Source organism: Rhodoferax sp. ZS1R25, assembly GCF_056521335.1.
This window is the reverse complement of the sequence record NZ_JBWMAZ010000001.1, coordinates 450890-507322: the sequence shown is the minus strand read 5'-3', so window position 1 is coordinate 507322 and position 56433 is coordinate 450890. Positions and strand designations below refer to the sequence as shown.

Genomic DNA, 56433 nt, shown 5'->3' with positions numbered 1-56433 from the left:
CAGGTTGGGGTTGGGAAGATTGTTGCGTGCCTCGATTTCCGTATAGCGCTGGCTATTGCCCAGCAACGCCGCAGCAATCTTGGACAAGGTGTCCCCCACCTTCACGACATAGACGACTTCATTGCGATCGGCCCCTTTGACCTGGGCCAAATTGGCACTCATGAAGTATTTTTTGATCAGATCCAGGTACTCTGGGCTGGCCTTGACCTTGCGAATGGCAATGTTCAAGTTTTCCAGTAGTTGGGCATCGCCCTTGCGCACACCGATTTTGTATTTCAGGTCGGAACCCGGGAGCTTGGAAATAGCGAACTGAAGATCGGTGCCACGGATTTCTGCAACTGCAAACGGGTAGTCATAGATCACACCATCCACCTTGCCAGCCTTGATGAAATGCTGGATCCAGATGCGCTCACCGTTGATAGAGGCGTCGCTCAACTCGACAAGGCGGGCCTTCGGGAACTGTTGGGCAGCAAAGGCTTTCACATCAGGGTCGCCCTTCAGAATCCCGATGGTCAAACCATTCACGTCAGCAGCGCTCTTGATGGAAGAGGATTTGGGCGTAATCAAGGCATAGCCAAAGTCGTCCACATAGGGAATGGAATACACGACGCCCGGCAAATCTTCATCGGAGAAGGTAAGGCCATCAATCGCAATGTCGACCGTGGAGTTGCCACGGTTATCGGTCTTCAACAGAGCCTCTGGCACCGCTGGGTACGTGTCCACCACATGGTCTGTGTCAATGGCAATCTGCTTGTGCTTTTGCACGAATTCCGACTGTGCAAACAGCACTTTAAGGAATTCATAGTTGAAGCCTTGTGGGCGGCCATTCTCTACATAGAAAAACGGCTGGGAAGGCGATTGCACGCTGGCACGAACCACGCCCTTTTCCACAATCGCGCTGTAGGTGTCGTTCGCGACACTCGCCGCGGGTTGCGCCTGTGCCACTGGTTTGGCAGGTGCCGCTGGTACCACGCCCGCGACTGGCAACGGCACATCACCGGCTTCTTGCTTGCGCGATTCGTTGAACTTGATGAAACCGTACATTGCACCACCGACAGCTACTGCGATGAGCACCAGACGGGGAAAGGGTTTTAAAGCCATATTTCTTCTCTAAAAAGCGTTGTGATTACTTATTGCCGGACTGGGACTTGAACCAATCGATTCCGTCAGGGGATGGGCCTGTGTGGACGCCTTCGCGAGGTGCTTGGTTGAGCGAGCTGGGTAACGCATTCGACGCATTGTTTTCAATCAACAAGCGCTTCGTATCCCCCAGAACCAGTGACTCTGCATTTTTCTCCCACTCCGCCAACATTTGCATGGCATCTGCCTCGTAAATTCCATTGTTCAGATCCACCGAACGCATAAAGCTGTCGGACATGCGGGCAAAGTCTTCGATTTCACCGATCTTCATCGCGTAGTCTGCCGCCAGGTATTCGTTGGCCATATCAAACATTGCGCGCGTATCGGGATCGCCGTTGATAATGGCCTGCGCAGACTTGATGGCGGAATAGGCGTTGTCCATCATCTCCTTCTTGCGTTCCTTGACCTTGATCTCGCTCTTCATGTCCTTGATGAGAAAGCTGGAAACCTCTTGGTACTTGGTGAGCACGCGGTAGAGCAGCTCCAACTTGGCCAGCAAGTCCTGGTATGTCAAATTGGCATCGTTCATGCGCCCCACCTCACGCGAGGCCAGCGCCAAATCCATGGTCTTGTTTTGTTTCTTGGCCTCACTCATCAGCCGCATGGAGCCATCGCGCGATTTGTTGTTGCTGCTGATCTCCTCCTTGCATTGGCGGATCATTCCGGACAGCTTGGCAATGCGCGTATTCATGTTGGCGAGCTTGCTCTCCAACTCTTCCACATAGTTCTTCATGATGCCGATGGGATCGATCTCCACAAAGATCTGGGTGATCTTGCGCATCAAGCTCATGTACATGTACTTGCCCAAACGCCAAAAGCGTTTGTCAGAAATTACAAAGCCCAGCACCACGGCAACCACGCCCAGCAGTGCGGCGTAAATCGTGTTTTCAAGTAGCGTGATGATGTACGGCAAGGCCTTGTACAACAAGTAGCCGGCGCCAGCCACCATGGCAACGCCAACAACCTGCCCGGTAACACCCTCGGGGCGCTCCCAAAAACTTTTGGGTTTGAAGTTCTGCGGTATGAGATCGTTCATCGCTGGGTCTTTCTTGCTGTCAAACGTTGAGAGGGGCGCATCGCTCAGGCGCCCAAGTATTTCAGGACTTTAGCCTTAGCTTCCAGCATCCGCCCTTTGACGGATGTCAGAGCGTCTTCAAACTGCTGATTCACCTGCGCAATATCCCGCTTTTTCTGCGCTATTTCCTTTTCAATCTCACCAATCTTGGCGGTGGCATTGACCGCATCCTGTTTAAGTTGTTCTTGGCGGATTTCCAGTCGCTTCTGCTCTTGCTCAGTATCTGCAATGATCTTGCGCAAAGTTTCCATCTCTCGACCACGCACGTTGATTTGCTGGTCTTGCTGCGCTAATGCCTGGGTTTGAAAGCGCTGTGTTTCTGCATCCAAAGCAGGCAAATGCTGCATGTCAATCGACTGAATAATCTGCTCCAGACTGCGGGTCTTACCCACAATCCCGAAGGCCGCTTTGTAGCGTGAGGCCTCGTCTGCGATGTAGCTCTCCAGCGGAGTGATCGCCTCCATCAGCGCGGTGTACGCCGTTGTTCGATCCATCACGACGGCCATCATTCGCTCTGCCATGGGGTTGTTTGGTACTAACGGGGCTGGCTTAGTGGGGTTCTCGCCGGGGACCGCCACCCCCACCGGGGACGAGGCGGTTTTTTCAACCACGGCCTCTGGCTCAAACAACGCATTCTTGATTTTTGCTAACAGTCCGTGACTATCGTCTTTGCTATTTTCGTTCTCCGACATCTTGCCCCCTGTGTGTATTGCTTGGAAATAGAACCGGTTTATTTGTGCCCGCCGCCCGACGAGAACCCGCCGAACGAACCGCCCGAGGTGCGGCTGCTGCTGGAGCAGTTTTCCACATTCGGGTCGCAGTTGGACGAGCAGCGCGTCATCGCCAGGAAGATCAGCACCACCACGATGAAGATCCAGAACTCCTGGCGCATCAGCGGGTTGTTGGTAGACACCAGCGGCCCCACGTCCGTGCGCTTGAGCAGATCCTGCTTGTCCTTCAACTTGAAGGCCATCGCCACCGTCGCACTGTCGATGGTGCTGCCCACCGACCAGGTCAGCTCGTTGGGTGTTTGCTCCAGCGACAGCAGGTTTTTGCCACTGCTGTAGTCGCGGTTCTCCGTCACTTGGTCCCGCCGCACCTGCCAGTAGAACTCGCCCACCACGTAGTTGGTGCGCGCGGTGTAGCGCTCCTTGAGCTGGTAGTTCGCGCCCAGGTACTTGGCGGTGAGCTGGTTGCCGCTGACCTCGGGCGCTCCGGTGGCGGGGCGGACCACGCTCCATCCCTCGGTGGAGTCCACCAGAAAGATGAAGCCGCGCTTGGCGTTGTACAGCAGGTACTCTTCCCAGCCAAAGTGCTCGTCGGGGTCGCTGGGGTCGGTGCCCATGCGGTGCTGAAAGCCCACCACCTGCCACTGCGAGCCCTGCAGCGTGCCCGTGGTGCCCAGCGGGATCAGCGGCTGCACGGGCTCGTCTTGGATCGCGTGTTTGAGCTCGCCGCCGATACCCTGCGACAGGTCGATGATGCTGTTGCATGAGCCACAGCTCATGCTTTGGCTGCCGGCCAGCTTCACGGTCAGCGTGGCACCGCAGTTGGGGCAGGCAAACTGCCGACCCTTTTCGTCCTTGGCCGATTCGTCTTTCAGGCCCGTGAGCTTGAGGTCCTCCAGCAACACCGACTTGCCCATGCTCACGCTGGGCGGCTGGCTGCTGTAGTCCACGCTGAGCACCTCGCCCACACCCTTGGCGTCCACCGCCTGGCTGCGCAGCTCCACCATCGCAAAGCTGGTGCCCAGCGCGGGCAGGCGCGGCAGCTCGCCCTGCGCCGAAATCAGCGCAACCTGCTGGTTGGACGCGACGGTGAAGGACTTGCCATTGATGGCCGTGGTGGCCCCGACGCCAAAGCGCTCGGCCGGCGGCATCTCGCGCTGCACGGCCTGCGCCGTGGTGAAGACGTAGGCACCGTTGTCTTCGCTCAGGTACGCGCTACTGCCATCACCCAGCACCGCATGCCATTCGGTCCAGGTGCCTTCCCCGTATTTGTATTGCAGGCGCCCCAGCAGCGTGAAGCTTTGGCCATTCCAGGTGCCACTGGCCTGCAACTGCAGCGGGCTGTGGTCGTCAAACAGCTCGGCCATCTTGCCGATGCGCTGCAGCACGTCACCATTGCGCACCACCGTGCTCTGGCAAAACGCGCAGACCGCATGCGTGCTCTGCGCGCTCAGAAAGCTGACAGGCGCGCCACAGCCCGGGCAAGGGGCCCGGTAGGCACGTTGGGGAGCAACAGTCTCGTTAGCCAAGAAAGGTGGGGCGGTAGAGGGTTATGCGAAGGTCAAGGAGGAGCCCGAAGGGCGGGGGACACGCAGCAGAACCCTCTGCCGCTCCGCCCGCCTAGTCGGTGACTACACCAGCTTCTTCAACAACTCCGCCTTCTTGGCATCGAACTCTTCCTGCGTCAGGATGCCCTTGCCCTTGAGTTCTCCGAGTTTTTCCAGCGTAGCCATGACATCCTCAGGCTTCACGCCCGCCACTTGTGCCGCTGCAGCCGCCGCGGGTGCCGCGTTGCCCTGCAAGCCACTGGCCAGGTTCTGCGCCAACACCTGGCCCAGTGCCACACCAGCGCCCAGGCCCATGGCATCGCCCGCAATGCCGCCGCCAGAACCCGCACCCTCGGCAAATTTGGGAATCGCCTGCGCGGTTTGGTACTGCATGAACTTGCCCATGTCGTTGCCGACCATGCCCATGCCAATCTTCTGGTCCAGGATCTTCTGCAACTCTTCAGGCAACGAGACGTTTTGCACCGTCATGCCTTCGAGCTTCAGGCCAATCTTCTCGAACTCGGGCGCCAGTTGGCGCACCAGCGCCTGCGCAAAGCTCAGCTGGTTGGCCGCCAGGTCCAGAAACGCAATGCCGCTGCTGGCCACCGCATTGCTGATGTTCTGCAGCACCAGACCGCGCAGCTGGCCGTCGATGTCGGCCGTGGTGTAGCTCTCGCGCGTCCCCGAGATCTCGGTATGAAACAGCTTGGGGTCGGCAATGCGGAAGTTGTAGTTACCGAAGGCACGCAGGCGCACAGCACCAAAGTCGGCATCGCGGATGGTGATGGGCTGGGGCGTACCCCACTTCTGGTCGGTCTGCTGGCGCGTGCTGAAGAAGTACACGTCGCTCTTGAAGGGGGACTCGAATAACTTGTCCCAGTTCTTCAGGTAGGTCAGCACCGGCAGGGTTTGCGTGGTGAGCTTGTGGGTGCCGGGACCAAAGACATCGGCCACCTTGCCTTCGTTGACGAACACCGCCACCTGGGATTCGCGCACGATGAGCACACCACCATTCTGAATTTCCATGCCCGCCATGGGAAAGCGCCAGGCCAGCGTGCCATCGTCTTCCTCAGTCCATTGAATAACGTCAATAAACTGTTTCTTGATGAAGTCCATCAGTCCCATAGCCAGCTCCCGTTGGTGATTCAGAGCGGAAATGATACTTCCCGCGCATGGCAACGCCAAGCAGGCCCCAAGGCCCCTACATTCGGGGTGTCAATGCGTCAGCCAGGCCCGGGCAAATTCTTCCTGCGCCGCAGGAAAGTACTCGATCTGGAACGGCACCATGGTGTTGAACAGAAACAGCAGCGCGCTGTCGCGCCAGCGCAGGTCGCCCACCACGGCCAGGCGGATGATGTGGCGCTTGATGTAGTGGTCCACCTCAATGTCGTCCCAGCGCACAAACGCCTCCAGGTTGGAGAAGCCGGGCTCCAGCGTGATCGTCACCAGGCAGTTGCCGTGCAGCTGCATCAGGTCGTGCACCTGGTGCTTGCCGGCATCCACCTCGGCGCGGCGCATGGTGCCGCTAACGCGGATGGTGACCAGGTTGGGGGCTTCAAAATCCACAAGAACCGTCATCGCAACATTCCAACGTTATAGGGTTCGGCAAGACGCCATGCCGACATTTTCGCGCACAAGCAATCCCTTGGCGGGCATCACGATGGACGCCGTGTACCAAGCGTGGCATTATTTAGGTGACGGTCGGGCACCCCACCGTTATCAGGGAGTCACTGCCATGAAGAGCACACTTGAAAGCGCTTTGGTGCGCTTGGCCCAAAAACACCAGCACCTGCCGCGCGCCGGTGTGGCAGAAGCCTTGTCGCGCAGCCTCAATGCCATCCGTACCCATCTGGACATGGAGGTGGCATTTATCTCGGAATTTGTGGATGACCGCCGCTATTTCCGGTACGTGGATTCGGCGGACCAGGAAGCCATCATTCGGGTCGGCCAGTCCGACCCTCTGGAACAAAGCTACTGCCAGCGCATCGTGGACGGACGCTTGCCCGAACTCATGGCGGACGCCTGCCTGAATGCAGAAGCCCTTACGCTGCCCGCGACCCATGGACTGCCAGTCGGTGCCCACTTGAGCGTGCCCATCCGGCTCAAGAGTGGACGCGTCTTTGGCACCTTTTGCTGCTTCAGCTCGCAGGCCGACCACAGCCTCACCACCCGCGACCTGGCCATGATGCGGGTGCTGTCCGAGATGCTGGCAGACCAGATCGAAACGGATATGCATGACCAGCAGACGCAGAGCGACATCCAGGCCCGTCTGGCACGGGCCATTGAGCCTGCCCACATGCGCAGCGTCTACCAGCCCATCTGGGATCTGACCCACAACCGGCTGGTCGGGTTTGAAGCATTGACGCGCTTCAGCTGCGAGCCGCAACGCTCTCCCGACCAGTGGTTTGCCGAAGCGACCTCTGCGGGCCAGGGAACCGCCATGGAAATCTGCGCCATTGAATGCGCCCTGCGGACACTGTCCCAGATGCCCGATGGAATCTACGTCGCCGTCAACGCATCCCCTCACACCGTGGTCAGTCCCGAGCTGTCACGGGTACTGCTCGACCTCCCGCTGGAGCGCCTGGTACTGGAAATCACCGAACACGAGGAGGTAGACGTGGCGCTGTACAACGAGATCGCGCGCATCACCCGCCCCTTGCGCCAGGCCGGCTTGCGCGTGGCAGTGGACGACGCGGGAGCGGGTTATGCCTGCTTCAAGCACATCCTGCATCTGTCACCGGACATCATCAAGCTCGATGTCAGCATCACCCGGAATATCGACAGCGACCTCAGCCGCCAGGCCCTGGCGGTGGCGCTGGTGCGCTTTGCAGACTCCACTCGGGGTCGCCTGGTGGCAGAGGGCGTGGAAACCACCGCCGAAATTGAGACGCTGCGCCAACTTGGCGTGGGTCTGGCACAGGGCTATGCCTTGGGCAGGCCCATGCCGCTGGAGCAGGCATTGCAACTTACCCGCGCCCCTGCCCAGCGTTGTTAGATGCCACCGCCGGCGGCGGCTGAGTGGGGTGGCAGCACCGCAGTGTTGCTTGGGCTATGCTCGCTTGCACTTTCCACCGAGCATCCACGTGCCCCACACGCAACCCCTTTCCATTCCCGCCATCGTGCTGGCCGCTGGCCGCGGCGAGCGCATGCGCCCGCTGACCGACACCTGCCCCAAACCGCTTTTGGAAGTGCATGGCAAGCCGCTCATGCAGTACCACCTGGAGGCGCTGGCGCGGGGTGGCTTTGACCAGGCCGTCATCAACACCGCCTGGCTGGGCGAGCAGATTGAGGCGCACTTTGGAAACCAAATCGGCATCCAGCCCTCGTCAATATTGCGCGAACAGCTATCAAAAACAGAGCATTCTTCGGCTTCCATGGCACTGCACTACTCGCACGAGGGGCATGACTTTGGCGGTGCGCTGGAAACGGCAGGCGGCATCGCGCGCGCGCTGCCGCAGCTGGCGCCCGTGTTCTGGTCCATGGCGGGCGACGTGTTTGCGCCCGACTTTGTCTTCACCCAGGCCGCGGTGGACCGCTTTGCCGCCAGCGGCAAGCTGGCCCACCTGTGGCTGGTGCCCAACCCGGCGCACCACCGCAAGGGCGACTTTGGATTGGACACGCCCGACGCCCACGGCATAGGCCTGTGCACCGACCCGGCGGCCGACAGCACGGCACCGCGCTACACCTACAGCACCTTTGCGCTGTTCCATCACGCCCTGTTTGCGGCGCCCTGGTGCGACATTCCTGCGGGCAACCCGCAGGGCACCAAGGCACCGCTGGCACCGCTGCTGCGCAAAGCCATGGCGCAAGCACAGGTCAGCGCCGAGATTTACACTGGCCGCTGGACCGATGTCGGCACGCCCGAGCGGCTGGCAGAACTCAACCCACCCACACCATGACCTCATCCCTCCAAGCCGACTACGCCGCCCGCCGCGCCACGCTGGCCGCCCGCATTGGCAAGCACGGCGTGGCCGTGCTGCCCACCGCGCCCGAACAACAGCGCAACCGCGACGCGGACTTCCTGTTTCGCCACGACAGTTACTTCTGTTACCTGACCGGCTTCACCGAGCCCAAGGCCTGGCTGGTCATCACGGGCGACGGCAAGACCACGCTGTTTTGCCAGCCCAAAGACCTGGAGCGCGAGATCTGGGACGGCTTTCGCCTGGGGCCGGACGCCGCGCCCGCCGCGCTGGGCGTGGACGCCGCCTATTCGGTGGACGAGCTGGACCAGCGCATGCCCGCGCTGCTGGATGGGGCCGATGCGGTGTGGTACCCGTTTGCCACGCACAAGGGCCTGGAAACCCGGGTGGACGGCTGGCTCAGCGGCCTGCGCGCCCGTGTGCGCTACGGCGCGCTCACGCCCGAACAAGTGCGCGACCTCTGCGGCCCACTGGACGAGATGCGCCTGGTCAAGGACGCCTACGAGCAGGACACCATGCGCCGCGCCGCGCAGATCAGCGCAGGTGCCCACATCCGCGCCATGCAACTGTCAGCCCGTATGCTGCGCGCCGGCCAGGATGTGCGCGAATACCACCTGGACGCCGAACTGCTGCACGAATTCCGCCACCACGGTTCGCAGTACCCGGCCTACGGTTCCATCGTCGCCGCGGGTGCCAACGCCTGCGTATTGCACTACCGCGCGGATGCGGGCGCCGTGCGCGATGGCGAGCTGGTGCTGATCGACGCTGGCTGCGAACTCGACGGCTATGCCAGCGACATCACGCGCACCTTCCCCGCCAATGGCAAGTACAGCGGGCCGCAGCGCGCGCTGTACGACCTGGTGCTGGCCTCACAAATTGCCGCGGTAAACGCGACCAAGGCTGGTGCCCGCTTTACCGACCCGCACGAGGCCACCGTCAAGGTGCTGGCGCAGGGCATGCTGGACCTGGGCCTCTTGGACAAAAACAAGGTGGGCAGCCTGGACGATGTGATTGAGAACCGCGCCTACTTCCAGTTCTACATGCACCGCACCAGCCACTGGTTGGGCATGGATGTGCACGACTGCGGCAGCTACACCGAACCGGCCGAGCTAGGCCAGGGCAGTGTGCGCAAGGACGCGCTGAGCGGCGACACCATCGTTAACCGGCCTGCACGCGTTCTGCGCAGCGGCATGGTGCTGACGATTGAACCCGGCATCTATGTGCGCCCGGCAGATGGCGTGCCGGAGCAGTTCCACAACATCGGCATTCGCATCGAGGATGACGCCATCGTCACCGACACCGGCTGCGAACTCGTCAGCCGTGGCGTGCCGGTGGAGCCGGACGCGATTGAAGCGCTGATGCGTGGCTGACATGGCCGGCCGCAAGTTCACGCTGAGCAACCCTGCGCCTGCTGCGCAGCGAGCGCCTCTTGCGCTAAGGCTGGAGCGGCCACAGCTGACCGTTTCTTTGCGCCGCAACGGTGTAAAGGCCTTTGTCATTGCCAAAAACCACCAAGTGGTAATCGGCATCGTGCGCTGGGGACTGGAATATGGCCTGTTGGCTATCTCGGAGAAGGGTGACTACTTGCGCGTGAATGGCTCGTACGTAGAACTGCTGGAGCCGCAAGAGGTGCGCTCCGCCATCATCAAAGTCTTCATGAGTGGCGAACTGCCGCCTGGTCGCTCGAGGGGCGACGCCCCCCCGGTATGGGGCATGGAATTTCTCGAGGCCACGGCCCGCCGCCGCGCAACCTGAGCCACCGGGCTCAATCCGCCTGGATATAACCCGTCAGCGCCAGCACCCAAAGGGTGCCGAACACCAGGGGCAGGGCCTTGGCGGCCCAAGCGCCACGGTGGCTCATGGGGCTATTGGGTGTCAGGCTGCAGAGTGCATTCAGCCGCGCTGCCTCGTACTGGCGGCGGATCACCTCGGTGGCGTCCAACGCCGCCAGGATGCTGATACCAATGATGGCAGCCACGGCCATGCCAAACACCGGAAAGCCCATCACCAGCCAGCGGTGTTTGTCCGTAGTCAGCGTGCCGTAGGCCGTGAACAGCAGGCCCTGCGAGAGGATCAGCCACATCAGGCGGTGGTTCACCAGGTTGTCTTCGTGGGTCCACTGCTCGCGCAGGGCGCGGTACAGCTCCCAGTCGGCCACACGCGGTGTCTGCGCTTGCTCTGCCATCGCGAATATCTCCGTAATGTGAGGAGGCGCTAGCTTACTGCGCGGGCGCGTCGCCGGCCTCGGCCGCGCGGTGCACTTCTTCCCAGTGGCGCTTGGGCACGTGGCCCAGCAGGCGCTCCACCACGGTCTCCACTACCTCGGCGTTGATCTCGTGGCCCAGGAAAGGGATCACATCGGCGGTCACGTCCGCGCCCAGGCTGATCAGGTGTTCGGCGGCCGACACGGTATAGCCATAGTGCATGACCGCATCGCTCTTGCCATGCACCATGTGCAGGGTGGTGTGGGCATGGGGCAACTTCGGCAGTTGGGCAAAGCGACCCGACAACGCCACCACGCGGCCCGCCAGGTGTTTGTCCAGCTGGGCGGCTTCCAGCGACATGATGGCGCCCTGCGAAAAGCCCACCAGCGCGGTGGCCTCAGCGGCCACGCCGCTCTGGGCCTGCCAGCGCTCCACCATCTGCACAAATTCGGGCATGGCCTCGGCCACGCGGGCCGGGCGGTTGTCCTCGGTGATCTCACGCACCGAGAACCACTGGTAGCCCTGGCCGAAGTCGGACGCATGCGGCGCCTGGACGCTGACGATGAGCGCGTCAGGAAACGCCGCCGCCAGCTCCTGGCCCAGCGGCACCAGGCCCTGGGGGGTGGCGCCCACGCCATGGTTCAGCAGAAACAACTGCTTGGCAGGGCCCGCGGGTTGTTGAACGACGATGTCAGCCATGCTGTGCCTCCTGGGTGTGGCCGTGGCCGCGCAGGGTGACGCGCGAGAACACATACGCGACGATAGCCGAACCGGCAATGCCAGCGATCATGGGGCGGGCTGAGCCATCCGCCAGCACGCCGGTCACCGCCATCACTACCGCACCCGTCACAAACTGCAGGGTACCCATCAACGCGGAGGCAGTGCCTGCAATCTCGCCATGCTCCTCCAGCGCCAGTACGGCGGTGGTGGGCACCACCAGGCCCAGAAAGCCGTAGCCGATGAACAGCACCACGATCATCACGTCCAGCCGCTCCACACCGGCGAGGTTGATGGCCAACAAAAGCGTCATCATGACGGCGTAGCCCACCACCGCAAACTTCACCAACGGCACCAGGCCAAAGCGCGCGCTGAGCTTGCCGGTGAACTGGGAGATACCGATGAAGGACGCCGCATTGGCCGCGAACGCAAAGCTGTACTGGCGGGGCGTCAGCCCGTAGTGGTCGATCAGCACAAAGGACGAGTTGGCCAGGTAGGCGAAGAAACTGGAGATGCCAAAGGCACCAATGAACACCAGTCCCAGAAAGTGCTTGTCGCGCAGCAGCACGCCGTAGGCCGCCAGGGCGCTGCCCACGCTGCTGTTCACACGCTCTTCTGCAGGGCGGGTTTCGGGCAGGCTGGTGGCCAGCAAGATCAGGCCCAGCACGGCAGCCACGGTCACGGCCCAGAACACGCTGCGCCAGCCCACGGTTTCAATCAACACGCTGCCGGCTAGCGGCGCCAGGATGGGCGATACGCTGAACACCAGCATCAGCAGCGACATCAGGCGTGCGGCGTCATGGCCGGTGTGCAGGTCGCGCACCACGGCGCGTGGCACCACCATGCCGGCGCAAGCGCCCAGGCCCTGGATGAAACGCAGCACCACCAAGGTGTGGATATCGGGCGCCAGCGCACAGCCCACGCTGGCCACGGCAAACAGCACCAGGCCAAAGTACAGCGGCGCCTTGCGACCCACCATGTCGGACACCGGGCCGTAAATGATCTGGCCAATGCCCAGCGCGATGAAGAAGGCCATGAGGCTGGCCTGCACAGCGCCCATGGAGGCGCCCAGGCTCTGCCCAATGGAGGGCAAGGCGGGGAGGTACATGTCGATGGCGAAGGGGCCGATGGCGGACAGCAGGCCAAGCACCAGGGCGGTGCCGAAGAAGGAAGTTTTCATAGGGGCGGAAGCATACCCCCGGCCCCCTATCCTGCGGGGGCCTAGGGGTACTGGGCGAAGACCTTAGTTGGCCTTCAGGAAGTCGCCCACTTCGAGCAGGATCAGCTCGTTGTCGTCCGCCTTGTTGGGCTCGCGGCTGCTGGAGAAGGGCAGGTTGTTGTCGTTGCCCACGATGATGTGGGTGGCGTCCACCACGTCCACGTTCTCAATGGTGAAGAAGGGGAAGGCCAGCACGCCATTGGTCAGCGGCTTGCGCGCCAGCTTGTCGGGGTCGGCAATCGCCATCAGGTCGATATAGCCCACCTTGCGCACGGCGGCGCCCACATTGGCCTCGTTCAGCTCCACCTTGTAGACGCGTTTGAACTTGGCGATGTCGTGGAAGCAATCGGTGCGCTTCTGGCCTTCGGGGCAAGCCTTGTCGACCGTGCCTTCGCCGTTGTCACGCTCGATGATCAGGCCCATGCTGTCGTTCACCATGTTGAAGTCGCCAATGGCATTGCTGTTGGCTTCCAGCACGTACTTCCAGTGGCGGCCGGTCCAGCGTTCGGCCTTCACGTCAAATTCCAGCACGCGCAGGTACTGCTTGCCGTCCAGCATTTCGTAGGCCTTGGTCGCGTCATCCCACACCGCACCCTCCAGCAGCGCATAGAGCTTGCTGCCATCGGGCGAGGACGCCATGCCCTCAAAGCCCTTGGAGCGACGCACCTGGAACTTCACCTCGCCACCGGGCGCGCCTGGCGTGGTCACCGCCGGGTGGTCCGGCGAGCGCACCACCTTGCCGTCCACCAGGGTCTCGAACACGGCTTGCACCTTGCCCTTGAGGTCGGCCTTGATCAAGTAGGGGCCAAACTCGTCGCCAATCCAGAGCGCGCCGCCGGCGATCTGAAAGCTCTCGGTGTCGAAGTCCGAGCCGGTCAGGTAGCGCTGCTTGGTGCCTTCGTGAACGATGCGAAAGGGCACCTTCTTGTCGGGATCGTGCAGAAACACAGTACCCAGGTGTTTGAAATGGCCCGTCTTGAAGTCCACGGTGTAGTGGTTCAGGTAGAGCATGGCGTCGGGCGAATTGGCCTTGGCGCCGAAGCCGTTGTCGGTCAGCAGCCAGTAGCTGCCGTCTTTCATGCGCTTGATGCCGGAGTGGCCCTGCAGTGGCTGGCCCTTAAAGGGCAGCGACACGCCCGTGGGGCGACCGCCTGACAAGCCTTCCACACTGCCCAGCTTTTCCACACGCTGGCCAGTGGTGAACTTGCCGCTGACCTGCAGGTCAGCCGGCGCATCCTTGGGCGCAGGAATCAGGCTGTAGGCGGGCAGCACGGCGTGGCCGGCCAGGGTGGCGGGATAAGCCTGCTGGGCCTGGGCGGGCAGCACCAGCGTGGTGAGTACCGCAGCAGCCAGGGCAAGGGGATAGCGCATGGGAAAAGTCCTCCGTTGGAAAAGGGGGCAGTGTTCACTCGCCATGTGACAGCCCGGTGAAAGCGGCGCGGCAACGATAGCTACTATCAATGAATTAGTGAAAGTCGATTGGCTTTAATAGCCCGCCTTCCTTACCATTGTGTCCATGGCTGCAGAAATGGTTTCTGCAGCACCTGCCACCCAAGGAGAGCACCATGTCCACCACCGCCCGCCCCGAGATCAAGACCTTCGCCAACCTCGAGTCCGCCTTCGCCGGCGAGTCCATGGCGCACATCAAGTACCGCTACTTCGCCAAGCTGTCGCGCGAGATGGGCGACGAGGCCACGGCCCGTGCCTTTGAGGAAACCGCTGACCAGGAAGTCATGCACGCCTTTGGCCACCTGGACCTGCTCTACCCCAAGGCCAGCATGACACCGGCCAAGGCGCTGCAGATCGCCATCGACGGCGAGACCTACGAGTACACCGAGATGTACCCCGGTTTCCGCGCCACCGCCGAGGCCGAGGGCAACGCGGCCGCCGTGGCCGAGATGAACGAGCAGATCGAGGAAAGCAAGGTGCACGCGGCACAATTCAAGGCCACGCTGGAAAAAGCCCAGAAGCGCTTCGCCGCCCTGGCCCGGGTAGAAGAGCGCCACGCGGCCCACTACAAGGCCCAACTGGCCAGCCTGAGCGCCTGAGGTTTTTCACACCCACTATGAATTTGATAGCTGGCCGCGCATATTCCGCGGGGGCTAGCACCCTATTTCACCTATAACTTGAACCGAGAACCCCCATGAACACCTATATTTGCATCGTTTGCGGCTTTGTGTACGACGAGACTGCTGGCCGCCCCGAAGACGGCATCGCGCCCGGCACCGCCTGGGCCAGCGTGCCCGAGAGCTGGGAATGCCCCGACTGCGGCGTGGCCAAGGCCGACTTCGAGATGGTGGCGCTCTGATCTAGACTCGCTGCTTCCTTCCACCTGACCTCCGCCGAGCCTGCCGCATGAGTGACCTGCCCCTTTCCCAGCTTGCCACCTCTGACCCCATCCTCATCATCGGCGCGGGCCTGGCCGGCTGGACCACGGTGCGCGAATTCCGCAAGCTGGATGCCACGACGCCCGTGGTGCTGGTCACCGCGGACAGCGGCGACTTTTACGCCAAGCCCACGCTGTCCAATGCCTACGCGCAGAAGCGCACGCCGGCCCAGCTGGTGAGCACGCCGGCGGCCAAGATGGTGGAGACGCTGAATGTGACGCTGCTGGCCCAGCACCATGTGGAGTCGCTGGACACAGCGGCGCGCAGCGTGGTGCTGACCCATGGCGGCCAGACGCAGACCCTGCGCTACAGCCGCCTGGTTCTGGCCACGGGCGCCCAGCCCATTCGTGTTCCCGTGGCCGGCACGGCGGCGGACCAGGTGAAGTCCATCAACAACCTGGACGACTTTGGCGCCTTCCACCAGGCCCTGGGCGTAGACCCCTGCGCCGCCGAGCCCGCAGCGCCCAAGACCGTGCTCATCATGGGTGCGGGGCTGATCGGCTGTGAGTTTGCCAACGACCTGGTGCACGCCGGTGCCACGGTGCATGTGGTGGACCCGGCGCAGCGCCCACTGTCGCTGTTGCTGCCCGCTGAGGCGGGCGACCAACTCCAGGCGGCCTTGGAGGCACTGGGCGTGGTCTGGCACTTTGGCACCACGGTGACCAGAGTGGACAGTGCAGATAGCGGCTTGAACGTGCAGCTGGCTGACGGCAGCAGCCTAGCTGCGCACATGGTGCTCAGCGCCATTGGCCTGCGCGCCGACACCACCCTGGCTGCGGCAGCGGGCCTGCTCTGCGAGCGCGGTATTGTGGTGGACGACACGCTGCAGACCTCGGCGACGAATGTCTATGCGCTGGGCGACTGCGCGCAGTACGCCTCGGCCGGACAACGCACCCTGCCTTATGTCATGCCCATCATGAACGCAGCCAAGGCCCTGGCCGCCACGCTGGCGGGTACACCCACTGCACTGGTGTTTCCGCTTATGCCAGTCAGCATCAAAACGCCCGCGCTGCCCATCGTGGTGGCCGCCGCACACCCGGCCCTGGCCGGCGCGTGGAAAGCGGGGGATGGCGAAGGCATTTGGCAGTTCACCGATGGGGACGGCACCCAGCGCGGCTTTGTGCTGACAGGCAAAAGCACGGCCCGCCGCATGGAGCAAAGCAAGGCCACAACGGCCTGAATAACCCCATTCTTTATTCGCATAAAGTTGGCCTCCTCTGCAACCAAGCAACCACGGACGAGGTCTACAATCCAAAGCCCATGACCGAGCCGGGGGACATGCGAGTTTGCTAGAGCCCCTCGCCGCAGAGGACTCCTAATGCCCCAGCAACCCGCTCCCCTCGTCCCCCATCCCCCCGTTTCCAATTCGGCCGAAAAGAAAGCGCAATTGCGCCAGGCTGCGCTGGAGTACCACGAGTTTCCCACCCCCGGCAAGATCGCCATCTGCGCGACCAAGCAGCTGATCAACCAGCATGATCTGGCGCTGGCCTACTCGCCCGGCGTAGCAGCGCCCTGCGAAGAAATCGTCAAGGACCCCAACAACGCCTTCAAGTACACCAGCCGGGGCAACCTGGTCGCCGTCATCACCAACGGCACCGCCGTGCTGGGCCTGGGCGACATTGGCCCGCTGGCCTCCAAGCCAGTGATGGAGGGCAAGGGCGTGCTGTTCAAGAAGTTCGCCGGCATCGACGTGTTCGATCTGGAGATCGACGAGAAACACGATCTGGACAAGCTGGTCGACATCATCGCGTCGCTGGAGCCCACCTTCGGCGGCATCAACCTCGAAGACATCAAGGCGCCCGACTGCTTTTACGTCGAGCGCAAGCTGCGCGAGCGCATGAAGATCCCGGTCTTCCATGACGACCAACACGGCACCGCGATTTGCGTGGGCGCGGCCATGCTCAACGGCCTCAAGGTAGTCGGCAAAGACCCGAAGAACGTCAAGCTGGTGACCTCGGGCGCCGGTGCGGCCGCGCTGGCCTGCCTGGGCCTCTTGGTCAAGTTGGGCATTCCGCGTGAAAACATCTATGTGACCGACCTGGCCGGGGTGGTCTATGAAGGCCGCACGGAGCTGATGGACGAAGACAAGGCCGTCTTCGCACAAAAAACCGACGCGCGCACGCTGCGCGAAGTGATTGCCGGCGCCGACATTTTCCTGGGCTTATCGGCCGGTGGCGTGCTCAAGCCCGACATGGTGGCCTCCATGGCCGCCAAACCGCTGATCTTCGCGCTGGCCAACCCCACGCCCGAGATCCTGCCGGAAGACGTGAAGGCCGTGCGTGACGACGCCATCATGGCCACCGGCCGCACCGACTACCCGAACCAGGTCAACAACGTCCTGTGCTTCCCCTATATCTTCCGCGGCGCACTGGATGCAGGTGCCTCCACCATCACGCTGGAGATGGAAATTGCCGCGGTGCACGCGATTGCCGAGCTGGCCCAGGCCGAGCAAAGTGAAGTGGTGGCCGCCGCCTATGTAGGCGAGCAACTGGCCTTTGGCCCCGAGTACCTGATTCCCAAGCCGTTTGATCCGCGCCTGATGATGAAGATCGCGCCGGCCGTGGCCCAGGCCGCCGCCGACAGTGGCGTGGCGCTGCGCCCCATCACCGACATGGATGCCTACCGCGAGCGGCTGCAAAGCTTTGTCTACGCGTCCGGCACCACCATGAAGCCCATCTTCACGGCGGCCAAGAAGGCGCTCAAGAAGCGCGTGGCCTATGCCGAGGGCGAAGAAGAACGCGTGCTGCGCGCCGCCCAGATCGTGGTGGACGAAGGCCTGGCTTTGCCCACGCTGATCGGCCGCCCCAAAGTGATCGCCGAACGCGTGGAGAAATTCGGCCTGCGCCTCAAGGAAGGTGTGGACTACAACGTGGTCAACGTCGAGCAGGACCACCGCTACCGCGATTTCTGGCAAACCTACCATCGCATGACCGAGCGCAAGGGCATCACGGCACAGGTCGCCAAGATCGAGATGCGTCGCCGCCTGACCCTGATCGGCGCCATGCTGCTGCACAAAGGCGATGTGGACGGCCTGATCTGCGGCACCTGGGGCACCACCACCATGCACCTGCACTACATCGACCAGGTGATTGGCAAGCGCGTGGAAAGTGGTACCCGCACGGCTCCACACGCACCCATCTACGCCTGCATGAACGGCCTGATGCTGCCGAATCGCCAGGTGTTCCTCGTCGACACCCACGTCAACTACGACCCCACCGCCGAAGAGCTCTGCGAGATCACGGTGATGGCCGCCGAGGAAATGATGCGCTTTGGCTTCAAGCCCAAGGCCGCGCTGCTGTCCCACTCCAACTTTGGCAGCAGCAACGAACCCAGCGCCATCAAGATGCGCACCACCTTGGCGCTGCTGCAACAGCGTGCGCCCTGGCTGGAAGTGGACGGCGAAATGCACGGCGATGTGGCGCTGGACGGCGCCGCCCGCAAGGTGCTGATGCCCAACAGCACACTGCAGGGCGATGCCAACCTGCTGGTGCTGCCCAACATCGACGCCGCCAATATTGCCTACAACCTGCTCAAAACCGCCGCCGGCGGCAACATTGCGATTGGCCCAGTGCTGCTGGGTGCGGCCAAGCCTGTGCATGTGCTGACCGCCAGCACCACGGTGCGCCGCATCGTGAATATGACGGCACTGACTGTGGCGGACGCAAACGCAACGCGTTAACGGGTTTTGTAACAGTTAGCGCACACTTTACTTTGTAAAGACCCCGCAGGCCTTGCTCATTTCTTGAGCAAGGCCTTGCTTTTTTGTGCCGAATCCGCGACACTACGCACTTGCTTTTCCGGGTTTACCCGCGGTAGTCACACAAGGATTCAGGGTGCGCAAGGGTGTATTCAAGTTAGTGCTTACTGGCTTGGTTTTGGCTGCAGCGGTGTCTGTAGACCTCACCTTCGCCAAAGACGCGCCCTGGCCATTGGCCACTCCCTCCGTGGAAGTGGGCAGCCTTCCAGCCCCCGCCCGCGCAACCTATGCGCTGGTCCGGCAAGGCGGCCCTTTTCCCTACGCCAAAGATGGCGTGGTCTTCGGCAATCGGGAGCGTTTGCTGCCCTTGCAAAAGCGCGGCTACTACCGGGAATACACCGTGAACACGCCCGGATCCTCGGACCGGGGAGCACGACGAATTGTGTGCGGTGGCCCAGCCACCGTGCCAGATGCCTGTTACTACACGGCCGATCACTATGCGAGTTTTCGCAAGATCGTGCCCTGAATTGAATTTTGTACTTTGAGAAAGAGAATCGGGGATGGATACGCCACTTCGAACTGTCAGAACGAACATCGTTCAATCAATCCGCGCCTTCCGGGTGTCGGATTTGCAGGAAGCCGCCCAAGGCTTGGGACATCACTTTCTGTACGCCAACCTCGCTAACGCGCAGACCAAGCAGGACGTGTTGGACATGATCGGCCAGCAATTCATGCTGCCGGCCACCGTCAGCAAGAATTTTGACGCGCTGTACGACAGCATGACCGACCCGGTGCACAAGTCGGGCCCACAGCCTGGTTTCATCGCCGTGTTGGAACACATTCCTGCGAACGTCAAGTTCGACAAGGAAGCGCGCGAGCAGCTGCTGGACATCTTCCGCGACACCGCGGACTACTGGGGAGACCGGAAGATACCGTTCCGATGCTTCTATTCTTTTCTGTAGCCCGTTCTGCACACACCAGCCAAGCAGAACGGGCGAACGAGGCAAGCAGCGAAACCGCATCCACCGAAGTGGTCGGCGTCGAATTGACTACTGAAACCGGCGAGAAGATGCCCACCGACAAGTTGTTGGACGTCTCTCCCCTGGCGCTGCGCATGAGCAGCCCCTTCAACGCAGGGTACTGGTTGGCAGCCGCGTAAGCGGCAAGCCCTCCGTTTCCTGCCGGGTGGCTCGCCGCCCAAAACCAAGCCTGTCCGTCGTGACAGGCTTTTTTTTGGACGCTGTACTATTGCGGCAAACAAAGAGACACTCGTTGGCATGGGCATCCTGGCAAGGCTTTTACCCAAGGCGCTCAAGCGCCGGCTTCTGACCGCCCTGTCTGACGGGGAGGACAAGTTCTCCCGGGTGTTCAACACCAGCGCGGAGTGGATCGTCATCACCCGGCTGGACGACAGCACCATTGCCGACGTCAACACCGGGTTCGAAACCATCAGCGGCTACCAGCGCGACGAGGTGTTGGGGCGCCGCATGGCGGACTTCAACGTCTGGGCCCAGCCGGCCCAGCGGACCGCCCTCATCGCCGAAATGCTGCAAAACGGCTCAGCCCGTAACCACCTGGTGACCCTGCGCCGACGCGATGGCTCGCTGCGCGACTGTATGGTGAACTGCGCACTGATTGCGCTGGACGGCGCGGACAACTCCCACGCCGTGTGGATTGCACGGGACATCACCGAGCACAACGTGGTGTATGAGCAGTTCAAGGCCGCGTTCCGCCTCACCCCCGATTTCATGTCCATTTCGCGCATGGACGACGGCAAGTACGTCGAGGTGAATGCCGCGTTCGAGCGCATCACGGGCGTCAGCCGCGATGATGCGATCGGCAAAACCTCCACCGAGCTGCGCATCTGGGCCGAGCCCGAGAAGCGGCGTGACCTGACACGGGTGCTGCGCGCCGAGGGAGCGGTGAGCGACTACGCCATGGCGTTGAACGTGCGGGATGGCCAGGTGCGCGAGGCGCTGCTCAACGCCGCCTCTTTCGAGTCGCGCGGGGAGCGCTACATCATTGCGCTGCTGCGCGACGTGACCGACGAGCGCCGCGCTGCGCGTGCCCTGCAAGAGAGTGAGTCACGTTTCTCGCGGCTGTTTGAGCAGTCCCCGCTGCCCATGTGTTACTCGGGCACCCAAAACGACTTTCAGACCACGCAATGGAACCAGGCCTGGTTCGACGCGTTTGGGTTTGACCCGGTGCAGGACCAGGGCAAGTCGGGCCTGACACTGGGAATTTGGGTGAATCCCGAGGACCGGGCCCGCATGCTGGGCATGACGGTGCAGGGCACCGCCTTCACCGACGTGGAAGTGCAGATGCGCCGCCGCGACGGCGAGCTGCGCTGGATCTCCCTCTCCACCCGCTTGTTCGAAGAGATAAACCGGACCATGGTGCTGTTCACTTACTTTGACATCACCGAACGCCGAGCCGCGCAGCAAAGCATTTTGGAACTCAACACCCAACTTGAAGCCCGCGTGGCCCGGCGCACCGCGGAGCTGCAAGGCGCCAACCAGGAACTGTCCGACACGCTGGATACGCTGAAGGTGGCGAAAGACCACCTGGTGCAGTCCGAAAAACTCGCTGCCCTGGGCTCGCTGGTGGCGGGTGTGGCGCACGAACTCAACACGCCCATCGGCAACGGGTTGACGGTGGCCAGCTCGCTGGAACACCGCATCCGCGACTTCCGCCATCTGGCGGCCACCGGACTGCGCAAGTCGGACCTGCAGGGTTTTCTGGACGACATGCAGCTGGCCTCGGACATCATGGTGCGCAACCTGGGCCGCTCGGCCGCGCTGGTCGCTAGCTTCAAGCAGGTGGCCGTGGACCAGACCAGCTCGCAACGGCGCAAGTTTGACCTGGCCGCAGTGGTGGGCGAAATCCTGGTCACCTTGAACCCTGCGATCCGCAAAACCGCCTGCACCGTCAGCACGCGCATCGACGAGGCGCTGACCATGGACAGCTACCCCGGTCCGCTGGGCCAGGTGCTGACGAACCTGATCAACAACGCGGTGCTGCACGGCTTTGAACCGGGGGAGGAAGGCAAGATTGAAGTGCAGGCCTGGGCCAAGGACAGCCAGCATGTGGTGATTGAGGTGCGTGACACCGGCCACGGTATTCAGGGCGAGGACCTGCACCGCGTGTTTGACCCCTTCTTCACCACGCGCCTGGGCCAGGGCGGCTCGGGGCTGGGGCTGCACATCGTGCACAACCTGGTGGGCAGTGTGCTGGGCGGGCGCATTGAGGTCCAGAGCCGGCCCGACGCGGGCGCGACGTTCAGCATGACCTTGCCCCTCACGGCTCCCGAACGGCTGGACGCGATGGCCGCGCCCATCAGCGACGGCTAGCGCAGCTGCTGTACCAGACCCAGGTATTCGTCCACCGGTACTTCCTGCGCGCGGCGCTGCACGTCAAAAGTGCCGGCAAAGCCTTTTTCTTCCAGCCAACGGCCCAGGGTATGGCGCAGCAGCTTGCGGCGCTGGCTGAATGCCACCTGCACCATCTCGGAAAACAAGGCCTGATCGATCACCGGCGGTTGCGCCAGCGGCACCATGCGCACCACCGCACTGTCCACGCGCGGTGGTGGGTCAAAGCTCTCGGGCGGCACGAACAGCACATCTTCCATGGCGTAGCGCCACTGCAGCATCACGCTCAGACGGCTGAAGTCCGAGGTGTCGGGCTGCGCCACCATACGGTCAATCACCTCTTTTTGCAGCATGAAGTGCTGGTCTTCAATGCAGTCCACATGGTCCAGCAGGTGGAACAGGATGGGCGTGGAGATGTTGTAAGGCAGGTTACCTACTACGCGCAACTTGGGGCGCAGCGCCGGCGCAGCATCTGCGGCCGCTATGGTTTTAGTAGCTGCAGGCACAATGTCTATGCGGGCAAAGTCCACATTCAGCACATCAGACTCGATAACGGTGAGCTGCTCATGGCTGCGCAGGCGCTTGGCCAGGTCACGGTCCAGCTCGATCACGGTGAGGTGTCCCAGGCGCTCCACCAGGGGCTGGGTCAGCGCTGCCAGGCCGGGGCCAATTTCCACCATGGGCTGGCCGGGCTGCGGGTCAATGGCATGCACGATGGCATCGATGATGCCGCGATCGGACAGAAAGTGCTGTCCGAAACGCTTGCGTGCGATGTGCTTGGTCATTGCGGCGCTTCTCGCATCTCGACGAAGGCGCGGGCGCGTACGTCCTGCGCCCAGGTGGTGTAGGCCTCGTCGTAGCGGCTGCGGCGCAGCTGGTTGCGCACGGATTCGCGCACCTGCTGCGGGCTCAGTTCGACCTTGCGGCGTTCCATGAGCTGGATCAGGTGCACACCAAAACGCGAAATCAGCGGTGCGCTGATCTGGCTCTCGCTCAGGCGGCCCATGGTCTCTTCAAACTCGGGAACAAACATGCCCGGCGAGGCCCAACCCAAGTCACCGCCCTGCTCCGCTGTCGAATCCTGGGACAGCTTGCGCGCCTCGGTGGCGAAGTCGGTCTTGCCAGCGACGATGCGCTGGCGCACCTCGGCCAGCTGTGCCACGGCCTGGGCCGGCGGCAACTGGGGTGTGACCCGCAGCAGAATGTGGCGGGCCCGACTCTGCGTGATGGTTTGCACCAAGCGGTTGGGGGGCCGTTTTTCCACCACCTTGAGGATGTGGAAGCCCGCGCCCGAGCGCACGATGTCAGACACCTCGCCGACCTTGAGCTTTTGCGTAGCCAGCACGAAAGAGGGTGGGTAACGGTCGGCACGGCGCAGGCCCAACTGACCGCCATTGCTGCGGTCGGCGGCAGACACGTCCTTCACCAGGCGGTCAAAGTCTTCGCCACCGCGAATGCGTTCCAACAACTTCTGCGCCTGCACAAAGAGAGCGGCCGCCTGCTCGGCCGAGGCCTTCTCCGGCACGGCAACCAGGATCTGGGCCAGGTTGATGTCAAAGGTAAACGGGTCGGTGTTGGCGGCTTGCTGCTCCAGCATGGCGCGGTCCACGTCCACATCGGACACCTTGATGGTCGCCTCCACATCCCGTTCATGCAGGCGGTTCAGCATCAGCTGGTCACGCAGGCCATCCCGGAAAGTGGTGACCGACACGCCGTCCTTGGCGAGGCGCTGGTGCAGGCCCGCCACATCCACCTGGTTCTGGGCGGCCACGGCTTGCTCGGCGCGGTCAATGGCGGCAGTGTCGATGCGGATACCGGTTTCGCGCGCCAGTTGCAGTTGGGCCCGGTCGTTGATCAGGCGCTCCAGCACCAGCCGGCGCAATTCAGCCGGCGCCGGTGCGGGCTTACCCTGCTGGGCCAGCTGCAGTGCTACGCGCTTCACCTCCAGCTGCACTTCCTGGTTGGTGATGGGGTCCGAGTTGACCACCGCCACGATGTAGTCCAGCGGTTGCGGGGTTTGCGCCTGCAATGGCGACACCGCCACGCTGCACAGACAGACCAGGGCCCAGGCCCAGACGCGAAATTTCATGGTGTTCAATCGTAGTTACTGAAGCGGCTGTTGGTGCCGCCCACTTCTCGCAAGTTCTGGTAGCGTGAAATATTGGATTTCAGGGTTTGCAACGGGCTCACGCCCAGACGGGTAAAGCCGACAAACTCCAGCTCGAATTTGATGCTCTCGGTGGCCGAGGAGGTGCTGGTCTGCACCCGGCCTATGACCACCCGCGCCAGCCAGCAGCCCGCATCGTACTCGACGCCCAACAGGGTGTCGACCAGGCGGCGCTCGTCGACGCTGTAGTTCATGCGACCCACCGCGTAGTAGCGGCCCTCGCCCATGCCACGCCCGGCGCCCAGGTCCTGGCCACGGTCACCCCAGAGGTCATTCAGCGGCCATTGCCAGCTTACGTCCACCTGTTCGCTCACATCACGCTGGAAGCGGTAGGCTGCGTTGATCACACGGTAGTTGCTGGGGCTGTAGCGGGTGCCGATGGTGGAGCGCTCTGACTTGTCGGTACGTGGGTTGTACTGCACCGTGGAGTCCAGCGCCCAGCGCTCATTCACATTCACCGCGGCACCAAACAACACATCGCTGAACCCAGGCAAAGCCGTGGCGGCCGAAGGCGTCAGCGTGACCTTTTGCTCTTCAAACCGGAAACGCTGGGCCACGCCAAAGCGTGCGAGCTGTGCACCGGTATCTGCATCCAGCAGGCGGGTGGTCACCCCCAGGGTCAGCAGGTTGTTGTCCGAGATCTTGTCGTGGCCACCAAAGGCGTTCTCGGTGTAGATGCTGGCGAAGTTGAAGTCGTTCGCACCCGTGTCGTAGTTGGGCAGCAGGCTCTGGTTGTGGTACGGCGTGCGCACATAGAAAGCGCGCGGCTCCAGGGTTTGCACCAGCGCGCGGCCAAAGTAGCTGGCGTCGCGCTCAAACACAAGGCCCGCGTCCAGGCTGAAGGTAGGCACCGTGCTGTCGGCAGACCGGTTGCCGTTGGCAATCGGGTTGTCAAACTGGTAGGCCGCAGTATGCAGCTGCAGCTTGGGCACGACAAAGCCTGCTGCGCCCACCCAGGGTCGGCTCACCTGGGCAAGGCCATAGACGCGTTGGGCATTGGGCTGCAGCGTTAGGCTGCGGTCGGCCACAAACTGGGTGTAGTCGCCTTCCAGAGACCAGTCGAATCCACTCTGGTTGGTCTGCGTGTAGCGCGCGGTGAGCTGGGGCACCCGGTCGTAGGGTGGAACAATCGGCGACGTGGCGTCTTGCAGGGTTTGCCATTGCAGCACGCTGGCGGTCAGCGCCACCGGGCCCTGGGCCCAGCTGACCGACGCGTTGTTGGGCAGCAGGCGCTGGGTTAGCGAAGCACTGGAGTGCGTGAAGTCGCGCCAGTAGTTGTCATCACTGACGCGGTTCAGGTTCAGCAGGTAGGACACATTGCCCACGCCTTCCAGGCCCGTGTCGTAGGTACCCGTCTGGTTCAGCGTCGCCCCCCACCGGTCCGCGCTGCGCAGCTTGTCGCTGGGCATGTAGTTGGCGCGCAGCACGCCGGCGTAGGTGGGCTCCAGGTAGCGGAACTCGCCCCCCAGGTCCACGCCACGCGCAGTCATCATGGTGGGGGTGAGCGTGGCATCCCGGTTGGGCGCAATGTTCCAGTAATAGGGCACGCTGACCTCCGCGCCATTGACGTTGTCTACGCCTACGGTGGGCGGCAGCAGACCGGACTTGCGCTTGTCACTGAGCGGGAAACTGATGGCTGGCACGGGCAGGATGGGCACGCCCTTGAAGCTCAGGTAGGCGCCATGGGCGATGCCCACGTCTTCGTCGCTGTCAAATGTGATGTTGGCCGCCTTCAGCACCCAGTCGGGCATCCAGCCCGGGCCGGGCTTGCGCCGGCAGGTGGTGTAGGTGGCGTCATGCACCACGGTGGTACTGGCGTCCACGAAATCGGCGCGGCTGGCGTCGCCGTGCGCGTCGCCCTGCAAAAACTGGTAGCGCGGCTGCAAAAAGAAGCCCTCGAAAGCTTCGAGTTTGAGCTCCAGCTGCGGCCCTTCAAACACATTGCCGCCGCGGTTGATGCGCACATTGCCCGTGGCCTTGGCTTGATCGTCCGCGGCGTTGTACTCCAGCCGGTCCGCCTTGATCACGGTGCCGGGCTTGCGCAACTCGGCCTGGCCCTCCACCACGGTTTCCAGGTCCGGACGGCCCGAGATGCGCTGGCCCATCAGAAACATGGGGGCCGATTCGCGCTGGGCGGGTGGCAGCGACTCCTGCAAGCGCGGGCTAGGCAACAGCTTCACGGGCGCGGTTTCGACCGACTCGGCAGCCGGCGCAGCCTCTTGGGCCTGCGCCGCCATATGCACGCACGCCAGCGCCACCAAAGCCACAAGGCGGGTCAGGGGTGGCGGGCAGTGGGGCGGCCTGTGGGTCAGGTCGCGCGGGGGGAAACGCATGGGGCGGGGCGCAGGGTCAGCAAATCAGGTGTCGGACAAGGCAGCCAACCAGGGTCGTGCGCACAGGGGCACGGCCATGGGGCTTTGTAGAATGGATTATCCATGAGCCCAAGCCCCTCCCTTTCCCCGAACTCCCCCGCCGTGCCCTCCTCTACCGACATCCTCTGGACCGACCCGGCGCGCCAAGCGCACTTTGCTACCTGGTTTGCCGGTATCCGGGCTGCCCATGGACTGGATGCCAGCACCCTGGGGCTTGCATCGGCGGATGCCAGCTTTCGTCGTTACTTCCGGGTACAGGGCCCCAGCGGCACGTTGGTCATCATGGACGCGCCGCCCGACAAGGAAAACAGCCAGCCCTTTGTGGACATAGCCACACTCCTGACGCAGGCAGGTTTGCGCGCCCCCGACATTCTGAACTGGGACCAGCCCCACGGCTTCATGCTGCTGAGCGACCTGGGCACACTGACCATGATGCAGTTCATGGCCGCCCGCGGCGACCTCAACCCCACCTTCAGCGTCACCGGCCAGGCGCTGAGCAGCCCGCCGCTGGACCTGTATTTGGGCGCGGTAGACACGCTGGTGCAGTGGCAGCTGGCCTCCCAACCCGACGTGCTACCGCCTTACGACCACGCGCTGCTGCTGCGCGAGCTGGAGCTATTCCCCCAGTGGTACATCGCCGCGCACCGCCAAGTCACCTTGGATGCGGCCCAGCGCAAGGTGCTGGACGACAGCTTTGCGCTGTTGATCGAGAACAACCTTTCCTGGCCCAGCGTCTATGTGCACCGCGACTTCATGCCGCGCAACCTGATGGTGCCGCTGGACGGCTTGCCGCCCAAGCTGGATGCCACCACGCTGGGCGTGCTGGATTTTCAGGACGCGGTCTACGGCCCCATCACCTACGACATCGCCAGCCTGATGCGCGACGCCTTCCTGACCTGGGACGAAAACTTCTGCCTGGACGTGACGATTCGCTACTGGGAAAAGGCGCGCAAAGCCGGCCTGCCCGTGGGCGACGACTTTGGTGAGTTTTACCGCGGGGTGGAGTGGATGGGCCTGCAGCGCCACCTGAAAATCGCTGGCATCTTTGCGCGCCTGACCCTGCGCGACGGCAAGCCCAAGTACCTGGCCGACACGCCCCGCTTCATCGACTACATCCGCAGCACCTGCGGCCGCTATATGCAGCTCAAACCACTGCTGCGTCTGGTGGAGAACATCGAAGGCATTGAGATGCCCAATGTCTTCGCTTTCGGTCGTTCATAAAGCTGCTTTTAAACCAAATAGGCCTCTAGCCCCCGTGGATATTGCGCAAACAGCTCCTGATTCAATAGCAAAACACAGCTGCCATGCCCCGCTTTTACTGCCCCACCCCTCTGGCGACTGACGCCCTGCTGGAGCTGCCCGCCGGTGCGGCGCGCCATGTACAGGTGCTGCGCCTGCAGCCGGGCGATGCCATCACGCTGTTCAACGGGGAGGACAGCCGCGAGTTTGACGCCACCGTCACCCGCATGGGCCGCAGCGACGTGCAAGTGCAGGTGGGCACCCCGCGCACCACCGCGCGCGAGCCCGCGCGCCGTGTGCACCTGGCTGTGGGCATGCCGGCCAACGACCGCATGGACTGGCTGGTGGAAAAAGCCACTGAACTCGGCGTGGCCAGCATCCAACCGCTGATGACCGAGCGCAGCGTGCTGCGCCTCTCGGGCGAGCGCGCCGAGAAAAAAGTGGCCCACTGGCAAAGCGTGGCCGTCTCGGCCTGCGAGCAGTGCGGCGGCAACCGCGTGCCCACGGTGCACCCGGTGCAAACGCTAACCCAGTGGCTCAAAAGCGCCTCTGCGACGGACGCTGCCACCCAACGCCTGCTGCTTTCGCTGCGCGATCGCAGTGCCCCTGTGGCAGCGCTGCCCCACAGCAGCCTGCCCGCGTGGTTTTTGTCCGGGCCCGAAGGCGGCCTTAGCCCAGCGGAGGAAGACGCAGCCCTGACCACCGGTTTTACCCCTGCATCGTTGGGCCCCCGGGTGCTTCGGGCCGAGACAGCGGCACTGGCAGCGCTGACCCTGCTCACCCAAGCATGAAGCCCGCAAGCCCCTCGCTCGACCCCGGCCTCAGCACCACGGGGGAGAGTGAATCGGCTTTGGCCGACTACTTTCGCGACCCCGAGTTTGTAGCCGACTCCGCGCTGGCCTGGCAGATGGACCAGCACAGCGCCACCATCGAAGCGTTGCGCAGCCTGTTTCAAGGTCCCGGTGGCGTGGTGCGCTTGCGTGTGTGGATGCTGCTCACCCTCACCAGCCAGGGCCGCGCATTCTGGAGCCGTGAAGAACTGGAGCAGCTCTTCCACCCCGTGCGCCCGGAAGCCACCGACAACGCCATCAAACGCCTGCGCGAAGCCGCCCTGTTGACCTGGGACGACACCCAGCGCCACTACGCCATCACCCCGCTGGCCCAGCACACCGCCACCATGCTGGGCCCCCTGAGCCAGCCGGTGCATGACGAACTGTCCGGCTTGCTCAGCCAGGTGGTGGGCGCTGACCAGTTGGGCACACTGGACGCGGGCCAAGTGCGCATGCTGCAAGCCCAGCTGGGCCGCCTGCACCACGAGTTTGCCGACGCCATTGCCAGCGGTTCCGAGTTCCGCCTGCGCGAAGCGCGCAAGCGCTACGACCGGGCCGCCCGGCTCATCGACAAAGCCTCCGACACCATCACCGCCATCATCAGCAACGCGCGTGGCCAACTGGCTCTGGAGCAAGCCGCCCGTTCGCTGGGGCAAGCCCAGTCGCGCCTGCTGGCCATGGCCAGCCAGTTCAACCGCGCGCTGCAGCAGGTGGACCGCCAGCGCGTCACCTTAGGCACCACCGGCATCACCAGTACCGACGTGAAACGTTGGTTGCAAACGCTGGGCGCCCGTGACGCGCTCCCGCACCTGGCGGTCGATGCCGTGGCCTTGCCCGTGGGCCTGACCGCCCTGGCGCCCCACGAATTGCTGGACGTGACCGAGGCGGAGTTCGAACGCGACCGCCCGGTGGCCGCCCTGCCCGATGCCCTGCCCAGCGCACAAGCCGCCCCGGTGGGCGACCTGACGGCCGTGGCCTTGCCGCATGAGCTGTTTGACCTCTCCAGTCTGCTCAGAGGTTGGGAACTGGCGCTTGGCACTGCACCGCACGACGCCATCGACAGCGCACCCGCCCAACACAGCGTGAGCGCCGCACTGCTTGGCGTGTCGGAAGGCAGCGAAAGCCCGGCACGCTATGCCCAGGTGGCCTACAAAGCCCAGCTACTGCCCCTGCTGGGCGATGCACAGGCCCGCGAACTGCCGGGTGCCACGGGCGAGTTGGCCCGCCAAACCTGGCGTGTGCAGTGGAGCCCCGACATCTTGAACGTAGACCACCCCGCCGTCACGCACCTGAGCAGCGGGCAGCTCATCCATAACCCCGACGGACAGACCGCCCCCCGCGATTCCAACGCATGACCGATACCTCCCACGACGCCGCCTTGCTGGTGGCCGAACTGCTGACTCGCAAATACCTGCCGCGCACCCACCCCCGGGTGCGGCGCGCGCTCACCGACACCGAACTCTTCACCCTCATCGAGCAGCGCCTGGCCCAGGTCGGCCTGCGCTGGGTGGACAACGTGTATGCCGACCACGTCAGCATCACCTTGTTGCCCGGGCCGCAAACTGCCGTGCTGGGCGAGGCCGGGTTGAATGCCAACAACAACCTCGACCTGCCACGCGACGCCATGGCCCTGCTGGTGGTGGTGTGGGCGCTGATCGTGCTGCCCAAGCGTGAGCGCCAAACCAGCCGAACCGACGAGTCCGTACCGCAAAACGACATGTTCGCCGGGGCCAAGCCGCTGCCCAACGCGCGCAGCGTGAGCCCGGTACTCTCTTACAAGGCCTTGCTGGAAGACTATGGCCCCCAGTTGGGTAAGAAGTTGCGCCTGGACGCCAACCTCAAGCTGCTGGAGCGCCACGGCTTCATCCTGCGCAAACAAGACGACATTGCCGAAGGCCCGCTGCTCGACGTGCTGCTGGACTACGACGTACTGGCCCCGCGCATCCTGGACGGTGCGCTGGCCGATGTGCTGGCACGTGAACATGCAGCACAAGAAGCTCAGGGGGCCGACACCCCGGCGCCTGCCCCCTCCCCCGAATCTGAGTAAGCCCCATGTTTCACCTGCAAACCCTGGAACTCGTGCACTGGGACTACTGCCAGCGCGTGAGCCTGCCGCTGGATGCGTCCATCATCACCATTGCCGGGCCCAACGGCTCGGGCAAGACCACGCTGCTGGACGCCATGCGTACCCTGCTGGGCCTCAAGTGCTCGCAGCCGCGTGACTTCAAAACCTACGCCCGCCATGCCGGCGCCAACATCGCCTGGCTGCGGGCCGTCGTCGACAACAAGCCGCAAAACCGCCAGACCTCCAGCCGCCCCTTTGCCCGCCGCCTGCTCTACAGCGACCAGGTCACGTTGGCCTGCCGCATCGATCGCAACGGCGGCGACTGGCAACGCCGCTATATGGCGGTGGAAGGCGATGTCAGCATCGAACAACTCACCGAACGGCCCGATAAAGAGCTTCAGGTCATGGGTGTGGAGGCCTGGGGCCGCATGCTGGCCGACGCCGGCCTGTCGCCCGCCATTGCCAAGGTGCTCTCGCTGGAGCAGGGCCAGACCGACCGCCTGTGCGAATACAGCCCGCGCGAACTGCTGCGTTTGGTGTTTGACGTGTTTGGCGACCAGGAAGTGCTCAACCACTACGACACCGCCCGCGAACACCAGCAACAACTCAACCGCGAAATGCAGCAGGCTGAGAAGGAACTGGACCACAGCAAGGCCCAGCTCTCCGAGCTGCAAAACAAGGTCAGCAACTACCAACGCTGGCAACACCTGGTGCAGGAACGCGAGCGCCTCGCCACCGAAGTGCTGCCGGTGCTGGAATGGCATGGCCAGCGCCAGAAGCTGGCCGAGCGCAGCCGCGAACACCGCCGCCAGCGCCACCAGAGCGCTCAGGCCAAGGCGGAGCGCGCCCAGAAAAATGCAGAGCTGCTGGCCCTGTTGGAGGTGCGCAACCGTGCCGAAGCCGATGAAGCCCGCCTGCTGCAAGAGCGCGACGGCGCTGCCAACCAACGCGACAGCACCCGAGACTTTGAGCGCCCGCTTGAAACCCTGACCCAACGCGAAGCCGAGCTGCTGGCCCTCGTGGACAAGGAAAGCGACGCCGACGCGCTGAACAAACACCTGACCGAACTCCATGCGCAGGAGGAGGTGCAGCAGGAAAAGCACAGCGTACTGCTACAAAAAAAGAAGCGCCTTGCGCAGTCTCTATCGGGGCTGGAAGGCCAAAACGCCCCGCCTTTTCCGGAAGATGCACGCCGCCTGCGCCAGCGCTTGCAAAGCGCCGGTGTGGCCCACCGCTTTCTGGCCGAGGTGGTGGAAGTCAAAGCCGAGCCTTGGCGTGCAGCCGTAGAAGGCGTGCTGCGCCCGCTGCGCTGGATGGTGTTGCTGGATCAGGCCGCCGATTTGGTCCGGGCGGACGAAATCGCCTCTGCCGAGCGCTACCGCCACTACACCGTGGCCCCTGGTGAAGCCGTGCCGGCGGCAGAACCGTACAGCCTGCTGGCCCAGGTGCAGTTTGACGCCAAGCTGCCCCGCTGGCTGATCCAGCAGTTGCAAAACCTGCGCTGTGTGGACAATCCGGCGGCCGGGCGGCAGACCAGCGGCAACTGGATCACCCCGCAGGCCTACAGCTTTGACGGACGCGGTGCCCGCTCGGTGTGGGTGGAGCCGCGTGAGCACCAGTTTGGCGCGGCCGCCCTGCAAGCCCAGCGTGACGCACTGGAACGTGACCTGCGCCGCGTGGACGCCGATTTGGGCCCGGTCACCCAGGCGCTGCTGGCGCTTAAACGCCAGGTGGAAGACTGCAAGCGCGCCTTGCAAGGCCACAGCGCCGCCGAAGAGCTGGCGCGCCGCAGCGATGAATTCGCCACCGCCCGCCAGGCCTTGCCCGCAGCCAAACAGGCCCGTATTGCCGCCGCCATGCGTTGGCAGAACTTGGATAAGGCGTATGGCGAGGCCAAGGCCCAGCACCAGCGCAGCGACGCGCACTACCGCAACCAGGACGCCACGTTGCGCCAGCGTTTTGCCGAAGCCGACCGCCTGGCGGCAGAGCTGGTGCAGCGGCGCAGGCAGCTCACCGCCGACGTGGACAGCTCACACCACCGCCGTCGCCAGATTCCCGCCACTTGGCGCACGCCCGAGGTGCTGCACGAGCTGGTGACCAAGTACAGCAACGACACCCAAGCCCGGCTGCGGCTGGATGCGGTCGAAGTCGATTTAACGCAAGACACCTGGGAAAAAGACGCCACTGTAGAGGAACGCTACCGCCGCATGGAGGCCACCGTACGCGAACAAGGCTTCCACCTGGAGGACCACAAGGTTAAGAACTCGCAGGCAGGCACGGCCGTGCTCAACGCCCGTGAAAGCTATATCGAGGTGCTGCGCAGCACAGTGCGCCGCTACCGCAACAACATCCAGGAGCTTGGCGGTCTGGCCGGCGTGGACGTGTCTGCCGAACTGCCAGCACTGGAGAACGACGACGCCGTGCTCTCGCAAGCCGGGTTGAAAGTGAACTTCAACTTCGACGGCAAAGGCAGCATCGGACTGAACGACGGTGAAGCTTCGGGTGGACAGCAAGTGATCAAGTCGCTGATCCTGCTGGTGGGTCTGCTCAAAGACGAAGAAAGCGCCTCCGGCGGTTTTGTGTTCATCGACGAGCCCTTTGCCCACCTGGATGTACGCAACATCCAACTGGTGGGCCACTTCCTGCGCTCTACCCAGGCGCAGTACGTGCTGACCACGCCCATCACCCACAACCTGGAAGTCTTCGAGCCCGCCGAGATCACGCTGGTTACCAGCAAGAAGCCCCGCGACAGCCGCTGGGCGCCCCCCATCGCAGTCGCCAAGCGACGCGGCAAACCCGAGCAGACCCACTGAAGCCGCCCATGCTGGAAGTGACACCCAACGGCAAACACAAGCGCACGCGGCGCAGCAGCCAGCCGTTTGCAACGCTTCCACCACTGGGTGCCACACAACACCAAGTCCTAAAGGCCTGGCTAAAAAGCCATGCGCAGGAGCGCAACTGGCAGAGCTTGCTGGAAGCCGCAGGCAAAGAGCACCTGGACACGGCCAACGAGCTGCTGCACTTGCTCTTGAACGCCGGTGCAGTCGCGGTGAAGGAAGAGCGCGTCCACACCCAATGGCGTCCCTGGCGCGTGGTCTGGACCAACCTGGACGCAGTACAACGCGCAGCGGGCATCACCACCCACACCGAACGGCAAGCAGACAAAGACCGCGGGGTGGCGCAATTGCAGGCCCTGGCAGACGAGTACGAATGGCTCGCCAGTGCGGTGCAGTCCTGCTTGCAAGGCAAGCTGTCTGCCGCGGCACAAGCAGCCCGGGTCGAGCTGCTGCTGGCACTGGCGCAATGGAAGCAAGAGGAACGCCAAGGCCTGCGACAGGACTTCGCGTTGGCCGCGCGTGGCCACACCAAGGCACTCACCGCGACCGAGTGGGACTGGCTGGAGCAGCATGCACCGATGGACAACCTGGGCATCGCCCGTTTTGAACCGTTGCTCTTTTTGGGTGGTGCGTTAACGCTGCACAACCCACAAACCGGTGCGCAATGGGACTTTGCCATGGCAGGTTTCAGCGCACTGCCCTGCCGCCAGTTCGCCCCACCCTTGCGCGCAGGCAAAGCCCCGGCGCGCTACTGGCTCATTGAGAACCGCGCCAGCTTTGAGCGACATGCGCAGCAACTGGAAGACGGCATTTGCCTTGTATGGCTCCCCGGTCGGCCGGGCCACGACTGGCAAGCGGCCATGCGCTGGCTGCTGCAAGTCGCGCCCGCTCCAGCCACGCTGAGCTGCGACCCGGACCCGGCCGGCATTCAAATTGCCATGACCGCAGGTGCCCTGTGGGAGCAGGCGGGTCTGTCCTGGCAAGCCACGCACATGGAGTCGCAGCGCTGGCTTGGGGGCACCACACTCCCACTCACCGCATACGACCTGCGCACCTTACAGGCCCTGGCCGCGACCCCTTTACCCACCGAACTCGCCGCCCTGCGCGACGCCTTGCTGCTGCACCAATGCAAGGCCGAGCAAGAGGGCTGGCTATGACTCTGAAAGCGAACCCACCATGAACCGCAACCTCTGGCTGCTGGCCCTGTGCCAGGGACTGTTCCTCACCAACAATGTGACCTTCATCGCCATCAACGGCTTGGTCGGTCTGGCGCTGGCGCCCTATGGCTGGATGGCCACGCTGCCCGTGATGGGCTATGTGGTGGGCGGGGCGTTGGCCACACCCTTGGTGGCGCAGACGCAGGCACGTTTTGGTCGGCGCACCTCGTTTCAGATTGGCCTCGCAGTGGCCGTGATCTCTGCGCTGCTGGGCGCCTGGGCCGTTGCCGACAAGCAATTCTGGTGGCTGGTCGCCGCCACCGTGGTGGCGGGCTACTACAGCGCCAACGGCCAGCTCTATCGCTTTGCCGCGGCCGAACTGGCGCTGCCCGCGTTCCGCGAGAAAGCCGTGTCGCTGGTGCTGGCCGGAGGGCTGATAGGCGCGGTTGCTGGGCCGAATCTCGCGGCGCGCACGCGCACCCTGCTGGAGGTGCCGTTTGCCGGTGCCTACGTGGTACTGGCTGGCGTGGCGCTACTGGCCATGGTGCTGATGGCGTTCGTGCAGTTCCCCCCGCACCAGGCGCCTACGGCCCAGACGGCGCGCGGCCGGCCGCTTTGGGAGATCGCGCGCCAACCGGAATTCCTGGTGGCCTGTCTAAGCGCTGCCTTGGGTTATGGCGTGATGAATCTGCTGATGGCCGCCACGCCGCTGGCCATGCAGCAATGCGGCCTGGGCTTTGACGATGCCGCCTTCGTGCTGGAGTGGCATGTGATTGGCATGTTCGCACCGGGCTTCTTCACCGGCCACCTGATCAAGCGCTTTGGCACGCTGACCATCATGGGCGTGGGCGTGCTGTTGAACCTGCTGTGCATTGCGGTGGCGCTCAGCGGTGTGGAGTTGCACCAGTTCACCATCGCGCTGTTCCTACTCGGTGTGGGCTGGAATTTTCTGTTTACCGGCAGCACCACGTTGTCACTGGCAGCCTACCGACCTGAAGAAAAGGACCGCGCCCAGGCGGCTATCAACTTCAGTGTGTTTGCGGTGATGGCGCTGACCTCGTTGGCATCCGGCGCCCTGGTGGTGACCGGCGGCTGGACCTGGTTGAACCAGGGTTCGCTGCCGCCCGTACTGCTCACCGCCGCGGCACTGCTGTGGCTGGCGGCACGCCAGCGCAGCGCCCACGCAAGCTAGGTTTACTGGGCCAGCAGGGCGTCTTTGAGCTTGAAGTCGGCAGGCACCGGGCCTACCCAGATCCGCAACACCATGTTGAAAAACTCGGTATCTCCCACCGGCGCCCCCTGGGCCTGGCCCTGGATGTAGAAGGTAGTGCCCTTGCCAGGCACATATTCCATGGCAAAGGTATCGCCCGGCACCAGCTTGGCCTTGCCCGAGAAAATCTCGATCAAGCGGGTGCTGGACGCCGCGTGCTTTTGCACCTGCTCGGGCGACGAATTGCTGTTCAGGCCCTTGATGAAGGCCAGGCCCAGATCGGTGCCCGGCACCTCACGCAGCGCCACAAAGCTCAGGCGCTTGGGGCCGGGGAGGGCCAACAGTGCCTCCGGCGTGGTGACCTTGCTGGGGGTGTACAGCGCCATGTCGTACACCTTGAAGATGGCTTTGTAGCGGGTGCCCATGCCGTTGACTGACAGGGTGCTGCCCTGCACCACCTGGGTGGGCGGGAACACGCTGGACACGGTATTGGCCAGCGCGTCATGCAGGCCGCTGAAGGCGCCCACCACAGACAGCGCCAGCAAGGCACGCCGTACCCGGAGTTGAAGTAGATGCATGCGGAAGTCTCCCGTTTTATGTTTTGTGTCGCTCGGCCATCCAGGCCTCCAGGGCCTCCACCGCCAGGGGTCGTGCGATGTAGTAGCCCTGCAGGGTGTGGCAGCCACTCTCTTGCAAAAATGCCTGTTGTTCCACGGTCTCCACACCTTCGGCCACTACACTCAGGCCCAGCGCATTGGCCAGCCCCACCACGCCACGCACGATCGCGCGTGAATCGCTGTCGGTGTCCGCGTCGTTGACAAACGACTGGTCGATCTTGAGCTGGTTAGGCCGCAGCCGCTTGAGGTAGGCCAGCGAGGAGTAGCCGGTACCGAAATCATCAATGGCAATCCCGACACCGAGCTGACGCAGCCGCTCGATGATGCGCTGGCTGGTTTCGGTCTCAGCCATCAGCACGCTCTCGGTGATCTCGATCTCCAGCTCATTGGGTGCAATGCCACTGGCGGCCAGCGCAGCCTGCAGGCTGTCGAGCAGGCGGTGGTCGCGAAACTCCAGCGCCGACACATTGACCGCCATATTGCCCACCCGGATGCCGCGCGCCTTCCAGTCCGCCAGTTGGCGGCAGGCCTCGCGCAGGGTCCACACGCCCATCTCGGCAATCTTGCCGGACTCTTCGGCCAGGCCAATGAACTGGCCCGGAAACAGTAGGCCGCGCGTGGGGTGTTGCCAACGCACCAGCGCCTCCACGGCCACCACGGCGCCGCTCATGGCGTCCACCTGGGGCTGGTAGTGCAGCACCAGCTCGCCATTCGCAATGGCATGGGCCAGCTGCTGTTCCAGCTCCAGGCTGGCCTGCAGGCGGAAGTTGAGTTCCGAGTGGAAAAAACTGTAGCGCGCGCGGCCCAGGGTCTTGGCCTGGTAGACCGCAATGTCGGCATGCTTGACCAGGGTTTCAAAGTCCTGCGCATCTTCGGGGAACAGCGCAATGCCAATGCTGGCCGACACCCGCACCGTGGTGTTGGCCAGTTGCACCGGCTCTTCCACCACGCGCAGGATGCGCTCGGCCATCTCGCCCAGCGACTCCCAGTGGTCGATGTCGCGCACCATGACCAAAAACTCGTCGCCGCTTTGGCGGCACACCACGTCCACCTCACGCAGGGTATCGCGCAGGCGGCGTGCCACCTCGATCAACAGCTCGTCGCCGGCCGCGTGGCCCATGGAGTCGTTGACCGCCTTGAAGCGGTCCAGGTCGATGAAGAAAATACCGAACTGTTGCTGGCTGCGGTGGGCTTGCAGCATTTCGCGCTGCACCAGGTCAATGAACAGCGCGCGGTTGGGCAAGCCCGTCAGTTGGTCGTAAAACGCCATCTGCTGCAGCTGGGCGTTCTTGGCACCCAGCTGGCCAAACAGCTCGCGCAGCTCACTCTGTACCAAACTTAGGTGGCGGCCCAAGAGGCCCAACTCGTCCTGGCGGCGCCAGACAAAGCGGTTGCCATGGGCATCGGTGTGGTCATGGTCGAGCAGGGCGGTGGCCTGCTCTTTGAGGCGTTCAATGGGTTTGAGCACGCGCGACACCAGCACCGGCATCAGCACCGCCAGAATTGCCAGTACCTGCAAGGCCACCAGCGACAGCATCTGGCTGCGCCGGGCCTGCAGCAAGCCCTGGCCGTAGGACGCGTCAAACCACACCACCAGCGTGCCCAGCTCCTCGCCCGAGCGCATCACTTTTTGCACCCGGCGGGTCAGGCGACCGGCCTGGGCGTCGTCGTGCAGCGAACGCGCAAAGTCAGGGCGCACGCGCTCCAGCTCGGGCGTGTTGGCCAAACCATCTTCGATGCGCACGGCCACCACCTGGGGACTTTCCAGCAGGCGCACGGCAGCCGCATCCAGCGCCACGCGGTCCACCACCCACATAGGCTCAGCAATCGACACACTGCCAATTTTCATGAGCGCCGACTCGCTCTGAGCCAGCAGGGCCTTTTGGGATTTTTCGGCCAGCTCCTGCTCCAGTGTCAGCAGCAACACGGCTGGCAGGCTCACGCCCAGCACCACCACCAGCATCATGGTGTAACGCAGCGGCAAGCCGGCACGCCAGCGGGCTCGCAGATTGGCAAAGCTCAAAGGGAAACGCTGCATAGGCGGTAAGAGGGCTTTCAAAGATACACGCTAAGCAAGGCCGATGCCGGGTTCAAAACCGCTGCGCCAACCACTGGCGCAGGGTGGCGAACACCTCGGTAGCGTCCAGCTCATTGAAAATTTCATGGTACAGGCTCTCAAAGCATTGGCTGGTCACCACGCCCGCAGGCGCAGCAGCGGCGAAGTCGCGGCTGCCCTGGGGGTTGACCAAGCGGTCTGCACCCGCGTACATCAGTAGCGTGGGCACCTGCCACTGCGGGGCCAGGGCTACCGTGGCCGGGCCAGCAGTGGCAATGAACTGGGCCAGGCGGGCAGATATGCGGTCGTGCACCAGCTTGTCCGCCTGGTAGGCGGCCACCACGGCGGGGTCGTGCGAGATGTAGCTGGCGTTCAGGCCATTGCCTACGCGCAGGTTGGGCACCAGCTTGGGCAACACCGCCACCAACAGCTTCTGGAAGGCGTTCAAACCCGGGTTCAGCGCGGGGGAAGACATCATCAGCGCATCCACCGGGCGCATGCCCAGCGATACAAAGCGGCCCGCCACCAAACCGCCCATGCTGTGGCCCAGCAGAATCAGCGGTGTACCCGGCGCCATGCGGGCGCGGGTGCTGTCGACGATGTCAGCCAGGTCGTCCAGCAGCCGCGTGTCATTGGGCAGGCTGCCGGGAAGACCGCCCGATTCGCCATGGCCGCACTGGTCATAACCGCGGGCGGCAAAGCCCCAGGCGTTGAGCTGGCGTGCGACATGGTCGTAGCGGCCCGCATGTTCGCCCAGGCCGTGCACGATGACGACGGTGCCACGCGCGGTCACGCCGGGCTCCAGCGGCCAGTCTTGGATGACCACGTTATCGCCATCGCTGGCCACAAAGGTGGTGAGGGTGGTTTCAGAGCTCATGGTGGACATCGGGGAAAGTCAGGGAAAGCGGGAAATCACCTGGGCCACGGCGGCGGTGAGTTTCTTGGCGTAGGGCACATGCAGAAATTCGTTGGGGCCGTGGGCATTGCTCTTGGGGCCTAACACGCCGCAGACCATCATCTGCGCCTTGGGGAAGCCTTTCGACAGCATGTTCATGAGCGGGATGGTCCCGCCCTGGCCGATGTGGCCACAGGGCGCACCAAAATGGGCCTGCGATGCCTCGTCCAGCGCCGCATCCAACCAAGGCGCCGTGTCCGGTGCATTCCAGCCCGTGGCGCTAGCGGCACCTTCAAAGGTCACGCGGGCCTGGTAGGGCGCGTTGTCCTCCAGCAAGGCCTTGAGCTCCTGCACGGCGGAATCGGCTTCCACCAGCGGCGGCAGGCGCAGGCTGAGTTTGAAGGCGGTATAGGGGCGCAGCACGTTGCCGGCGTTCTTCAGTTCGGGCAGGCCATCGGCACCGGTCACGCTCAGCGTGGGCTGCCAGGTACGCTTGAGCAGCGCCTCCAGCGGGTCGGTGGTGGTGGGCAGGGCAAAGGTGGTGGCACCACCGCAGTCGTAGTGCGCCCAAGGGAAGCGCTTGAACAGCTCGTCGCCCAAAATGGCTGCGGTGGCCTGGGCCTGCTGCAGCCGTGCCGCAGGCACCTCGCAGTGGAAGCTGGCGGGCAGCAGGCGGCCGGTCTTGCTATCTTCCAGCCGGTCCAGCACCTGGCGCATGATGCGAAAGCTCGATGGCACCAGGCCGCTGGCATCGCCCGAGTGGATGCCTTCGGTGAGGATCTCCACCTTGAGCACACCGCTGGCCATGCCGCGCAGGCTGTTGGTCAGCCAAAGCTGGTCGTAATTGCCGGCACCCGAATCCAGACACACCACCAGCCCCACATCGCCCAGGCGGGTTTTCAGGATGTCGATGTAAGGAATAAGGTCGTAAGAACCGCTTTCCTCACAGGTCTCGATCAGGCCCACGACGCGCGGGTGCGGCATGTTCTGGCTTTTGAGCGCCTGCAGCGCGGCAATGGCGGCATAGGCGGCGTAGCCATCGTCGGCACCACCACGGCCATAGAGCTTGCCGTCTTCGTATTTGGGGGTCCAGGGGCCCAGGTCGTTGCGCCAGCCGGAAAACTCGGGTTGCTTGTCCAGGTGGCCGTACATCAGCACGGTCTGGTTTGAAGTACTGCCGCTGGCGGCCACTTCAAAAAACAGCACAGGGGTGCGGCCTTCCAGGCGCACCACTTCGAGGGTCAGACCGGGCACCTTTTGTTCTTCTATCCACTGGGCAGTGTTGCGCACCACGGTGTCTATGTAGCCGCCGGTAGCCCAGTCGGCATCGAACATGGGCGATTTGGCCGGGATACGGATGTAGTCTTCCAGACGGTGAACAATGTCACTATCCCAAGCTTGGCTGACTTGCTCCAGCGCTTGTGGCGCATTGAAGGCAGCGGGCGGTACGCGGGCGTTCATGGCGAACTCCTGAAACAACAGAGTGATGGATGCGCCATCATGCCATGCGCAGACTCGAATCTGGCTGTGGCAAACCCTCAGCGCAGGGGGGTGTCGCGCCAGCCCAAGCCGGCCCGGGTACCCCCCGGCTGTGCGCCCAGCCGGGGCCGGTATTCGCAACCGACCCAACCGCCGTAGCCCAGTGCGTCCACCAAGGCCAACAGGTAGGGGTAGTGCAGCTCGCCCTGCGAGGGCTCTTGGCGCTCGGGCACACCGGCGATCTGGATATGGCCCACAGCGCCCGTGGGCAGGTACTGGCGCAGCTTGCTGGCCACATCGCCCTCGGCCACTTGGCAGTGGTACAGGTCCATCTGCACCTGCAGGTTGGCTGCGCCCACCTCGGCCACCACGGCATGGGCCTGGGCCTGGTGGCGCAAAAAGTAGCCCGGCATATCGCGCGGGTTGATGGGTTCAATGAGCAGGGCGCACCCCTGCTGCGCGGCCAACGCCGAGGCCCAGCGCAGGTTGCGCACATAGGTGGCATGCAAGGCCGCAGGGTCTGAACCCGCAGGCACCAGCCCCGCCATCACATGGATGCGCGGGCACTGCAGCACAGCGGCATAGCGCAGCGCAGCGGTGATGCCGGCCTGGAACTCAGCCTCGCGTCCCGGCAGGCAGGCAGTGCCGCGCTCCCCGCGGTCCCAGGCGCTGGCCATGGAGGCAGCATCGCTGCCTGCGGGCGGCGCATTGAACAGCACCTGCTGCAAGCCCGCCGCCTGCAGCGGGGCCATCAGCGCCTCAGGCGTCCAGGCGTAGGGAAACAGAAACTCCGCGCCTGCAAAGCCATCTGCTGCTGCTGCCGCAAAGCGCTCCAGAAATGGATGCTCGGTGTATAGAAAACTCAGGTTGGCGGCAAAGCGAGGCATGGGCAGCAGGGGCCGGAGTCGTCAGCGGGCCAGCTTGTAGACCGAGGTGCCCGCACGCAGGTTGGGCGCAAAGCGCACGGTGCGCCCGTCTTGCAGGCCAAAGCTGTCGAGCACGCGCAGGCCATTGCGCTGCGCCAGCTCGGCCAAGTCGGCATGGGTGCCCACGCGGATATTGGGCGTGTCGTACCACTGGTAGGGCAGGCGCCGGGTCACCGGCATACGGCCTTGCAGAATGCTCAGGCGGTTGGGCCAGTGCGCAAAGTTGGGGAAGGCCACGATGCCCACGCGGCCCACGCGCGCTGTTTCCTTGAGCATGGTCTCGGCATTGCGCAGGTGCTGCAGCGTGTCGATCTGCAGCACCACGTCAAAGCTCGCGTCCTCGAACATGGTCAGGCCCTGGTCTAGGTTGAGCTGCAGCACGTTCACGCCGCGCTGCACGCAGGCCAGCACATTCGCATCGTCCAGTTCCACGCCGTAGCCGGTGCAGCCGCGGTGGCGCTGCAGGTGGTCCAGCAAGGCGCCATCGCCACAGCCCAGATCCAACACACGGGCACCCTGGGGCACCAGGCTGGCAATCGCGTGCAGGGTGTTCAGGTCGGTCATGCTGCCACCTCCAGCGTACGCGTAATGCTATTGAAATAGGAGCTGACCACGCCCATATAGCGGGGGTCATCGAGCAAAAAGGCATCGTGCCCATGTGGCGCATCGATCTCGGCGTAGCTGACCTCGCGCCGGTTGTCGAGCAAGGCTTTGACGAGTTCGCGGCTGCGCTTGGGGCTGAAACGCCAGTCGGTGGTGAAGCTCACCAGCAGGAACTTGCAGGTGGCGCGGGCCAGTGCCAGACTGAGGTCTCCGCCAAAGGCGCGGGCCGGGTCAAAGTAGTCCAGTGCGCGCGTGATCAGCAGGTAGGTATTGGCATCAAAGTACTCGGCAAACTTGTCGCCCTGGTAGCGCAGGTAGCTCTCGATCTGGAACTCCACCTCCTGCGTCGAATACTTGTAGCCCGATGCGTGGTCCAACAGGGTTTCCTTGAGTTGGCGACCGAACTTTTCGTTCATCACGTCGTCACTGAGGTAGGTGATGTGGCCAATCATGCGGGCGATGCGCAGGCCGCGCTTGGGGATGACGCCGTGCTCGTAAAAATGCCCACCGTGGAAATCGGGGTCGGTCACGATGGCGCGGCGTGCCACCTCGTTGAAGGCGATGTTTTCGGCCGTTAGATTGGGCGCGCTGGCCACCACCACGGCGTGCTGCACACGATTGGGGTACTGCAGCGTCCAGCTCAGCGCCTGCATGCCACCCAGGCTGCCACCCAGCACGGCGGCCAGGGTCTGAATGCCCAGTGCATCCAGCAACCTGGCCTGTGCGGTGACCCAGTCTTCCACCGTCACCACCGGAAAGTCCGCGCCATATACCTTGCCGCTATGAGGGTCTGTGTGCATGGGGCCGGTGGAGCCAAAGCAGGAGCCCAGGTTGTTCACGCCGATGACAAAGAAGCGGTCGGTGTCCACCGGCTTGCCCGGGCCAATCATGTTGTCCCACCAGCCCTCGCTTTTGTCCTGGCCCGCATACACGCCCGCCACATGGTGCGATGCATTGAGCGCGTGGCACACCAGCACGGCGTTGGACTTGTCGGCGTTCAGCGTGCCGTAGGTCTCGTAACTCAGGGAATAGCCATGCAGCAGCGCACCGCTTTGCATGGGCAAAGGGGCATCGAAGCGCATGGACTGGGGCGTGGCGATCAGCATAAAAACAAAACCCGGCAACGCTAAACGCGGGCCGGGTTGCAGTGCCAATGGCGGGTCCGTGTTTAGCTGAATTTATTAAGCGCCCGCAAGCTGGAGCAAATTGGCGCTGTGAACCCAAAGTATAGCAAGCACGGCGTTTGCGGGGCAAAAAGCTACGGGGCGCACCAATTTGGATGCGATGGCGCGATTTTTGCTTTAGTTTGGTGCATTTTGAAGAAATTCACTTTATTTGCACCAAACACAAGCATTTATTCAAAGAGGGTTTGTATGGAAGCACTAAAACAGGGCGCTGATGCCCTGTTCATTTTGTTGGGCGCGGTCATGGTCTTGGCTATGCACGCGGGGTTTGCATTTCTGGAGCTGGGCACGGTGCGCCGCAAGAACCAGGTGAACGCGCTGGTCAAGATCCTGGTGGACTTCTCGGTATCCACCGTGGTGTATTTCCTGGTGGGTTATGGCGTGGCCTACGGCACCCACTTCTTTGTGGGCGCCGAGCAGTTGGCCGCGCAAAGCGGCTATGCGCTGGTGAAGTTCTTCTTTCTGCTGACCTTTGCCGCGGCCATCCCGGCCATCATCTCGGGCGGCATTGCCGAGCGCGCGAAGTTCTGGCCGCAGCTGATCGCCACGGCCGTCGTTGTGGGTGTGATCTACCCCTTCTTCGAGGGCATTGCGTGGAACCAGCACTTTGGCGTGCAGGCCTGGATCAAGAATCTGACCGGCGCCGAATTCCACGACTTTGCGGGCAGCGTGGTGGTGCACGCCGTAGGCGGCTGGATTGCGCTGGGCGCCGTGCTGTTGCTGGGCGCACGCAGCAACCGCTACCGCAAGGACGGCGCCATGTCGGCGCACCCGCCCAGCAGCATTCCGTTTCTGGCGTTGGGCGCGTGGATTCTGATCGTGGGCTGGTTCGGCTTCAACGTGATGAGCGCGCAGGTACTGGACAAGATGTCGGGCCTGGTGGCGGTGAACTCGCTCATGGCCATGGTGGGCGGCACGCTGGTGGCGCTGCTGCTGGGCAAGAACGACCCCGGCTTTGTGCACAACGGCCCGCTGGCTGGCCTGGTGGCCGTATGCGCGGGTTCCGACCTGATGCACCCGCTGGGCGCGTTGGTGGTGGGCGGCGTGGCCGGCGCCATCTTTGTGGTGATGTTCACGCTGACGCAGAATAAATGGAAGATCGACGACGTGCTGGGCGTGTGGCCGCTGCACGGCCTGTGCGGCACCTGGGGCGGCATTGCGGCTGGCATCTTCGGCAGCCAAACCTTTGGCGGCCTGGGCGGCGTGAGCCTGGGTGCGCAGCTGATAGGCACCGCCATGGGCGTGGCCTGGGCCGCGCTGGGCGGCTTCATCGTCTACGGCGCGCTGAAGGCCACCATGGGCCTGCGCCTTAGCCAAGAGGAAGAATTTGACGGTGCCGACTTGTCCATCCACAAGATCAGCGCCACGCCGGAGCGCGAGGCCAACTGGTAAGCAACCAACCCGCTCAGGCCACGCTATCCAGCCAAGCCTGCAGCGGCCCCCCGTACAGCGGCCGGCTGCGCAAATAGCCCTGCATCACATCGCAGCCCAGCTGGGCAATCGTGGCGCGTTCGGCCTCGGTCTCTACGCCTTCGGCGGTGACAAACAGGTCCATGCCATGGCCCATTTCGATCATCGCCTTGACCAGCTTCTGGGTGCCCGGCGCCTTGTCGATGCCGTCGATAAAGCTGCGGTCGATCTTGAGTTCACTGACCGGCAGCTTCTGCAGGTAGGCCAGTGACGAGTAGCCGGTGCCAAAGTCGTCAATCGACAGCGGAATGCCCACGGCGCGCAGCGCGTGCAGCAGTTCCACACTCTTCTGCGCGTCTTCCATCAGCCCGCTCTCGGTGATCTCCAGGCGCAGGCGCTGCGGGTTGATGCCGCTAGTGGCCACCTTGTGCCCCACGCGCTGGGCAAAGCCTGCGTCCTGCAAATCACGCGTGCTCACATTGACGGCAATGCTGAGCGTGGGGTGCGTGGTTTGCCAGGCCTGCAGGGTGCGCAAGGCCTGCTCCAGCATCCAGTCGGTGACCATGGTGATGTAGCCGGTCTGTTCTGCGAACGGCACGAACTCCGCCGGTGACACAAAGCCACGCTGCGGGTGAATCCAGCGCACCAACGCCTCGGCCCCCACGGGCTGGCCAGTGGCCGAAAGAGAGAACTTGGGCTGCAGCCACATTTGCAGTTGGGACTGGGCCACCGCCGCGCGCAGGTCGGACACCAGCCCCAGATGGTCCAGCCGTGCAGCTTCTTGCGCCGCGCTGTACCAGGCGTGGCTGAGTGCGGCGCGCTTGGCGCTGTGCAGGGCCACCTCGGCATTGCGCAGCAGTGCGCCCACGGTCCCGTTGGCGGTGTCGGTGGTATCAGCAAAGCCGCAGCTCAGGCTCAGGTCCACGCTGTGGCCGCTGCAGGCCACCGAGGCCGTGGTGGCCTCCATCAGGTCCGCACGCAACTGCTCCACCGCACTGCGTTGGTCGGCTTGAAAAGCCGCGGCAAACGTGCCACCCGACAGCCGCGCCACTACCCACTGCGGCCCGATCAGCCCACGCCCGGCCGCAGCGCCCAGCACCAGGCTGGCGCGCACGCCCAGCTCCTTGATCAGCGTGTCGCCCGTGGTGTAGCCCAGGGTTTCGTTGATGATTTTGAGACGCGCCAGGTCCATTAAACCCAGCGTGTTGGCGCCCTCGGGCCCGGGATGCTGGGGGTTAAGCAGGGCCGTGCGGTTGGGCAGGCCGGTCAGGCTGTCCTGGTAGGCCAGGCGCACGATTTGCTGTTCGCGCTGCGACACCGCATCTGACATGGTGTTCAGCGCTTGGCCCACGCGGTCCACCTCTTGCGTGCCCGTGGTTTGCACCTGGTGCGCATAGTCCCCCTGGGCAATGTGGCGCGCGGCCCGCTCCAACTGGGCTAGCGGGGCCACCACGCTGCGCGTGGTGCGCCAGGCCAGGTAGGTGGCCAACGCGATGGCCAGCAGCGACAGCAGGCCCACCCACATGGCCACGCGCCCAAACAGCGCGCGCGCATCACTGAGCTGCGCCTCCACACGCTGGCGCTCGCGCTGCAGTAGCGTGCCGGACTCGCGCAACATGGCGGTGAGCGCGGGGTTCACCTGGTCGTTCAGCGCGCGGGCCGCGGCCTGCATGTTGTCGCCCTCGATCTCGTCCACCGTGGCGATAAAGGCCTGCGCATACATCGCACGGCAGGCCACCAGGCGGCGCAACGTGGCCTCCTGTTCAGGGTCCTTGAGTTCGTCGGACAGCGATTCGATGATGCCGTCGATGCTGCGGTTGCGCGCATCCACATCGGCGTACTCCTTCACGCGGTCGGCGCGCGGCGCGTGCACCAGCCGCACAAGCGCGCTGCCCACACCCTCGGTCTGCAGCGACAGCGCCTGCACGCGCAGCAGCCGCTGCATGTCGCCCGCGGCAAAGCGCTGCGTGACATCGGACACCAGGCGCAACTGCCACGCGGTCTGCACCAGCGCCAGCAGCACCATGAGGACTAAGGCGCCCAGGCCCAGCGCCAGGCGCCAGGCTATGCGCTTGGGCCACAGCCGGGCAAACCAGGTGGTGATGGGGGCAGTCGAAGTGTCTGGGGCCATGGCAGAAGGTTAACCCCTGCGCAGCCACCAATCGCGCAGCCAGGGGCCCAGCGCCCAGTTACCCGGGCCGTACAGCGCCAGCGCGGCCAGCAGCACGCCCCAGGTGATGTGCTGCTGCAGCGCGGCGGGCGCCACCTCGGCCAGCGACACCACGGCCACCGCATTCACCACGCTCAGGCCCAACGCCGCAAAGCGCCCGCCCAGGCCCAGCACCAGCAGCACAGGCAGCGCCAGCTCCCCCGTAGTGCCCATCACTGCGGCCAGTTCAGGCGGCAGCAGTGGCACCTTGTATTCGTCCATGAACAGCGCGATGGTGATGTCCCAGTCGCGCAACTTGGTCAGGCCCGAGGCAAAGAACACCTGCGCCACATACAAGCGGGCCAGCAGGGCGGCCAAGGGCTGCAGGGCCACCAGACCGCGCTCCAGCGAGCCCCAGGCCAACAGGCCGCGGGTGATGAGGGAGGGCGAGTGCAGCAGGGGCTGCGGCATGGGCGTAGGTTTCATGGGTCAAGTGAGAGAAAGGAAGGCGGTATTTGCACCACCGAAAGCAACAAACCGGTTTGCACTGCCAGCGGCAGCCACGCACCCACGTCCAGGGTAGGCGCTGCATCCAGCGCCTGGCCCAACGTGCCCGCAGCCAGCAACACCGCTAACGCATCGGCTTCGCCTTCGAGTGCGGCGCGGGCGTACGGGCGCAGGCCCTGGCGCCAGACCACGGTGTCTTGCGCCACGCGGTCGCGGATCTGGGCGCCGGCCTCGGCCAGGCTGGGGCTGTGCTCCAGGTGCGCACCCACGATGCTGGCGACGGGCCAGGGGCTGCGCAGCACACTGCAGCCCGGGGCAAGGGTCAGCCGCAGGGTGGCGGGGTCTGCGGAGGTGAGCAGTGCCAAGGTCGACAGGTCCGGCGCCTGGTCGGCAACAGTGGCTGCGGCGTGCAGCGCCCACTCCACGCGGGCCACGTCGGCCAGGTAGGGTTCGTCGGCCAGCTGCAGGCTGGCCTGCACAAAGTCGGGCAAGGTCTGGCCCCACTGGGCCAGATCGCCAGACTGCGGCGGCTGGGCGTGCCACAGCGCACGGGCCAGGTCAGCAAAACTGTCGTCACCCAGCAGCTGGGCCAGCACGGGGTAGGCACCCTGCAAAGCCCGGTCAGCCAGCTGGTGGCCATTGGATTGATAAGCTTTTAGTCCTCTAGCCCCCGTATCCATTGCGCCAGAAGCTACGTTTTTCATAGCATCCTCGGCGGGCCAGGCAAACAAGGCCTCCACCAGCGCCTGCTGTTGCGCAGCCAGTGTGCTCATGCGGCCACCGGCTCAAAGACGCTGGCGCAGACGGCGCGGGCGTGCTGGGCTTCGTCCAGCAGCACGTCCAGCGCGGGCACATCGGTGTCCCACTCAATCAGTGTGGGCACGCAGCCAAAGCGCGCCACGGCATGGGCGTACAACGTCCAGACCTCGGGGCAGACCCGGCTGCCATGGTCGTCAATAACGATGTCGCCATGCGCATCCGACACATGGCAGTGCCCGGCCAGGTGCAGCTCGCCCACGACCTCCGGGTCTATCGCATCCAGCCAATCGCGGCAGGCTTGCAGGGGGTTGGCCACCAGCCCGTCGCGCTGCGCGTTCAGGGCATTCACATAAATATTGTTCACATCCACCAGCAGCTGGCAGCCGCTGCGCCGGGCCAGGGTGGTCAAAAATTCGGTCTCGCGCCAAGCTGCGCCGTCCGGCGTATTCCAGTGCAGGTACGCCGAGAGGTTCTCCACCATGAAGCGGCGCTGCAAGCGGTCCTGCACCTGCTGCACATGACCGCACAGCAGGTCCAGCGCCTCGGTGGTGAAGGGAATGGGCAGCAGGTCAGCCGCATGCACCGTGTGGCCGTTGAACACACCTCGGGCAAAGCTCGCGTGGTCACTGACCCGCACCGGGTCTATGCGCTGCACCAACGCGGCCAGTTGGTCCAAGTGCCAGGGGTCCAGCCCCACGGCCGAGCCCAGCGACAGGCCCACGCCATGCAGGCTGACGGGGTAGTGCGCGCGGCCCTGCTCCAGCACAGCCAGCGCGGCACCGCCCTGGCCAAAGAAATTCTCGGAATGGACTTCGAGAAAATCGAGTACGGGCTGCCGCTGCAGCAGCTCCGCGTAATGGGGGTGTCGCCACCCCACGCCCACCACCGCATCGGTGGCTAAGGGCATGGGCACTGCAGAGGACAGCATGGTGGCGAGCACAGAAACGCTATTGCAAATTTAGCTCTTCATCTTCTTGGCGTCGTCCATGGACATGCCCTTCATGTCCTTGCACGTGCCCTTGGCCACGTACTTCCAGTCGTCCTTGCTCATGTCGACCTTGGCCTGGCCTGCGCAGGAGTGGCTGCCCGACAGGTTGGCGCAGTCGTTTTGGCCAGCCTTGGCGATACCGAAACACTTTTCTTTTTCCTGGGCGGCCACGGGGGCAGAGGCCAAAGCCAGGGTCATCAGGGTGGCTGCAGTGGCAGCGAGCATTGCGCGTTGGTTCATTTGGAAACTCCTAAAAGGGAAAGTAAAAACAGGTGACACATCAACCAGGACTTGCCTGTGCACATAGGCACCATTGCACTGGTTGACGTTTAGTCTGGAGCCGCATGTGTTTCTTACATTACGGCCGCAAAATAGTTACGTGGCAAGGGTTTTCCCGCGTTTTTGCTCGCTGAGGTACATGGCGAAAACGTACACTGCGCGCAGCCCACCACCGCCCACCACCATGCCAAGCTTTGAACAACAAATCGTCGAACTGCGCGACTACCTGCTCAAGTTCGCCCGGCTGCAGCTGCGCAACGAGGCCTGGGCCGAAGACGCGGTGTCCGAGACCGTGCTGGCCGCCCTGGCCAAGCCCCAGGCCTTTGGCAACCGCTCACAGCTCAAGACCTGGCTGGTGGGCATCCTCAAGCACAAGGTGATCGACGCGCTACGCCACCACAGCCGCGAGGTCGGGGGACTGGACACGGGTGAAGACGGCGAAAGCGACCCCCTGGACTACATCGCTTTCCAGGCCGACGGCCATTTCGCGCAGGCGCCGGCCGAATGGGGCAACCCCGAACAACAACTCACCAGCCGGCAGTTCTTTGAAGTGCTGGAGGCCTGCACTACTAAGCTGCCCGCTGGCCAGGGCCGGTTGTTCCTGATGCGCGAATGGCTGGAGCTATCCAGCGAGGAAATTTGTAAGGAACTGCAGCTCACGCCGACCAACCTCTACGTCCAACTGCACCGCGCCCGCCTCCGTTTGCGCGAATGCCTTGAAATGAACTGGTTTGCGAAGGCCCTGACATCATGATCCCGCTGCGAAGAACCTGCCGTGAAGCCGCCGCCCTGATGGTGAGCCGGGAAGACCGCGCCCTGGGCCTGGCCGACCGGATCGCGCTGCGCCTGCATTTGATGGCCTGTGGCGCCTGCCCCAAGTTCGAGCGGCAGATGCTGGCCATGCGCAACGGCCTGCGCCAATGGCGCAATTACGCAGAAAACGACGATTCCAACGGAGTTTTCCCGGAAAAGTTCAAAAATTAGCTTTCTTTTTGAAAAAAGGCGCATAATGGTCTTGCATTGCCGTAAATACGACGGTGCAAGTTTGCGGTGATTAGTCAGTTTCGCGTCTGCTTTAAGTCTTCATTGGTTTGTTGATTGCGGTTAAGGACTCCATCGCGTTTTGAGTTATTTAGAGGAGTCCTTTCATGGGCAACAAACTTTACGTAGGCAACCTGCCTTATTCTTTCCGTGACGAAGACCTGCAACAAGCTTTTGCAGCACACGGTTCCGTTTCCAGCGCCAAAGTCATGATGGAACGCGACACCGGTCGCTCCAAGGGTTTCGGCTTTGTGGAAATGGGCAGCGACGCTGAAGCGCAAGCCGCTATCAACGCCATGAACGGTCAACAATTCGGTGGCCGCGGCCTTGTGGTGAACGAAGCCCGTCCCATGGAACCCCGTCCTCCCCGCTCCGGCGGCTTCGGCGGTGGTGCTGGCGGTGGCGGCTACGGCGGCGGCGCTGGTGGCGGTCGTTCCGGTGGTGGCGGCTACGGCGGCGGCGGTGACCGCTCCGGTGGCGGCGGTTACGGCGGTGGCGGCGGTGGCCGTTCCGGCGGTGGCGGCGGTGGTGGTTACGGCGGTGGCCGTAGCAGCTACTAAGCACTGAACTGCTTGCAGCACAAACAAAAAGGGACCCTAGGGTCCCTTTTTTATTGCCCTCGGTCAGTGCTGCGGGTCAGGCTTCGTCCAGGCGCCGCTTGCGCGGACGCCCGGCGAGCGCCTTGTCGTACAGCGCATTCGGCAGACAGCGCATGAGCTTGGCCACCCAACCCATTTGCCAAGGGATCACCCGGTACGACGCGCCCGCCGCAATGGTGGCGAAGGCCTTGTCGGCAAACACGTCGGGTTTCATCAGAAACGGCATCGAATACCGATTGGCCTGGGTCAGCGGCGTATCGATATAGCCGGGGCAAATCGTTACCACTTTCACACCGCTGCTGCGCAGCTCACCCCGCAAGGACTCGCAGTAGTTAATGACCGCTGCCTTGCTCGCGCAGTACGCACCATGTCCCGGCAAGCCACGAATGCCCGCCACACTGCCAATGCCCACCAGTGCTCCACTGCCGCGCTGCTCCATCGCCTGCACAAAGGGGTGAAACGTTGCCGCCAGCCCCAGGTTGTTGGTGGCGAAAGTGCGTGCCATCACATCCAGGTCTGCACGCACCGCCGTGTCCATGCCGATGCTGATGCCCGCATTGGCAATCACCACATCGGGCACGCCCTGTTCACGCAGGCACGCCTGGCCGGCCGCCACGATGCTGTCCACATCCGCCACATCGGCACCATAAATGCGAAAGCGGGCAGGATCCAGTTGCTGCGCCTCGGCCCAGCGTTGCATATCCTCGGTGCGCCTCGCCACCAGGGCCAGGGCATAACCCGCCTGGTAAAAACGCCAGGCCAGTGCCTGTCCGATGCCGCTGGAGGCGCCGGTAATGAAGATCAGTTGTGACATGGGCGCCTTTCCGGGCAGGGGTTATTTGTTGTCCGGCACCAGCGTGCCGCGCACCCGGCCACGCAGCTGCATGACCTGGTCCACATTGTCAAACTCCAGGGTGTCGGCGGTGAACCGGTCTTTGCCACGCAACAGCTCGACGGGCTTGTGGGATTTGACTTGCTCGGTGTCCATAAAGGCGTGCAGAAATTCGCCACGGTACTCCATGCGTGGGGTGGCCTTGGCCGCGCGGGTATCCGCCTCGCGTACCACCACCGCATTGCCGATCAGCTGCACCTCCGAGCCACCTTCGTTGGTCAGCCCGCGCAGCGCAGTGGCCGTGGTCAGGCGGCCCTGAACGTCGAAGGAGCGGATGCGGATACCGTCAATCTCCAGCCACTGGGTGTCGGGGTAATGGCGCGCCACATCGCCTTGCACTTCGGAGCGCATGCGGCCCGACGTGTCAAAGGTCTTGATCGAAAAACCGTGCATGAAGTAGTCGGGCTCGTGGCCACGCACCCGCTCGGCCTGCGCCGCCTCCTGCACGGGTGTGCTACGCACCAACCAATAGGTCCCGAGAGCCAGCACACCCATGATGGCGATTGGCAGGTACAGAAGCGCCCGATCCCAGGCATCGTACAGAAAACGGTTCACTGGGTGTAGGCTTCCAGCAGGCTGGCGTAGCGGCCGCTGGCCACCATCAGCAAGTCACACAGTTCGCGTACCGCACCGTGGCCACCCTCGGCCCGGGTGACGTAGTGGGCCATGCCGGTCACTTCGACATGGGCATTGGCCGGCGCGCAGGCAAATGCCGCGCGACGCATCATGGGCAAGTCGGGCCAGTCGTCGCCCATCGCGGCCGCCTGCGTCCAATCCAGGCCCAGTGCCTGCAGGGTTTGTTCGGCCGAAGGGCGTTTGTCCTCGGTGCCGAAATGCGCATGCTCAACGCCCAGGGCCTTCAGACGCACACGCAGCGGTTGGGAGTCGCGGCCCGTGATTACGGCGGGCGTGATACCGGCCTTTTGCAACAACTTGAGGCCATGACCATCCAAGGTGTTGAAGCGCTTGAGGGTTTCTCCCGCATCCGAGAAATACAAACCACCATCGGTCAGCACACCGTCCACATCCAGAAACACCACTTTGATGCCCTGGGCCTGGAGTAGGAGCGCTGGGGGAAATTGAAGTTGGGGCTGCATCAGATCACCTTCGCGCGCATCAGGTCGTTGCTATTGAGGGCGCCGCAGAGCGCGCCCGCGTCGTCCAATACCAGCACGCTGGTGATACGCCGCGCCTCCATGAGGTCAGCCGCATCCACCGCGAGCGCATGGATGCTGATGGTGCAGGGCGACGCATGCATCACCTCCTGCGCAGTCTTGGCCCGCAGGTCCACACCCTTCTCCACCCAGCGGCGCAAGTCACCATCGGTGAAGATACCCAGCACTTGGCTCTGCGCATCCACGACCGATGTCGCGCCCAGACCCTTGGCACTCATCTCGCGCATCAGCTCGCTAAAGCTGGCTGTGGGTGCCACTTTGGGCACCGCATCGCCACTGCGCATCACGTCGCTCACCAGCGTCAGCAGCTTGCGGCCCAACGCGCCACCCGGGTGGGAGCGTGCAAAGTCTTCAGCGCGAAAACCGCGGGCATCCAAGAGCGCCACCGCCAGGGCGTCGCCCATGGCCAGTTGTGCCGTAGTGCTTGCCGTGGGGGCCAGGTTCAAGGGACAGGCTTCTTTGGCCACCGCAGAGTCGATCCACAGGTCTGCGTGCTGCGCCATGGTGCTGCTCCCATTGCCCGTCATGGCCACCAAGGGCACGCCCAAGCGCTTGAGCACGGGCAGGATGGCGGCCACTTCCTGCGATTCACCACTGTTGGAGATCATGAGCACCAGGTCGGTCTGCGTCACCATGCCCAAGTCGCCGTGGCTGGCCTCGCCGGGGTGCACAAACATGGCAGGGGTACCTGTCGAGGCCAAAGTGGCGGCGATCTTGCGCCCCACATGGCCGCTCTTGCCCATGCCCATCACCACCACACGGCCTTGCAAGGCCAATACCAATTCGACGGTGCGGGCAAACGCCTCTCCAACCCGGTCTTTGAGACCCAGCACGGCGGCCGCTTCGATGTCAAAGGTTTCTCTGGCCAGTGCCAATGCGCGGTCGGCGCGCGAGGCGCCGCCAGGGTGTGCGTGTGCTGTCATGCGGGCATTTTATAGACCCGCACTTCTCTTGCTAGTATGGCGCCATGAGTGCGCTGGAAATCACCCTTCTTTACTTGCTGGCCGCCGTGCTGGGGGTGGTGGCCTGCCGCTCGCTCAAGCTGCCGCCCATGCTGGGGTATCTGGCCGTGGGCGTGGTGATTGGACCTAACGCGTTGGCTTTGTCTAAAAACTCTGAGGCCGTGCGCCATCTGGGTGAGTTCGGCGTGGTGTTTCTGATGTTTGTGATCGGGCTGGAATTCAACCTGCCGCGCCTGCGCGCCATGCGCCAGCATGTGTTTGGGCTGGGCTTGCTGCAGGTGGTCGTAACCATTGTGCTGGCCACGGGGGCCACGCTGGGCCTGGCCCTGGTGCTACCCCAGTTCTGGGCCATGGAATGGCAAACCGCCTTGGCGCTTTCCAGCGCACTGGCCATGAGCAGCACGGCAATTGTGGTCAAGCTGATGGTGGAGAGGCTGGAGCTGGAGTCTGAGCATGGCAAGCGCGTGATGGGCGTGCTGCTGTTCCAGGATTTGGCCGTGGTGCCGCTGCTGGTGCTGATCCCCGCACTCGGGGCGTCTGGAGAGCGCCTGTTTGAGTCCTTGGCCGTCGCGGGCTTCAAGGCCGTAGTACTGGTCACCGTGCTGCTGGTCGGCGGGCAGCATGTGATGCGGCGCTGGCTCACGCTGGTGGCCCGTCGCAAGAGCGATGAGCTCTTCATGCTGAACCTGCTGTTCATCGCGCTGGGATTGGCCTGGCTGACGGAACTGGCAGGGCTGAGCTTGGCGCTGGGGGCCTTCATTGCCGGCATGCTGATCTCGGAGACCGAATACAAGCACCAGGTGGAAACCGACATACGGCCCTTCCACGATGTACTGCTGGGCCTGTTTTTCATCAGCATCGGCATGCTGCTGGACTGGCGGTTGGTGCTGGAGCGCTGGCCACTGGTGTTGCTGTTGGTGGCGGTGCCTACCGTGTTCAAGGCTGCGCTGGTGGCGGGTTTGTCAAAAGCGCTGGGGGCCACCTCGGGCGTAGCGCTGCGCACCGGGCTGTACTTGGCCCAAGCCGGTGAGTTCGGTTTTGTGCTGCTGACACTGGCACAAGAACACGCTCTGATCCCGCCCAGCCTGCTGAATCCCATCCTGGCGAGCATGGTGCTGTCGATGTTGGCCACCCCCTTCATCCTGATGTACACCAACCGCATCGTGCTGAAGCTGGTGAGCAGCGAGTGGCTGCAACAGTCCTTGCAGATGACCACCATTGCGCGCAAGTCGATCAACGCCAACCGCCATGTCATCATCTGCGGCTATGGCCGCTGCGGGCAAAACCTGGGGCGCATGCTAGAAGCCGAAGGCATCCCCTATATGGCGTTGGACCTGGACCCAGACCGGGTGCGGCAAGCTGCCGCAGCCGGTCACTCCGTCGTGTTTGGAGACGCGGCGCGGCTGCAAGCCTTGATGGCGGCAGGCCTGGCGCGTGCCAGCGCCGTGGTCATTACCTATTTGGACGAGGGCGGCGCCCTCAAGGTACTGGGCAACACCCGCGCGCATGCACCGCAGGTACCCGTGATCGTGCGCACCCAGGATGACCACAGCCTGGAAAAACTACAAGCCGCGGGCGCGACCGAGGTGGTGCCCGAAGCCATTGAAGGCTCGCTGATGCTGGCTAGTCACGCGCTGGCACTGGTAGGCGTGCCGATGCGGCGCGTGATTCGCATCGTGCAGGACCAGCGCGACGCACGCTACAACCTGCTGCGCGGCTTCTTCCACGGTGCTGATGACGACTCGGTGGACGAGTTGCAGCACGAACGCCTGGTGACCTTGAGCCTGCCCATGGACTCCAGGGCCACCGGCAAAGCCCTCGCAGACTTTGATTTGCTGGCACTCGGAATTCGCTTGGTCAGCCTGCGGCGTGCGGATGGCAAACCTGCGGCGACCGACGAGGGCATGCTGCTCGAAGGCGGCGACACCCTGGTACTCTCCGGCAAAGCCGGGGCGCTGGCCGTGGCCGAGCAAAAGCTGCTCAAAGGATAGGCCCCGGCGGCGCACTCTGCAGGCACAATAGCGCCTGCCCCG

52 protein-coding genes (1 of these 52 running past the window's edge) are annotated in these 56433 nt (G+C 63.7%); 23 read left to right on the top strand and 29 right to left on the bottom strand.

Annotated elements, in window-relative coordinates; translation table 11 throughout:
• From AC097R_RS02370 to AC097R_RS02345, 6 genes are all read right to left on the bottom strand, one after another.
• Positions 1-1101 carry the 5' portion of a transporter substrate-binding and LysM peptidoglycan-binding domain-containing protein gene (locus tag AC097R_RS02370; RefSeq protein WP_479595995.1) on the bottom strand. The gene continues 39 nt to the left of window position 1, outside the view, so 1101 of the gene's 1140 nt are visible here — the first part of the coding sequence; the start codon lies at positions 1099-1101; the stop codon falls past the left edge of the window.
• A 25-nt stretch (positions 1102-1126) separates the two neighbouring features.
• Complete coding sequence (locus AC097R_RS02365) at positions 1127-2176, bottom strand: hypothetical protein (protein WP_479595994.1); 1050 nt, start codon at positions 2174-2176, stop codon at positions 1127-1129.
• Positions 2177-2220: 44 nt separating this feature from the next.
• Positions 2221-2907, bottom strand: coding sequence for a hypothetical protein (locus AC097R_RS02360; RefSeq protein WP_479595993.1), 687 nt, complete (start codon positions 2905-2907; stop codon positions 2221-2223).
• Positions 2908-2945: 38 nt separating this feature from the next.
• Entirely contained in the window at positions 2946-4472 is a 1527-nt protein-coding gene (locus AC097R_RS02355) for a DUF4178 domain-containing protein (RefSeq protein WP_479595992.1), read from the bottom strand.
• A 102-nt stretch (positions 4473-4574) separates the two neighbouring features.
• Positions 4575-5615 (bottom strand): SPFH domain-containing protein, encoded by a 1041-nt coding sequence (locus AC097R_RS02350; protein WP_479595991.1) that lies wholly within the window; start codon positions 5613-5615, stop codon positions 4575-4577.
• Positions 5616-5705: 90 nt separating this feature from the next.
• Positions 5706-6068 carry a SpoIIAA family protein gene (locus AC097R_RS02345; protein ID WP_479595990.1) on the bottom strand — a complete coding sequence of 121 codons (363 nt, stop codon included), beginning with the start codon at positions 6066-6068 and terminating at the stop codon, positions 5706-5708.
• Positions 6069-6225: 157 nt separating this feature from the next.
• Between AC097R_RS02345 and AC097R_RS02340 the strand changes: the two genes are divergently transcribed.
• The 4 genes from AC097R_RS02340 (at position 6226) to AC097R_RS02325 (ending at position 10165) form a co-directional block, all read left to right on the top strand.
• Positions 6226-7485, top strand: a complete 1260-nt coding sequence (locus AC097R_RS02340) for a sensor domain-containing phosphodiesterase (protein ID WP_479595989.1) — start codon at positions 6226-6228, stop codon at positions 7483-7485.
• An 88-nt stretch (positions 7486-7573) separates the two neighbouring features.
• On the top strand, positions 7574-8389 hold the full coding sequence (locus AC097R_RS02335; RefSeq protein ID WP_479595988.1) for a nucleotidyltransferase family protein: 816 nt from the start codon (positions 7574-7576) through the stop codon (positions 8387-8389).
• On the top strand, positions 8386-9780 hold the full coding sequence (locus tag AC097R_RS02330; protein WP_479595987.1) for an aminopeptidase P N-terminal domain-containing protein: 1395 nt from the start codon (positions 8386-8388) through the stop codon (positions 9778-9780). The genes AC097R_RS02335 and AC097R_RS02330 overlap by 4 nt, the downstream gene beginning before the upstream one ends.
• Complete coding sequence (locus tag AC097R_RS02325) at positions 9773-10165, top strand: hypothetical protein (protein ID WP_479595986.1); 393 nt, start codon at positions 9773-9775, stop codon at positions 10163-10165. Before AC097R_RS02330 ends, AC097R_RS02325 begins: the two co-directional genes overlap by 8 nt.
• A 10-nt stretch (positions 10166-10175) precedes the next feature.
• On the opposite strand, the gene AC097R_RS02320 is transcribed toward AC097R_RS02325, so the two are convergent.
• The 4 genes from AC097R_RS02320 to AC097R_RS02305 all read right to left on the bottom strand — a co-directional run bounded on the left by AC097R_RS02320 (position 10176) and on the right by AC097R_RS02305 (position 13921).
• Positions 10176-10595 carry a hypothetical protein gene (locus tag AC097R_RS02320; RefSeq protein WP_479595985.1) on the bottom strand — a complete coding sequence of 140 codons (420 nt, stop codon included), beginning with the start codon at positions 10593-10595 and terminating at the stop codon, positions 10176-10178.
• Between the two features lie 34 nt (positions 10596-10629).
• Entirely contained in the window at positions 10630-11313 is a 684-nt protein-coding gene (ypfH, locus tag AC097R_RS02315; protein ID WP_479595984.1) for an esterase, read from the bottom strand.
• Positions 11306-12511: a multidrug effflux MFS transporter gene (locus AC097R_RS02310; protein WP_479595983.1), complete on the bottom strand. Its 1206-nt coding sequence runs from the start codon at positions 12509-12511 to the stop codon at positions 11306-11308. Before AC097R_RS02310 ends, ypfH begins: the two co-directional genes overlap by 8 nt.
• Positions 12512-12574: 63 nt before the next feature.
• Positions 12575-13921 carry an esterase-like activity of phytase family protein gene (locus tag AC097R_RS02305; protein ID WP_479595982.1) on the bottom strand — a complete coding sequence of 449 codons (1347 nt, stop codon included), beginning with the start codon at positions 13919-13921 and terminating at the stop codon, positions 12575-12577.
• 194 nt (positions 13922-14115) lie between these two features.
• On the opposite strand from AC097R_RS02305, the gene AC097R_RS02300 reads away from it, so the two are divergent.
• From AC097R_RS02300 to AC097R_RS02270, 7 genes are all read left to right on the top strand, one after another.
• On the top strand, positions 14116-14598 hold the full coding sequence (locus tag AC097R_RS02300) for a rubrerythrin family protein (protein ID WP_479595981.1): 483 nt from the start codon (positions 14116-14118) through the stop codon (positions 14596-14598).
• Positions 14599-14693: 95 nt separating this feature from the next.
• Entirely contained in the window at positions 14694-14858 is a 165-nt protein-coding gene (locus tag AC097R_RS02295; protein WP_479595980.1) for a rubredoxin, read from the top strand.
• 47 nt (positions 14859-14905) lie between these two features.
• Entirely contained in the window at positions 14906-16117 is a 1212-nt protein-coding gene (locus AC097R_RS02290; RefSeq protein ID WP_479595979.1) for an FAD-dependent oxidoreductase, read from the top strand.
• Between the two features lie 138 nt (positions 16118-16255).
• On the top strand, positions 16256-18616 hold the full coding sequence (locus tag AC097R_RS02285; RefSeq protein ID WP_479595978.1) for an NADP-dependent malic enzyme: 2361 nt from the start codon (positions 16256-16258) through the stop codon (positions 18614-18616).
• Positions 18617-18866: 250 nt separating this feature from the next.
• Positions 18867-19160 (top strand): guanyl-specific ribonuclease, encoded by a 294-nt coding sequence (locus tag AC097R_RS02280; RefSeq protein WP_479598081.1) that lies wholly within the window; start codon positions 18867-18869, stop codon positions 19158-19160.
• 34 nt (positions 19161-19194) lie between these two features.
• Positions 19195-19596, top strand: a complete 402-nt coding sequence (locus tag AC097R_RS02275) for a barstar family protein (protein ID WP_310343533.1) — start codon at positions 19195-19197, stop codon at positions 19594-19596.
• 315 nt (positions 19597-19911) lie between these two features.
• Complete coding sequence (locus AC097R_RS02270) at positions 19912-21984, top strand: PAS domain-containing sensor histidine kinase (protein WP_479595977.1); 2073 nt, start codon at positions 19912-19914, stop codon at positions 21982-21984.
• Here AC097R_RS02270 and rsmA read toward each other — a convergent pair.
• From rsmA to AC097R_RS02255, 3 genes are read right to left on the bottom strand one after another with little or no spacing between them, the layout of a single operon-like run.
• Complete coding sequence (rsmA, locus tag AC097R_RS02265) at positions 21981-22787, bottom strand: 16S rRNA (adenine(1518)-N(6)/adenine(1519)-N(6))-dimethyltransferase RsmA (RefSeq protein ID WP_479595976.1); 807 nt, start codon at positions 22785-22787, stop codon at positions 21981-21983. The two genes, AC097R_RS02270 and rsmA, sit on opposite strands and share 4 nt — an antisense overlap.
• Positions 22784-24091, bottom strand: a complete 1308-nt coding sequence (locus AC097R_RS02260) for a peptidylprolyl isomerase (protein WP_479595975.1) — start codon at positions 24089-24091, stop codon at positions 22784-22786. Before AC097R_RS02260 ends, rsmA begins: the two co-directional genes overlap by 4 nt.
• A gap of 5 nt (positions 24092-24096) precedes the next feature.
• Positions 24097-26502, bottom strand: coding sequence for an LPS-assembly protein LptD (locus AC097R_RS02255; RefSeq protein ID WP_479595974.1), 2406 nt, complete (start codon positions 26500-26502; stop codon positions 24097-24099).
• A 102-nt stretch (positions 26503-26604) separates the two neighbouring features.
• On the opposite strand from AC097R_RS02255, the gene AC097R_RS02250 reads away from it, so the two are divergent.
• The 7 genes from AC097R_RS02250 to AC097R_RS02220 all read left to right on the top strand — a co-directional run bounded on the left by AC097R_RS02250 (position 26605) and on the right by AC097R_RS02220 (position 35861).
• A complete protein-coding gene (locus tag AC097R_RS02250; protein ID WP_479595973.1) occupies positions 26605-27762 on the top strand; it encodes an aminoglycoside phosphotransferase family protein in 1158 nt (385 codons plus the stop codon).
• Between the two features lie 83 nt (positions 27763-27845).
• Positions 27846-28571 carry a 16S rRNA (uracil(1498)-N(3))-methyltransferase gene (locus AC097R_RS02245; RefSeq protein WP_479595972.1) on the top strand — a complete coding sequence of 242 codons (726 nt, stop codon included), beginning with the start codon at positions 27846-27848 and terminating at the stop codon, positions 28569-28571.
• The gene (locus tag AC097R_RS02240) at positions 28568-29965 is read left to right on the top strand and encodes a hypothetical protein (RefSeq protein WP_479595971.1); all 1398 of its coding nucleotides are present in this window, start codon (positions 28568-28570) and stop codon (positions 29963-29965) included. Before AC097R_RS02245 ends, AC097R_RS02240 begins: the two co-directional genes overlap by 4 nt.
• Positions 29962-30657, top strand: a complete 696-nt coding sequence (locus tag AC097R_RS02235) for a hypothetical protein (protein WP_479595970.1) — start codon at positions 29962-29964, stop codon at positions 30655-30657. The genes AC097R_RS02240 and AC097R_RS02235 overlap by 4 nt, the downstream gene beginning before the upstream one ends.
• A gap of 5 nt (positions 30658-30662) precedes the next feature.
• Positions 30663-33488 (top strand): ATP-binding protein, encoded by a 2826-nt coding sequence (locus AC097R_RS02230; protein ID WP_479595969.1) that lies wholly within the window; start codon positions 30663-30665, stop codon positions 33486-33488.
• 8 nt (positions 33489-33496) lie between these two features.
• Positions 33497-34669 (top strand): hypothetical protein, encoded by a 1173-nt coding sequence (locus AC097R_RS02225; RefSeq protein ID WP_479595968.1) that lies wholly within the window; start codon positions 33497-33499, stop codon positions 34667-34669.
• Positions 34670-34688: 19 nt separating this feature from the next.
• Positions 34689-35861, top strand: coding sequence for an MFS transporter (locus AC097R_RS02220; protein ID WP_479595967.1), 1173 nt, complete (start codon positions 34689-34691; stop codon positions 35859-35861).
• Between the two features lie 2 nt (positions 35862-35863).
• On the opposite strand, the gene AC097R_RS02215 is transcribed toward AC097R_RS02220, so the two are convergent.
• From AC097R_RS02215 to metX, 7 genes are all read right to left on the bottom strand, one after another.
• On the bottom strand, positions 35864-36457 hold the full coding sequence (locus AC097R_RS02215; RefSeq protein ID WP_479595966.1) for a chalcone isomerase family protein: 594 nt from the start codon (positions 36455-36457) through the stop codon (positions 35864-35866).
• 16 nt (positions 36458-36473) lie between these two features.
• Positions 36474-38519: a putative bifunctional diguanylate cyclase/phosphodiesterase gene (locus AC097R_RS02210; RefSeq protein WP_479595965.1), complete on the bottom strand. Its 2046-nt coding sequence runs from the start codon at positions 38517-38519 to the stop codon at positions 36474-36476.
• A gap of 67 nt (positions 38520-38586) precedes the next feature.
• Positions 38587-39429, bottom strand: coding sequence for a lysophospholipase (locus tag AC097R_RS02205; RefSeq protein ID WP_479595964.1), 843 nt, complete (start codon positions 39427-39429; stop codon positions 38587-38589).
• An 18-nt stretch (positions 39430-39447) separates the two neighbouring features.
• A complete protein-coding gene (locus tag AC097R_RS02200; RefSeq protein ID WP_479595963.1) occupies positions 39448-40908 on the bottom strand; it encodes a M20/M25/M40 family metallo-hydrolase in 1461 nt (486 codons plus the stop codon).
• A 77-nt stretch (positions 40909-40985) separates the two neighbouring features.
• The gene (otnI, locus tag AC097R_RS02195) at positions 40986-41813 is read right to left on the bottom strand and encodes a 2-oxo-tetronate isomerase (RefSeq protein WP_479595962.1); all 828 of its coding nucleotides are present in this window, start codon (positions 41811-41813) and stop codon (positions 40986-40988) included.
• Positions 41814-41834: 21 nt separating this feature from the next.
• Positions 41835-42416, bottom strand: a complete 582-nt coding sequence (metW, locus tag AC097R_RS02190) for a methionine biosynthesis protein MetW (RefSeq protein ID WP_479595961.1) — start codon at positions 42414-42416, stop codon at positions 41835-41837.
• The gene (gene metX / locus AC097R_RS02185; RefSeq protein WP_479595960.1) at positions 42413-43561 is read right to left on the bottom strand and encodes a homoserine O-succinyltransferase MetX; all 1149 of its coding nucleotides are present in this window, start codon (positions 43559-43561) and stop codon (positions 42413-42415) included. The genes metW and metX overlap by 4 nt, the downstream gene beginning before the upstream one ends.
• 267 nt (positions 43562-43828) lie before the next feature.
• Here metX and AC097R_RS02180 point away from each other — a divergent pair, with 267 nt between their 5' ends.
• Positions 43829-45031, top strand: coding sequence for an ammonium transporter (locus AC097R_RS02180; RefSeq protein ID WP_479595959.1), 1203 nt, complete (start codon positions 43829-43831; stop codon positions 45029-45031).
• Between the two features lie 13 nt (positions 45032-45044).
• On the opposite strand, the gene AC097R_RS02175 is transcribed toward AC097R_RS02180, so the two are convergent.
• The 5 genes from AC097R_RS02175 to AC097R_RS02155 are packed head-to-tail and all read right to left on the bottom strand — an operon-like array spanning position 45045 to position 49692.
• Entirely contained in the window at positions 45045-47180 is a 2136-nt protein-coding gene (locus tag AC097R_RS02175; protein ID WP_479595958.1) for a putative bifunctional diguanylate cyclase/phosphodiesterase, read from the bottom strand.
• A gap of 9 nt (positions 47181-47189) precedes the next feature.
• The gene (locus tag AC097R_RS02170; protein WP_479595957.1) at positions 47190-47684 is read right to left on the bottom strand and encodes a DoxX family membrane protein; all 495 of its coding nucleotides are present in this window, start codon (positions 47682-47684) and stop codon (positions 47190-47192) included.
• A complete protein-coding gene (locus tag AC097R_RS02165) occupies positions 47681-48478 on the bottom strand; it encodes an HvfC/BufC family peptide modification chaperone (protein ID WP_479595956.1) in 798 nt (265 codons plus the stop codon). The genes AC097R_RS02170 and AC097R_RS02165 overlap by 4 nt, the downstream gene beginning before the upstream one ends.
• Positions 48475-49392, bottom strand: coding sequence for an MNIO family bufferin maturase (bufB, locus tag AC097R_RS02160; protein WP_479595955.1), 918 nt, complete (start codon positions 49390-49392; stop codon positions 48475-48477). The genes AC097R_RS02165 and bufB overlap by 4 nt, the downstream gene beginning before the upstream one ends.
• A gap of 30 nt (positions 49393-49422) precedes the next feature.
• Positions 49423-49692, bottom strand: a complete 270-nt coding sequence (locus AC097R_RS02155) for a BufA1 family periplasmic bufferin-type metallophore (protein ID WP_479595954.1) — start codon at positions 49690-49692, stop codon at positions 49423-49425.
• Between the two features lie 223 nt (positions 49693-49915).
• Between AC097R_RS02155 and AC097R_RS02150 the strand changes: the two genes are divergently transcribed.
• The 3 genes from AC097R_RS02150 (at position 49916) to AC097R_RS02140 (ending at position 51332) form a co-directional block, all read left to right on the top strand.
• Positions 49916-50485: a sigma-70 family RNA polymerase sigma factor gene (locus AC097R_RS02150; protein WP_479595953.1), complete on the top strand. Its 570-nt coding sequence runs from the start codon at positions 49916-49918 to the stop codon at positions 50483-50485.
• On the top strand, positions 50482-50715 hold the full coding sequence (locus AC097R_RS02145; RefSeq protein ID WP_479595952.1) for a zf-HC2 domain-containing protein: 234 nt from the start codon (positions 50482-50484) through the stop codon (positions 50713-50715). The genes AC097R_RS02150 and AC097R_RS02145 overlap by 4 nt, the downstream gene beginning before the upstream one ends.
• 164 nt (positions 50716-50879) lie before the next feature.
• Positions 50880-51332 (top strand): RNA recognition motif domain-containing protein, encoded by a 453-nt coding sequence (locus AC097R_RS02140; protein WP_479595951.1) that lies wholly within the window; start codon positions 50880-50882, stop codon positions 51330-51332.
• Positions 51333-51408: 76 nt separating this feature from the next.
• On the opposite strand, the gene AC097R_RS02135 is transcribed toward AC097R_RS02140, so the two are convergent.
• Genes AC097R_RS02135 through AC097R_RS02120 form a run of 4 tightly spaced genes read right to left on the bottom strand, consistent with a single transcriptional unit; the run spans position 51409 to position 54361 of the window.
• The gene (locus tag AC097R_RS02135) at positions 51409-52185 is read right to left on the bottom strand and encodes an SDR family oxidoreductase (protein WP_479595950.1); all 777 of its coding nucleotides are present in this window, start codon (positions 52183-52185) and stop codon (positions 51409-51411) included.
• Between the two features lie 21 nt (positions 52186-52206).
• Positions 52207-52818: an LPS export ABC transporter periplasmic protein LptC gene (gene lptC, locus AC097R_RS02130; protein WP_479595949.1), complete on the bottom strand. Its 612-nt coding sequence runs from the start codon at positions 52816-52818 to the stop codon at positions 52207-52209.
• Positions 52815-53360, bottom strand: coding sequence for a KdsC family phosphatase (locus tag AC097R_RS02125; RefSeq protein ID WP_479595948.1), 546 nt, complete (start codon positions 53358-53360; stop codon positions 52815-52817). Before AC097R_RS02125 ends, lptC begins: the two co-directional genes overlap by 4 nt.
• Positions 53360-54361: a KpsF/GutQ family sugar-phosphate isomerase gene (locus tag AC097R_RS02120; RefSeq protein ID WP_479595947.1), complete on the bottom strand. Its 1002-nt coding sequence runs from the start codon at positions 54359-54361 to the stop codon at positions 53360-53362. The genes AC097R_RS02125 and AC097R_RS02120 overlap by 1 nt, the downstream gene beginning before the upstream one ends.
• 44 nt (positions 54362-54405) lie before the next feature.
• Here AC097R_RS02120 and AC097R_RS02115 point away from each other — a divergent pair, with 44 nt between their 5' ends.
• The gene (locus AC097R_RS02115; protein WP_479595946.1) at positions 54406-56391 is read left to right on the top strand and encodes a monovalent cation:proton antiporter-2 (CPA2) family protein; all 1986 of its coding nucleotides are present in this window, start codon (positions 54406-54408) and stop codon (positions 56389-56391) included.
• Positions 56392-56433: the final 42 nt, after the last annotated feature.

What these genes read in the sequence shown, in the direction of transcription:
- AC097R_RS02365 (WP_479595994.1), bottom strand. Translation starts at nt 2,176, where the DNA reads ATGAACGATCTCATACCGCAGAACTTCAAACCCAAAAGTTTTTGGGAG.
- AC097R_RS02360 (WP_479595993.1), bottom strand. Translation starts at nt 2,907, where the DNA reads ATGTCGGAGAACGAAAATAGCAAAGACGATAGTCACGGACTGTTAGCA.
- AC097R_RS02350 (WP_479595991.1), bottom strand. Translation starts at nt 5,615, where the DNA reads ATGGGACTGATGGACTTCATCAAGAAACAGTTTATTGACGTTATTCAA.
- AC097R_RS02345 (WP_479595990.1), bottom strand. Translation starts at nt 6,068, where the DNA reads ATGACGGTTCTTGTGGATTTTGAAGCCCCCAACCTGGTCACCATCCGC.
- AC097R_RS02340 (WP_479595989.1), top strand. Translation starts at nt 6,226, where the DNA reads ATGAAGAGCACACTTGAAAGCGCTTTGGTGCGCTTGGCCCAAAAACAC.
- AC097R_RS02330 (WP_479595987.1), top strand. Translation starts at nt 8,386, where the DNA reads ATGACCTCATCCCTCCAAGCCGACTACGCCGCCCGCCGCGCCACGCTG.
- AC097R_RS02320 (WP_479595985.1), bottom strand. Translation starts at nt 10,595, where the DNA reads ATGGCAGAGCAAGCGCAGACACCGCGTGTGGCCGACTGGGAGCTGTAC.
- ypfH (WP_479595984.1), bottom strand. Translation starts at nt 11,313, where the DNA reads ATGGCTGACATCGTCGTTCAACAACCCGCGGGCCCTGCCAAGCAGTTG.
- AC097R_RS02310 (WP_479595983.1), bottom strand. Translation starts at nt 12,511, where the DNA reads ATGAAAACTTCCTTCTTCGGCACCGCCCTGGTGCTTGGCCTGCTGTCC.
- AC097R_RS02305 (WP_479595982.1), bottom strand. Translation starts at nt 13,921, where the DNA reads ATGCGCTATCCCCTTGCCCTGGCTGCTGCGGTACTCACCACGCTGGTG.
- AC097R_RS02300 (WP_479595981.1), top strand. Translation starts at nt 14,116, where the DNA reads ATGTCCACCACCGCCCGCCCCGAGATCAAGACCTTCGCCAACCTCGAG.
- AC097R_RS02295 (WP_479595980.1), top strand. Translation starts at nt 14,694, where the DNA reads ATGAACACCTATATTTGCATCGTTTGCGGCTTTGTGTACGACGAGACT.
- AC097R_RS02290 (WP_479595979.1), top strand. Translation starts at nt 14,906, where the DNA reads ATGAGTGACCTGCCCCTTTCCCAGCTTGCCACCTCTGACCCCATCCTC.
- AC097R_RS02285 (WP_479595978.1), top strand. Translation starts at nt 16,256, where the DNA reads ATGCCCCAGCAACCCGCTCCCCTCGTCCCCCATCCCCCCGTTTCCAAT.
- AC097R_RS02275 (WP_310343533.1), top strand. Translation starts at nt 19,195, where the DNA reads ATGGATACGCCACTTCGAACTGTCAGAACGAACATCGTTCAATCAATC.
- AC097R_RS02270 (WP_479595977.1), top strand. Translation starts at nt 19,912, where the DNA reads ATGGGCATCCTGGCAAGGCTTTTACCCAAGGCGCTCAAGCGCCGGCTT.
- rsmA (WP_479595976.1), bottom strand. Translation starts at nt 22,787, where the DNA reads ATGACCAAGCACATCGCACGCAAGCGTTTCGGACAGCACTTTCTGTCC.
- AC097R_RS02260 (WP_479595975.1), bottom strand. Translation starts at nt 24,091, where the DNA reads ATGAAATTTCGCGTCTGGGCCTGGGCCCTGGTCTGTCTGTGCAGCGTG.
- AC097R_RS02255 (WP_479595974.1), bottom strand. Translation starts at nt 26,502, where the DNA reads ATGCGTTTCCCCCCGCGCGACCTGACCCACAGGCCGCCCCACTGCCCG.
- AC097R_RS02250 (WP_479595973.1), top strand. Translation starts at nt 26,605, where the DNA reads ATGAGCCCAAGCCCCTCCCTTTCCCCGAACTCCCCCGCCGTGCCCTCC.
- AC097R_RS02245 (WP_479595972.1), top strand. Translation starts at nt 27,846, where the DNA reads ATGCCCCGCTTTTACTGCCCCACCCCTCTGGCGACTGACGCCCTGCTG.
- AC097R_RS02240 (WP_479595971.1), top strand. Translation starts at nt 28,568, where the DNA reads ATGAAGCCCGCAAGCCCCTCGCTCGACCCCGGCCTCAGCACCACGGGG.
- AC097R_RS02235 (WP_479595970.1), top strand. Translation starts at nt 29,962, where the DNA reads ATGACCGATACCTCCCACGACGCCGCCTTGCTGGTGGCCGAACTGCTG.
- AC097R_RS02230 (WP_479595969.1), top strand. Translation starts at nt 30,663, where the DNA reads ATGTTTCACCTGCAAACCCTGGAACTCGTGCACTGGGACTACTGCCAG.
- AC097R_RS02225 (WP_479595968.1), top strand. Translation starts at nt 33,497, where the DNA reads ATGCTGGAAGTGACACCCAACGGCAAACACAAGCGCACGCGGCGCAGC.
- AC097R_RS02220 (WP_479595967.1), top strand. Translation starts at nt 34,689, where the DNA reads ATGAACCGCAACCTCTGGCTGCTGGCCCTGTGCCAGGGACTGTTCCTC.
- AC097R_RS02215 (WP_479595966.1), bottom strand. Translation starts at nt 36,457, where the DNA reads ATGCATCTACTTCAACTCCGGGTACGGCGTGCCTTGCTGGCGCTGTCT.
- AC097R_RS02205 (WP_479595964.1), bottom strand. Translation starts at nt 39,429, where the DNA reads ATGAGCTCTGAAACCACCCTCACCACCTTTGTGGCCAGCGATGGCGAT.
- AC097R_RS02200 (WP_479595963.1), bottom strand. Translation starts at nt 40,908, where the DNA reads ATGAACGCCCGCGTACCGCCCGCTGCCTTCAATGCGCCACAAGCGCTG.
- otnI (WP_479595962.1), bottom strand. Translation starts at nt 41,813, where the DNA reads ATGCCTCGCTTTGCCGCCAACCTGAGTTTTCTATACACCGAGCATCCA.
- metW (WP_479595961.1), bottom strand. Translation starts at nt 42,416, where the DNA reads ATGACCGACCTGAACACCCTGCACGCGATTGCCAGCCTGGTGCCCCAG.
- metX (WP_479595960.1), bottom strand. Translation starts at nt 43,561, where the DNA reads ATGCTGATCGCCACGCCCCAGTCCATGCGCTTCGATGCCCCTTTGCCC.
- AC097R_RS02180 (WP_479595959.1), top strand. Translation starts at nt 43,829, where the DNA reads ATGGAAGCACTAAAACAGGGCGCTGATGCCCTGTTCATTTTGTTGGGC.
- AC097R_RS02175 (WP_479595958.1), bottom strand. Translation starts at nt 47,180, where the DNA reads ATGGCCCCAGACACTTCGACTGCCCCCATCACCACCTGGTTTGCCCGG.
- AC097R_RS02170 (WP_479595957.1), bottom strand. Translation starts at nt 47,684, where the DNA reads ATGAAACCTACGCCCATGCCGCAGCCCCTGCTGCACTCGCCCTCCCTC.
- AC097R_RS02165 (WP_479595956.1), bottom strand. Translation starts at nt 48,478, where the DNA reads ATGAGCACACTGGCTGCGCAACAGCAGGCGCTGGTGGAGGCCTTGTTT.
- bufB (WP_479595955.1), bottom strand. Translation starts at nt 49,392, where the DNA reads ATGCTGTCCTCTGCAGTGCCCATGCCCTTAGCCACCGATGCGGTGGTG.
- AC097R_RS02155 (WP_479595954.1), bottom strand. Translation starts at nt 49,692, where the DNA reads ATGAACCAACGCGCAATGCTCGCTGCCACTGCAGCCACCCTGATGACC.
- AC097R_RS02150 (WP_479595953.1), top strand. Translation starts at nt 49,916, where the DNA reads ATGCCAAGCTTTGAACAACAAATCGTCGAACTGCGCGACTACCTGCTC.
- AC097R_RS02145 (WP_479595952.1), top strand. Translation starts at nt 50,482, where the DNA reads ATGATCCCGCTGCGAAGAACCTGCCGTGAAGCCGCCGCCCTGATGGTG.
- AC097R_RS02140 (WP_479595951.1), top strand. Translation starts at nt 50,880, where the DNA reads ATGGGCAACAAACTTTACGTAGGCAACCTGCCTTATTCTTTCCGTGAC.
- AC097R_RS02135 (WP_479595950.1), bottom strand. Translation starts at nt 52,185, where the DNA reads ATGTCACAACTGATCTTCATTACCGGCGCCTCCAGCGGCATCGGACAG.
- AC097R_RS02125 (WP_479595948.1), bottom strand. Translation starts at nt 53,360, where the DNA reads ATGCAGCCCCAACTTCAATTTCCCCCAGCGCTCCTACTCCAGGCCCAG.
- AC097R_RS02120 (WP_479595947.1), bottom strand. Translation starts at nt 54,361, where the DNA reads ATGACAGCACACGCACACCCTGGCGGCGCCTCGCGCGCCGACCGCGCA.
- AC097R_RS02115 (WP_479595946.1), top strand. Translation starts at nt 54,406, where the DNA reads ATGAGTGCGCTGGAAATCACCCTTCTTTACTTGCTGGCCGCCGTGCTG.